We start from the raw sequence: 56,765 nt of genomic DNA on the forward strand, positions 1-56,765 counted from the left end.
GGGGAATATCGCTGGCCCAAATCCTTAGCGTAGGATTCCGCCCCCTCCCGCAAACGCCCCCTACGATTGAGAAGCGCGGCGGAATCTCTTAGATTGATCGCTGGAGGCTTTGTTCGCGGAGACGCGCACATTGCCTTCTTTTCGTTTTAGGAAGCGCTGCCCTAAGCGACAGAAGCCAGAGCTTTGACAATGCGGCATTCCGCGATGGAGCCGACCATGTATCTTGATCCTATCGGTGCAGACACGCGATGATGGCGGTCACGACGGCGGTGGTTTCCGCGACGTCGCGCACCCTCACTGTGTCGAGGCCGATTTCAGCAGCGGGATAGTCATTCCCACCGGGGAATATCGCATCCCCAATGAACAGCATCCCGTCGAGCGGGACACCGCTCTCGGCACTCAGGCGCTTCAGGCCATAGCCCTTGTCGATCCCTGCTCTGGTCACGTCGATCGATGTCGTGCCACCGAGATTGATCGAGAGCTCCGGCAGCTTCGCGCGCAACGTGGCCTGCAACGCGGTCCTCTTCTTTCGGTCAGGATCCCACGCTTCCTTTTCCTTCAGCGGCGCTGCCTGCCCCAGGCCCGAAAAGGTGATCTGGCTGCCCCGGTCCTCGATCCGTTCGCCCCAGATACGTTCGTCGGCGAGACCGGCATCGGTCAGCGCCTGATCGAAGGCCGTGCGGATCTTCGCCTTCTCCGCGTCGTCGAACAGTTCGGCATAGACCGCGCGCCAAGCGCCATTGATGAACCGATAGAGTTTCGTGCCTGTGGTCGGCATCAACCAGAGACGGTCGAGCGCGACGCCGGCAGGAAGGCGCGAGGCGATCTGCTTTTCGAACTGCGGCCAGTCCCCGCCCGAGATCACCGCCACATCCGTGATGGCGAGCAATCGGGCGAGGATTGCGGCCATATCCTCCGATAACGGCCGCTTGCTCTCGGCAAGCGTGCCGTCGAGGTCGAAGGCGATCAGCCACTTCATGCCGCCTTCCCTGCCGGATCGCGGTAGGCGAGCAGCCTGAGCGCATTGATGACGACGAGCAGCGTCGATCCCTCATGAACCGCCACCGCTGGCCCAATGCCGAGGCCGAGGATGGTAGCAGGCACCAGGAAGGCGACGACACCCAGGCTGACGAAGACGTTCTGCCGGATGATTCCACGGGTATGGCGGCTAAGACCGACTGCGAATGGCAGGTGCGCCAGATCGTCGGCCATCAGCGCCACGTCGGCTGTCTCCAGCGCAACGTCCGACCCCGCCGCGCCCATCGCGATGCCGACCGTGGCGCTTGCCATCGCCGGCGCATCGTTCACGCCGTCGCCCACCATCGCGACCTTGTCTTCGCCGGCGAGCTTCTTGATCGCGGCAACCTTGTCTTCGGGCATGAGGTCGCCCCACGCTTCGTCGATCCCGACTTCGTCGGCGATCGCTTCGGCGACTTTCTGGTGATCGCCGGAGATCATTATCATCCGCGACACGCCCATCTCGTGCAGCCGACGCAACGCGGTCTTGGCAGCTTCGCGAGGCGTGTCCATCAGGCCGATCGCGCCCAGGTCGCGGTCCCCCTTGCGGACCACCATTGTCGTGCGGCCGTTCTCGCGCAGCTTCGCGATTGCGTCCTGCGCGCCCTGCCCCAGCGCCGGAATGCCCTCACTTCCGAACATCTCGGCCTTGCCGATCCACACCGTCTCGCCATCCACGCTCGCGGTGACGCCCCGACCGGTCAGGCTCTTGAGGTCGCCGGCAGTCGGCACGGCACGATCGTTCAGACGTTCGCGGCCGTCCTTGACGATCGCTTGGGCCAGGGGATGGTCGCTCAACGCTTCGACGGCGACAGCCAGCGCCAGCAACTCGCCTTCATCGGCGCCATCGACGGGCACGACATCAGTGATGCGCGGACGACCTTCGGTCAGCGTGCCCGTCTTGTCGAAAGCGATCGCTTTGAGCGACCCGAGGTTTTCGAGCGGTGCACCGCCCTTCACGAGCACGCCGCCCCGCGCTGCACGGGCAACGCCCGACAGGACCGCGCTCGGCGTTGCGATCGCGAGCGCGCACGGGCTTGCCGCCACCAGCACCGCCATCGCGCGATAGAAGCTGTCGCGGAACGGCTCGTCGACGACCACCCATGCGAACAGCAGGAGCACTGACAGGACCAGGACGGCGGGCACGAAGATCCGTTCGAACCGGTCGGTGAAGCGCTGCGTCGGCGACTTCTGCGTCTCCGCTTCGCTCACCATCTTCACGACCTTGGCAAGCGCGCTTTCATTGGAACGGCGTGTCACCTCGATCTCGATCGCGCCGCCGCCGTTGATCGTACCAGCAAAAACCCGGCTTTCCGCGTCGACTGCATCGGGCTTGGCGCGTGCCGCTGCGGCATCTGCGACCGGCACCTTGTCGACCGGGATGCTTTCACCCGTGACCGGGGCCTGGTTGATCGCGCTGGTGCCCTTGATGACGAAGCCGTCGGCAGGCAGGCGCTCGTTCGGGCGGACGATGGCAATGTCCCCGACGACCATCTGCTCGACCGGGATTTCGCTGGTCTGCCCGCCGCGTCGCACGGTCGCGGTTTCGGGCGCGAGCTTCGCCAGCGCCTCGATCGCCTTCTTGGCGCGGCCCATTGCATAATGCTCAAGCGCATGGCCGAGGCTGAACAGGAACAGCAGCAGCGCACCTTCGGCCCATGCGCCCAGCGCAGCGGCGCCGGCCGCAGCGACCAACATCAGCGTGTCGATCTCGAACTTCTTCATCCGGAGGTTGTCGATCGCCTCGCGCAGCGTGAAGAATCCGCCGAAGAAATAGGCTGCGATATAGCAGGCGGTCGGCAGCCATTCGGGCGCGCCAGCGACCAGCCTCTCGATCGCGTAGCCGATCCCCAGCAGCGCGCCACAGGCGAGCGCGAAGATCAGCTCGGTATTGGGGCCGAGAAATTCGGCGTGGCTATGGTCGTGGCCATCGCCGGGGCCGTGCTTCTCTTCGCCCGCGCCGTGGCCCCCGGGGCCGTGGTCGTGGCCGGCATGTTCATCGGCAGCGACCCGCTTGCCCACCCTCACCTTCAGCTTGCGAAGCGCAGCGCGCACCTCCTCTTCGGTGGTTTCGCGGCGATCATATTCGACCCGGACAGACCCGCTGGTGCTGGCGCTTGCCTGGACCACGCCGGGCAAGGCGCACAGCGCATCGCTGACCGTGCGCGCCCGACGTTCGTGGTTGATCCCCGTCACCTGCCAGATCGCATGGCCGTAGCGCTCGGTGATTTCGGCACCTGCGGCGCGCACCATTTCGCGCAACCGTGGCAGCGGCAGCTTGGCGGCATCGAAATGGATGCACAGCGCCGCTGGCGTGTTGCCGTCGAGACAGATCACATGCGCCCGCTCGACACCTTCGCGCTTTGACAGGGTTGATACGAGACGGTCCAGGCAGGCATCGGCCGCGTCAGGAAGGTCCGGCAACAACACTGGAATGTCGAGTTCGAGCTTGTCGTTCATGACGACCTCCTTTCGCTTTTCTTGGTTTCGGCGCGCGCGTCGCGCAGGATTTCGACACCGCCCTTGATGGCGATGATGGCGGTGGCGAAGCCGACCAGCAGGTCCGGCCAATTGGTACCCAACCACAGCACCAGCACGCCGGCGATCAGGATGCCGCCGTTGGAAATGAAGTCGTTGAAGCTGAAGGTGGTTGCGGCCCGGAGATTGACGTCCGGATCCTTGAGGCGCTGGAGCAGCCGCAGGCAGAGGTAATTCACGACGCCGGCGATCGCGGACATGACCATCATGGTAGGTCCGATGGGCTCGCTGCCCTGCACGTAGCGCCGTCCGACATCGATCAAGATGCCGCCCGCGAAGATCAGCAGCATGACGCCCGAAGCGACCGCGGCGCGTGTCTTCCATGTCTGGCCCCGGGTGAGCGCCACAAGGCTCAGCGCATACACAGCCGTATCGGACAGGTTGTCGACGCCGTTGGCGATCAGCGCGCTCGAGTCCGCGAAGAAGCCGGAAACGAAGAAGCCCGCAGCGATCGCCGCGTTCAGCAGCAGGACGATCCACAGTGTGCGGCGCTCCTGCCCGCCATTGTTGTCGTTGCCCGGGATCATCCCATCATCTCCTCAAGTGTCAGCAGGGCCAGGAAGCCGACGAAAAACATCGAGCTGATGAGCGGGGTGTCGGGTTTCTCGTGCGCCTCGACCAGCAACTCCTCCGTGACGAGGTAGAGCAGCGCCATCAGCCCGAAGCTGAGGAAGCCGGCGATCATCACCGGCGACAGCGCGGCGACAGGCACGGCAGCGAGCGCGCCGATCGGCAGCAGCAGGGCCAATGCCGAGACGATCACGATGATGCGCAAGCGCGAGCGATAGGTTTCCGCCAGCTCGTCGGTCAGCGTCAGTCCCAGAAATAACACTTCCAGAGTGAGCGCGATCGTCAGCAGGAGACCTGCCTTCTCGCCCGCCACGAAAGCGAGGCCGAGCACCAGGCCGTCGACCAGAATGTCGATGCCGATCGCGGCGAGTAGCGCCATCGGCCCCTTGAAGCGGGCCTCAAGAGCCTTGAGCCCCAGCATGGTCGCGACGCCCGCCGCCCCGCCGATCAACGTCGCGCTGGGCGATGCCTCATGCTTGACCTGCGGCAGGATTTCGGTCGCTGCCGCCGCGAACACGACGCCGGCAGCGAGATGCTGTAGGCCCGCCACGAGGCCAGGTTTCAACTTGGTGCGGCTCGCGACAATCGCGCCGAGCACGACCGCCAGCACAGGCGCAAGCGTATAGAGCAGTGCCTGCATTTCCTAGGACTCCTCCGGGGTTCGGTGGCAGACGCGGATCTTCCCGCGTCGCGTGAACGCGATCGATCCGCCCGCCACGACAGCCCGCGAATGGTCGCCGCGAAACTCGTCACCGGTTCGCTGCGCGCGCAGGATCTCGGTCCTGCCCTTCGGCAGCCAGGTGACGGCCATTTTCAAGCCGTCATCGATGAAGTCGACATCGGCGCGTGTGCCGTCGTCGCAGTACATGATGCGCTGCGCGATTAGTTTCGACGTCAGATGCTTTTCATGCGCCGGCTCGGTAGGCTGGGTCGGCGCTGGATTACACGCCCCTATAACCGCCCCGGAGACGAGAACGACGCCGAGGCGCGCGATCGCCAGACCGGCCCGATTCAGGCCGCACAAGGTTGTCACATTTGAAATCGACGTGTCAGACATCGGTCTCTTCCGACGAAGCGCCCTGTGGCGTTCGAAGGCAGGGCAGTTCATCGCGTGCCTTCCTGCTCGCAGATCCGGGTACGGCCATCGCCTTCCACGATGGTGAGCTGCGACCCCTTGAAGGTCGCGGTGGCTGTTTCGCCGACATATTGCAGGCCCTGCGCTGGCGCGGTCAGCATCATCGGCGGTCCCCCGTTGGAGCGCCGCAAATCGATCTGCAGGCCGTTGTCCTTGTAATCGACGAACAGCGGTTCCCCGTCGGAACAGCGATATCTATGCCGCCCCATTTCCCCGGTCGCCACGGCGCTGTCGGGCGAATGGATCTGCTGCTCCGTTGGCGGGGCTGGCGGCTTTCTTTCCGAGCACGCCGCGAGCCCGACAACGAGGATGACGGCGGGCAGCACCCGCTTACAGTGCATCATCATCGCGCCTTCCTCCTGTAGCGGAAGGGGACGCGCTGACGATTGATAGCCCGGGCAGGCTGACCTACCCGCCAGCGGAGATAGGTTGCGAGGCGATCGTCAGATTCGACCATCAGGGATCGCAGGCGGCGCAACATCATCGCCGCGAACGGCAGGGAGAGCGCCCCGCGCAGCGTGCAGCTATGCGTTAGCCTGGTGCCGCCATCGTCCCCCGCCAGCTCGTACCGCTCTTCGAGCGTGAACAGATAGGGGATGCCGCAGGACCAAGCGAAGGCGTGCGGTTTATCGAATCGATCAATCCGTGCTGGCGTCCGAATTGGCCGGGTGATGCCCTGGATCGCAAAGGTGCATTCTGTGTCGCCGAGCCGGGACGGATCATCGAGAAATACGAGCGGACTCCACGCCCGGCGATGATCCGGATCGGTGAGTGCCGACCAGATGCGCAGTGGCCCGCCGTGAAGCATCGAGCTGGTTATGGTGCGAGGCATATCCCCATCTCCCAGAGATGGGCGGGGCGATCGCGGATCGCCCCGCCCATCCATCAGGCCAAGTTGTTCACGAAGGTCTGACCGTGGTCGTCCCCTTCATGCTCCTCATTGTAGTGCTCGGGTTTCTCGATCACTTTCTGCCCGAACCGGGCATAGAGTGTCGGCAGCACGAACAGCGTAAGAAGCGTCGCCGAGATCAGACCGCCGATGACGACCGTCGCCAAAGGCTTTTGAACCTCTGCGCCGGCGCCTTCGCCCAGCGCCATCGGCACGAAGCCGAGGCTGGCGACTAGCGCGGTCATGATGACGGGTCGCAGACGCTGCATCGCGCCAACATGCGCGGCTTCCTCGCGGCTCATCCCTGATCGGATCAGATCTTGGATCGAGCTGACCATGACGAGGCCGTTGAGGACCGCGATGCCCGAGAGGGCGATGAAGCCCACTGCCGCCGAGATCGAGAAGTCCATGCCCCGCAGGAACAGCAACAGGACGCCGCCCACCAGCGCGAAAGGCACGCCGGTGAACACGATCGCGGCGTCGCGGACCGATCCCAACGCCCCGTAGAGGAGCAGCAGGATCAAGATGAAGCAAGCCGGAATGACCAGCTTCAGCCGTTCGCTTGCCGATTGGAGGTTCTCGAACTGGCCGCCCCATTCGAGATAGGTGCCGGCAGGCAGCCGGAGTTGGCTGCCGATCGCCGCCTGCGCATCCGCCACGACGGATCCGACGTCGCGGCCACGCACGTTGGCTTGCACCACCACGCGCCGCTTGCCGTTCTCGCGGCTGATCTGGTTCGGACCATCGACCACCTTGATCTCGGCGACGCTGGACAGCGGTACATAGCCGCCGCCTGCCACCGGCACCTGCACCTGTTGGAGCAGGCCGATGTCGGCACGCTGCGCCTCCGACAGGCGGATCACCACGGGGAAGCGACGGTCGCCCTCGAAGATCTGGCCCGATGTTCGCCCGCCGATCGTCGCAGTCACGGTGTCCTGCACATCCTGAGCCGTAACGCCCAACCGCGCCATCGCGTCGCGGTTGACGCGAATGTCGAGCATGGGAAGACCGGTCGTCTGCTCCACCTTCACGTCCGCTGCGCCTTGCGTTCTGCGCAGCACCGCCGCGATTTGCTCGGCCGTCCGGTTCATCTGGTTGAAGTCGTCCCCGAACACCTTCACCGCGATGTCGCCGCGCACGCCGGCGATCAGCTCGTTGAAGCGCATCTGGATGGGCTGGGTGATCTCGTAGGCATTTCCCGGAATCTTCGCGAGATTACCCTCGATCCGGCTGACCAGCTCCTCCTTGGGAAGCTCAGGATCCGGCCAATCCTTGCGCGGCTTCAGGATGACGAACATGTCGGTCGCGTTCGGCGGCATCGGGTCGGCCGCCAGCTCGGCGGTGCCCGTCTTGGAATAGACGAATTGCACCTCCGGCTGCTTCGACATCATCCGCTCGATCGGCACCTGCATCGCCTGGCTCTGCTGGACCGACGTTGCCGGAATGCGGAGCGACTGGATCAGCAAATCGCCTTCGTCGAGCTGCGGCAGGAACACCGAGCCGAGCGTAGTGAAAGCAAGCGCCGCCACCACAAGGCTTCCCACACCCGCACCGATCGTCAGCGTCGGGCGCTTCATGGCCCGGTCGAGACCGGGTTCGTAGCGCTTCTTCAGCCACGTGATGATGCGGCCGTCCTTCTCCTCGACCTTCTTCGACAGCCAGATCGCAATCATCGCCGGCACGAAGGTGAGAGAGAGGATGAAGGCGAAGGCGAGCGCGATGATGACGGTCAGCGCCATCGGTCCGAACGTTTTACCCTCCACGCCGGTCAGCGTGAGCAGCGGTACGTAGACGAGGATGATGATTGCCTGCCCGTACACAGAGGGACGGATCATCTCACGCGCAGCGGCTGCCACGGTCGCGAGCCGTTCCTTGACGCTGAGCAATCGGCCTTCATGATGCTGTTGCTCGGCAAGCCGGCGCAGCGCGTTTTCGACAATGATGACGGCGCCGTCGACGATCAGACCGAAGTCCAAAGCCCCAAGGCTCATCAGATTGGCCGAGACCCCAGCGCGCAGCATACCAAAGCCTGTCAGCATCATGGTGATCGGGATGACCAACGCCGCGATCAGGGCCGCACGGAAGTTGCCGAGCAGCAGGAAGAGCACGACGATGACCAGCACCGCGCCTTCGGACAGGTTTTTCGCGACCGTCTTGATCGTCGAATTGACCAGCTCGGTGCGGTTCAGCACCGGCTGAATTACGACGTCAGGAGGCAGCGAAGCGTTGATCGTCTTCAGTTTCTCAGCGACCGCGGTCGACACGATGCGGCTGTTCTCGCCGATCCGCATGATCGCCGTGCCGACGACGACTTCGGTACCGTTCTCCGATGCCGAACCCATGCGGATCGCCTGACCCGTCTTCACAGTCGCAACTTGTTCGACCGTGATCGGCACGCCGTTACGTGTCGCGATCACGGTCCTGGCCAACTCGCTGGCATTGCGAACGAGCGCATCCGAGCGAACAGCCAGACCTTCGCCATTGCGATTGACGAAGCCACCGCCGACGCTGGTGTTATTGCGCTCCAGCGCATTTCCCAGGTCCGTCAGCGTGATGCCGAGCGAGGCCAGCTTCTGCACGTCGGGCACGACGAGGAACTGCTTGGCGTAACCGCCAATCGAGTCGACACCGGCGAGGCCCGGTGTGGTCTTCAGAAGCGGCGTCACGATCCAGTCCTGCGCGGTGCGCAGGTAGGTCGCCTTGTCCTCTTCGGTCGTCAGTCGCTCGCCCTCTGGCGTGATGTAGCTGCCATCGGGCTGTTGGCCCGGTTCACCGGGCTTGTGCTTGTCGTCCTCGCGATGATCGAGACGAACGGTGTACATGTACACCTCGCCCAGGCCTGTCGCGATCGGACCCATTTCAGGGTTCACGCCGTCGGGCAGATTCTCTTGCACGCCCCGCAGACGCTCGCCCACCTGCTGGCGGGCGAAATAGATGTCCGTCGCGTCCGAAAAGACCGCCGTGATCTGCGCGAAGCCGTTGCGGCTCAACGAGCGCGTATATTCCAGGCCGGGGGTGCCGGCGAGCGCGGTTTCGATTGGAAACGACACCTGCTTCTCGACCAGCTCGGGCGAGAGGGCAGGCGCGCGGACGTTGATCTGGACCTGATTGTTGGTGATGTCCGGCACCGCGTCGATCGGTAGCCGGTAGAGGGAAAAGGCGCCGATGGCGGCGACGATGACGGTGAGGAGCAGGACTAGCCAGCGCTTCTCGACCGCCCAGGTTACGATACGGGCGATCATGGCTTAATCCTCGTGGCTCGCTTCGCCCTTGCCGATCTCGGCCTTGAGCGTGAAACTTCCGGTGGTGGCGATCTGTTCGTTGCCGGTCAGGCCCGACCGGACGATCACCGTGTCGCCCGACGCATCGCCGAGCTGGACCGGGGTCGCCTTGAAGCCGGTGGGCGTGCGCACGAACACGACCGACTTGCCCTCGAAACTCTGGACCGCCGTCGTCGGCACGCGGACCGCCCCGCTCCCGCCGCTGCCCGTGAGCTGCACGGCTGCCGTCACAGGCTCGCCGACCCGCCATTCGCCACCGCGATTGTCGAGGGTGGCGAGCGCAGGCACGAGCCGCGTCTGCGGATCAAGCGCCGGCGACACGAAGGTCACGCGGGCGGTCGCCTGACGGCCTGCCGCCTTCACCAGCACCGTATTGCCGGGACGCACCCGGCCCGCATCCTCGGGCTTGAGATTAAGCGCGATCGACACCTGGCTCAGGTTGGCGATGCGATAGAGTTCGGCATCCGCCGCGACCGTTTGTCCCAGCGTCACGGGGCGCGCAATGATCTGGCCCGAGATCGGCGCGGCAATGCCGAGCCGGTTGAGCCCGCCGCCGCCGACACCCGCCGCCGAAACCATGCTCTGCGCCTGCGTCAGGGCGATCCGCGCCTCCGTCGCCGCTGTGCGGGCGGCGATCAGATCCTGTTCAGGGGAGACTCTCTGCGCGAACAGCCGCTGTTCGCGCGCGAGGTTCGAATTAGCGAGCTGAAGCCGCGCCCGCGCCGCCTCGACCTCGCCCTTGATCTGCGCCGCCTCGCGGCTTTCGATGACCGCAATGGTCTGGCCGCGTCCGACCGATTGGCCGAGGTTACGGGTGAGCGCGACCACGCGTCCCGCAATTGCGGCCGAGACGACCTGCGTTCCCTGTGGGTCGCCCTCGATGATCGCGGGCAGCTCGATCGTCCCGGCCCCGCCGATGATCGGCCGTCCGACCTGGACGCCCGCTGTGGCGATCTGGTCGGCACCCAATGTGACGACGCCTTCACCGGCATGACCGCCTTCAGCACCGCCCTTTTCCGTGCCCGCTGCCGTCTCATTGGCAGCTGCGCCTTCGGCAGTTGCCTCGTTTCCGCCATCCTTGCCGCCGCAGGCAGCCAAGAGCAGGGCGAGCGACGCCGCGCCCGCGAGATAAAAGCTCTTCATCACTGATTCCCCCCATTGGGCGCACGAGCGGTCAGTCGCTCCACTTGCGCGCGGGCATTCTGGTAATTGGCAAGCGCGTCGATCGCGGCGACCCGCGTTTCGGCGAGCGTGCGTTCAGCATCGAGCAATTCGAGCTGGCCGAACTTGCCCTCGCGATAGCCGATCCGCGCGATGCGGGCGGCCTCCTGTGCAGCCGCCAGCGCCGGCCCCGACGCCGCACGAGCCGTCGTTGCGGCATTGGCCGCCTGCGCCTGCGCGTCCGTGATCGCCTGTTCGATGTCGAGCGCGGTCACGCGGCGCTGCGCATCCGCCTGGGTCCGCTGCGCGGTCGCCTGCGCAATCGCGGCGCGACCATTGTTGAACACCGGGATCGGGATCGACACGCTGAACACCGCCGCCATGTCGTTGGTCGCTTCCAGGCGGCGGATCGACGGCCCGACGTTCAGGTCAGGCACGCGATTGGCGCGCGCGAGCCGCACGCCGGCTTCGGCAATGGAGAAATCCGCGTTGGCTGCCGCCAGCGCGAGTGTGCCGGTCGTGTTGACCGGTGCCAACGGCCCATAGACGTTCACACCGGGAAGGCGATCGAGCAGCGTGTCATCGAGCAGGCCGTCGATCGGCCGTCCGATCCGACGCGCCAGATTGGCGCGGGCCGCCTCGGCCAAGCGAAGCTGCCGCTCCACATTGGCGTCGGCATTGATACGCGCGACATCCGCGCGCTGTTGCTCGAGTGGCGATGCCCGCCCTGCCTGCACGCGAACGCTCGCGGCCCGCAGCGCATCGCTGGCGATCCGGGCCTGATCGCGGGCTGTCATTACCCGGCGATCGGCCGCGACCGCTTCGACATAGAGCTGCGTTACCTGAAGCCGGACATCCGCCGCGATGATCGCGGCCTGGATCTCGGCCCGGGACAATTGCGCATTGGCGACCGCGACGCGGGCGCCGCGCTTGCCGCCTAGCTCGATCGGGATCGCAAAGCCGACCGTGGTTTCCGCGCTGCGGACCCCCCGATACGGCCCGGAGCCGATGACATTCTCGACTTGGCCTTGAACCACCGGATTGGGCCGCAAGCCGGCGACTGTGCGACCTGCACGGGCCGCGTCGATTCCAGCTGTCGCCGCTTCCGCAGCAGGGGCCGAACCGCCCGCTGCACTGACCGCTTGGTCAAGCGTGTAGACCGGCGCATCCTGCGCAACAGGCGCGGACGGTCCGACCTGCGCCTGCGCCATCGTGGCGCAAGACGCTGCGGCCAGCATGGCCGCGAGGATACGATTCATGAAAATAGGACTCCTGACGATGATCGACAGGGGCGCGCCAACGCACGCCCAAATCGGACGTCAGGCTTGGGGGGGCCTCAAATGGACCATGCCGGTGCGGCCGTCGAGCGACGCAGAGGCGGAGATTGTCGGCTTGGGCACTGTGAGGACGGGGGTATATTCCATCGTCGTGCGCGCAGGCGCGCCGACGTCGTGTCCGTGACAATAATTGTGATGATGCGGGACATTCTTGTCCGAGTCCGATGGCACCTGATCGATGTCACCGGCGGTATGGACCGTGAACTCAACGCCCGCGATGCTTCCCCCCGCCAGATCGGCGGCATGGGCCATGCCGGAGAAGCTGGTCAGGACCAGCATCAGGCATGTCAGGAAAGGCAAAAAGGCTCGCACTAGCTTGCCTCTATCACGGAAGGGTTTTCATGTCATTGCACTAATTCGAACCAAGGGTCACTGAGCCGGAACCCGAGCGGGATCGGTCGCGCCCGTTCCAGGCGAACCCGACCGCAATGGCGACCGCCATCAGGAGTTGCGCCAGCACCGATTGCCAAGTGGGAAACACGCCGAGCATCGACAGCCGTGGCACGTCCGCGAGCGGTGCGATGTTGATAAGGCCGGCTTCCTGGAGCGCGGCGACGCCTTTACCCGCCAGCACGACGGTCAGGACCGCCATGAGCCAGGAGCTATAGCGGAAGAACTGCGCGATCGGCAGCTTGCGACTGTAGCGAAGCATGGCCCAAGCGATCAGGCTGAGCAGTCCAATCGCCGACCCGGCCCCCGCGAGAAGCATCCCGTTGTCACCTTGCGCCGAAAGCGCGGCATAGAACAGGATCGTCTCGAAGACCTCGCGATAAACTACGACGAACGCCAGCCCGAACAGGAACCAGACCGACCCGCCCGAGAGCGCCCGCGACATCTTCTCGCGAATATAGCGCTGCCACTGATCGGCCTGCGCCTTGCCGTGCATCCAAATCCCGACCGAGAGCAGCACGACCGCGGCGAACAGCGAGCCAAACCCTTCCGTCAGCTCCCGGCTCGCACCGCTGATCCCGATCGCATAGGTGGCGACCGCCCAGGTGATCCCGCCCGCGATGATCGCGCTGACCCAGCCGCCATGCACGTACCGCAGCGCCTCGCCGCGCTCGGCTTTACGCAGGAACGCGATCATGGCGACAACGATGAGCAGGGCTTCGAGCCCTTCACGCAGCAGGATCGTGAACGCGCCCAGGAACGTGGACGCTTCGGTGGCGGCATCAGGCGCGAGCGCCGCTTCCGCATCGTCGAAAAGGCCGCCCAGTACTGCGACCTTCTCCGCGAGATCATCGGGCGACGCGCCCCGGTCGATCGAGGCGCGGAACTCCCCCATCGCGCCCTCGATTCGACCCATCAGCGTCGCGTCGCGCGCGGTGAGTGTTGGCTCGATCGGCTCGAACCCATCGAGATAGGCCGACAGCGCCAGCTCTTTCGCCATGCGCGCATCGCCGCGCCGCGCAGCCGCCACGCTTTCGGCGAGTTTGGCGCGGGCGACCGCGAGCGAGCCGGGAGCCTGTTGTATCACCTGTTCGGGATGACGACGCAGGAACGCGAGCACTGGGTCAGCCTTGGCGTCGCCGATCGCCGCGCCGAGCGCGGCCGGGGTGAGCGCGACCAGGGTTTTCAGGTCCGGAATGCGCCGGCGAAGGGTCGGGTCGGATTTCCAAAGCCGCTCGCCTTCGCGCGCCTGCGCATCCGTGAAGGCGAAGCTCCCGGCTCGGAATGCTAACGCCCAGCGCTGATCGTTGGGCAGATCGGCGAAGCTCTGCATCGCGGTCCCGTCGATGCCTTGCGTCACCACCTGATAGAGCGCGAACACGCTGCGCTGGCGCGCGCGCTCGGCATCGGTGAAAGCAATCGGGGGCGTAGCGAGCTTGGCGGCGTCAGGGCCACGGCCGTTGCCCGTCATCCCGTGGCAGGACGCGCAGGATTGTCGGAACAGTGCATCGCTGGAGACGAGGTTCGGAGCCTTATCGGGCGCGAGCGGCACCGGGTAGGCGCGCAACAGATCGGCCGCGAGCCCGTGCGCCAATGTTGCCACCTGTTCAGTCGGTCCCTTTTCCGCGATCACCGCCTGGAGGTTGGCAGCCCGCTGGATGAGGGCTTGACGCTCCGGCTTCGCCGGCAGGCCCTGAAGCCGTGTCGAGACCGACGCGGCGAACTCCGTCATCTCGGCATATTCCGACGTGCTCTTGATCCGACCGTTGGCGACCGCGCCGCCATAATCGACGGCCATATAGTCGAGCAGCCGCCATGCGGTTTGCACGTCGCCGGGTTCGGCGATTGCCGCAGCAGGGATCAGCAGCGCCGCGAGCGCGGAGAGCAGCCGCAACGAGAGCATTGCCCGGATCAACGCGAGCAGACGCACTACCGCTCTCCCAATTCGCGCCGAGCGCCAGTGACGATTTCATAAGCGGAGTGGAGGAACAGGAGGGCGATGAGGCCGGCGACGGCGAGGTCCGGCCAGGCGCTTCCTGTCCACGCCACCAGACCGGCCGCGGCGATCACCGCCACGTTGGCGAGCGCGTCGTTGCGGCTGAACAGCCAGATCGCGCGAACATTGGCGTCCCCTTCCCGGAAACGCGCAAGCACCAAGGCGGACACGACATTGATCGCGAGCGCGACAACGCCGATTGTGCCCATCAGTTCGGCATCGGGCGCGGTTGCGTTCAGGGCGCGCCAAATCGCGAAACCGATTACGCCCACGCCAAGCGCACCGAGAAACAACCCCTGCGTCAGCGCGACCTTTGCCCTCGCCCGTGCGGACCAGGCAAGCGCGAGAAGACCGATAAGGCTGATCGACCCGTCCCCGAGAAAATCGAGGGAATCCGCTTTCAGCGCTTGGCTATCGGCGATGAACCCGCCGAACAGCTCGGCGACTCCGAAGCCGAGGTTGAGCACCACGACGGTCAGCAGCGCACGGCGATAGGCCGGATCGGTTTGCGCGCGCGCGGGCTCCCCGTGGCACCCGCAGCTTTCGGTAGAAGCATTCATGCGGCCTTCCTTACCACCTCCAGTCGCTGTAGAAGCAAGCGAAATGTGCGACACGTTCGCATAAGCAAGGATGGCATGATGAAGCCGGTGATGATTGGGCAGCTCGCCAGCGAGACCTCGACGAAGGTGACGACGATCCGCTTTTATGAGTCGATCGGGTTGCTCCGATCCGCCCCTCGCACGGCGTCGGGTCGCAGAACCTACGATGCCAGTGACATTGAGCGTTTGCACTTCATCCGCAACGGTCGCCGGCTTGGCTTCTCCGTCGACGAGATCCGTTCGTTGATGGGGCTGGCGCAGAACCCGGACCAGGATTGTGGTGCCGCCTCAGCTATCGCTGCTCAGCACCTCAAGGATGTGGAGGAGAGACTGGCGCAACTCGCGGTGTTGCGGGATGAGTTGGCAATGCTCAGCCAGAGCTGCACCAAGGCGCGCATGGCCGATTGTCGGATCATGAAGGCGATCGGCAAAGGCCACCCTCAAGCCGATCAATAATAATCGGCCAGCCTGAGCTCGCGCACATCACCCGAGGCCATCGTCAGCTTTACGAGGGTGCCAGCAGGCCGGGAGCGCACTTGCCAGAGCTCCCCACGCGTATAGTTCGCATCGATCGAATGGCCGTTCACCGCCACGATCCGGTCGCCGACCGCCCAGCCAGCCTTTTCCGCGGGACTGTTCGCCGCCACATGAACAACGGTGAGCGCCGTTGGTGAGGCTGCGAGGCCAAGGCCGCTACGGTCCTTCAGCATCGGCAGGCGACGACGAGGACCGAGTGGCCGGAGCCACACGAATCCGGCGGTCACGTCGAACACCACGTCGAATTGAGCGATCAGCGGTAGGCCGACATTGCCAACCGTGCTGGTGGAGAGCCAAGCTCTCATCCCGAGTGTGGGGACGTTCGAGACGCCAAGCCCTTCGATGTTGATGTTCTGGATCGTGAAAGCATCGTTGATACGCACACCATCGACGCCGCCGATCGCCGCGGTCGAGACGAGCTTCCCGTTCAACAGCCCTTGATCGCGGGCATAGGCCGACGAGAGCATCAGCGCGGCCGAGCTGCCAAGATCGATCATCAAGGGCACGGGAGGCAAACCCGAGACGGAAGCTCGAATGAACAGCTCCTGCTTGGCACCGCGCCCGAGCGCGACAGCGCGCCAGTCGGGACCGGCGAGAAACGTGCCTGACTTGACGACCGCCATACGCCTTTTCGCGAAATCGAGCGCGATGCAGCTACCCGTGAACATATCGGCACCGAGGAGGATATCGATCGGTCGTCCGAAGGCCGCCGACACTGAACTCAGATCACCAACGACGGCAAAGGGTAAGCGACGGGTTTCGCGGGCGAGCTGTACGTCGATGTCGCGGACCAGCAGGCGTCACCTCAAGCTTTGTACGCTGAACAACGATTTTCCGGACATAATGTGAACATTGGTGTCAGGCAGCGGCGCGAAGGTACTGGTAGAGGGTTTCGCGGCTGATGCCCATGTCGCGCGCTATGGTCGCCTTGCGTTCACCGGCGGCAACGCGGCGGTGCAGATCGGCAATCATCTCATCCGAGAGCGACCGTTTCCGCCCCCGATAGGCGCCGCGCTGCCGAGCGATCGCAATGCCTTCGCGTTGCCGTTCGCGGATCAGAGCGCGCTCGAACTCAGCAAACGCACCCATGACCGAGAGCATCAGATTGGCCATCGGGGAGTCCTCCCCCGAGAAGGACAGGCTTTCCTTCTCAAACTCGATCCGGATACCTCGCTTGGTGAGGCCCTGGACCAGCTTGCGCAGGTCATCCAGATTGCGGGCCAACCGATCCATGCTGTGGACGACGACGGTATCGCCTTCGCGGGCGAAAGTGAGCAGAGCCTCAAGCTGGGGGCGGTTGACGTCCTTGCCCGATGCCTTGTCGGTGAAGGTCCGATCGAGCGACTGACCTTCCAATTGGCGATCCACATTCTGATCGAACGTGCTGACCCGGACATAGCCGATCCGTTGCCCCTTCACTGCGCACTCTCTCCATCAAAATGTCAGGTTGAAATCTATGATACGTAACGAAATTCGTCAACAAATTCCGTTTATCACCCTAATCTGACAGAAACCGCAGTACCGCCCTGACGTCCAGTTAGGCTATACTCCAAGCTGACATCACAAAATCAAATCCCTCAAAGATGGCGTCAATTGCCTTGATGGGGTAAAAACTGGAGTGCTTCCAGGATGGGACATTCGGCAACGTCATCTCCAGTGCATCTGGCTAACGTGGTCGCCAGCGTCACCTCTATCTTCTGCAAATCTGCAATGCGGCGGCGGACATCTTCAAGGTGGAGTTCGGTTCTCGCCATAACCTCCGCGCAGGTTTGTGCACCGGTATCGGTGAGCGACAACAATGACCGTATCTCATCCATTGCATAGCCAAGGTCGCGCGCGCGCAGGATGAACTGCAACCTTTGCACCAGTTCCGGCGAATAGACGCGGTAGCCGTTGGAACTGCGAGGCGGCCCCGGCAGCAATCCCACCTTCTCGTAATAGCGGATGGTTTCGAGATTGCAGCCTGTTTTCCGGGCAAGCTGGGCACGCAAGATGCCGACCTGTTGCTCCATGAAAATACCTCTTGAGTCTGTAGTGGCTACAGAGCCTACACTGCGAATCACTCAGTTGGAACAAGGGATTCAAGCCATGGTCTCAACGCCGGAAGCGGGACAGCCAGCCCTCACCGAAAACCACGAGCCGAAGCAGGCAAACTGGGTTGCGGCGGGCGCATTGATCGGCGCGGGGCTCGCCTCGGCTTGCTGCGTCGTCCCGCTACTGTTGGTTATGCTCGGAATTTCCGGCGCGTGGATCGCCAACCTGACGGCGCTCGAACCTTACAAGCCCTATGTCGCAGGCGTAACGCTCGCGCTGCTCGGCTACGGCTTCTGGCATGTCTATTTCAAGCCGAAACCGCCCTGTGAAGACGGTTCCTACTGCGCTCGTCCACAATCGGCTTGGACCACCAAGGCGGTGCTGTGGCTGGGCCTTGCCGTCGCCATCCTGGCGCTCACCATCGACTGGTGGGCACCCTGGTTCTATTGAAAGGAAATACCCATGAAAAAGACAGTATGTATCGCTATGGCCGTGCTGGCTATGGCTGGCGGCGGGGTCGCCTATGCAGTTAGTGGCACGGCGCAAGATCGCCCCGCGGCTACCGCAACCGCTCAGAAGCAAACCACCTTTGCCATAGAGAACATGACCTGCGCCACCTGCCCGATCACCGTGAAGAAGGCGATGGAAGGCGTCGCCGGGGTAACGGCGGTCACGGTCGATTTCGCAGCCAAGACCGCGCGCGCAACCTATAACCCGCGCCGCACCAATGCTGCTGCGATTGCCGCTGCATCAACCAACGCGGGTTATCCGGCGCGCGCTATTCAAAACTGAGCGGGGCGCCGCCAGCGCCTCAAGAAAGCGATAAGCAATGAACGACTGTTGCAACCGCCCCGGGCAGGAAGGATTTGACGTGGCCGTCATCGGCGCGGGTTCTGCCGGGTACTCCGCCGCGATCGCCGCTGCCGATCTGGGCGCGAAAGTGGCGCTCGTCGGTCACGGCACGATTGGCGGCACCTGTGTCAATGTTGGCTGCGTTCCTTCCAAGACGCTGATCCGCGCCGCCGAAGCGGTGCATGGTGGGCTTGCCGCCGCGCGCTTTCCCGGCCTTGGGGGCGCTGTCCAGATGGATGACTGGTCCGTATTGGCGGCGTCGAAGGACGATCTTGTCACGACGCTGCGCCAAAAAAAATATGTCGATCTGCTGCCCGCCTATGACGGTGTGAGCTATATCGAGGGCAAGGCACGCTTTGCCGATGGTGCGCTGATTGTCGGCGATGCGCCCATGAAGGTCGGCAAGGTCATATTGGCGATGGGTGCGCACGCCGCCGTGCCGCCGATTCCGGGGATGGACAGCGTGCCCTACCTAACCAGCACATCGGCGCTGGCGCTGGATCGCTTGCCCAAATCGCTGCTGGTGATCGGTGGCGGGGTGATCGGGGTAGAACTGGGACAGATGTTTTCGCGTCTGGGCGTTGATGTCACCATCTGCTGCCGAAGCCGCCTGCTCCCCGAAATGGACCCGGAAGTGAGTGCCGCGCTGAAAAACTATTTGGAAGCCGAGGGCGTGCGGGTTTGCGCAGGTGTCGGCTATCAGCGTATCGCCCAAACACAGAGCGGGGTCGAATTGACCTGCGAGGGGCATTGTGACACCGTCGCGGCGGAACAGGTGCTCATCGCCACCGGACGCCGACCCAATAGCGACGGGCTTGGGCTGGAGGAGCGCGGCATAGTGCTTGCCCGTAATGGTGGAATCGTCGTCGATGACCACCTCGAAACGTCGGTTCCAGGCATTTACGCGGCGGGCGATGTAACGGGACGGGACCAGTTCGTCTACATGGCCGCCTATGGCGCAAAACTGGCCGCGCGCAACGCGGTGACGGGCAACCAATACCGCTACGACAATTCCTCCATGCCATCCGTCGTCTTCACCGACCCGCAAGTCGCCAGCGCCGGCCTCACTGAAACGACAGCACGGGCGCAAGGCCTGGACATCAAGGTTTCGCTGCTCCCGCTCGATGCTGTGCCAAGGGCACTGGCAGCACGCGATACGCGGGGTCTCATCAAACTGATTGCCGACAAGGCGAACGACCGTTTGCTGGGCGGCCAGATCATGGCACCCGAAGGCGCGGATTCGATCCAGACACTGGTGCTGGCGATCAAACACGGCATGACCACCCTGGAATTGGGTGCAACGATATTTCCTTACCTGACCACTGTGGAAGGCCTCAAACTGGCGGCCCAAACGTTTGATAAGGATGTCGCCAAACTGTCTTGCTGCGCCGGGTGATTGCTCGGGGATCAACCGGCAACGAATGGCCTCCCTCCAGTGCAAGCCGCTTTGGTGTCAATTTTGTTATTCGCCTCAGCGGGAGAGCAAAATGGCACGACGCCGACTTCTGACCGGAGACGAGCGCCGGCGCCTGTTCGATCCTCCTGTCCAAGAAACCGCGATCATTGGGCATTATACCCTTTCTGCGGAAGATGTTGAATTGGTTGGGCGCCGCTATGGTCCAGCAAATCGCCTCGGTCTGGCTGCACAAATCGCTTTGATGCGACATCCCGGCTTTGGTCTGCAACCCGAGATCGGGCTTCCCGACGTCATTCTTCAGTACCTCGCGGCACAGTTATTCGTCGATCCTTCCTCCTTCTCTGCATATGGTCAGCGCGCGCAAACCCGTACCGATCATGCCGATCTCGTGGCGCGTTATCTTGGCATACGCCCGTTTCGACGCGGCGACCTGGCACTTGCCCTGAATCTTGCCGCGCAAGCCGCCGAGTATACAGACAGAGGTGAACCGATTGTTCGCGCCCTCATGGTTGGCCTGAAGGGTGAGCGGTTCATTCTTCCGTCAGGCGACACACTGGAACGCGCCGGTCTTGCTGGCCGGGCACGCGCACGCAAAGCTGCCGCAGCCGCAATCGTCGAAGGCCTCAGCTCTGCTGAACTGACACGGCTAGACGAACTCGTAATCAACAACCCGGATTTCGGCATGACACCGCTGGCGTGGTTGCGTAATTTCGAAGAAGCCCCGACTGCGGCCAATATCAATGGCTTGCTTGAGCGCCTGCGCTATGTTCGCGGCATAGGTATCCACCCGGTAGTTGGGGGCGCCATTCCGGAATTCCGCTTTGCCCAATTTGTCCGCGAGGGCGGCGTGGCACCGGCATTCCTGCTTTCGGATTACAGCGTCAATCGCAGGCGGGCGACGTTGACGGCCGCAGTGATCGACCTTGAGGCCAGACTTGCCGATGCCGCGATCCAAATGTTTGACCGACTTATCGGCGGCATGTTCACGCGCGCGCGGCGTGGGCGCGAGCGTCGCTACCAAGATAGTATTCAGTCGGTGGGGCAACTCATGCGGCTGTTTGGCGCCACGATTACAGCACTTGATGAGGCTGTCCAGAATGGCGGCGATCCGCTCGAATTGATTGACGAAGCGGTGGGCTGGCACCGGCTTGTTGCGGCAAAGGCCCAAGTAGATGCCCTTGCTGATCTTGCCGGCGAGGACGCACTGGTAACGGCAACCGAGCGTTACGCCACGCTACGGCGTTTCAGCCCGGCATTTCTGGACGCCTTCACCTTCAAGGCGTCTGGAACAGGGACGGCACTGATCAAAGCCATCGATGTCATTCGCGATGCGAACACACGAAAGTCGCGCGACCTTCCCGATGGCGTTCCACTGCCATTCCCCAATCGGCAGTGGAAGCGTCTCATCACCGAAAGCGGCCGTATCGACCGCCGACGTTATGAAATTGCGATCATGGCAACCTTGCGTGATCGTTTGCGCGCCGGTGATGTATGGATCGAGGGAACCCGCAACTATCAGCGCTTCGATGCCTATTTGCTGGGTCGGCGCGACGCCGCCAAAGTGGCGGATGTGCTTCCGTTCGATTCAAATGCTGCATCCTACCTCGCTGACCGGGCACGAAATCTTGACTGGCGGCTGCGCCGATTTGCCAAGCAGTTGAAAACAAACAAGCTTGAGGGAGTGTCGCTCGAACGAGACCGGCTCAAGCTTCAGCAAATGCCGCCTGTCACCCCACCGGAAGCTGAAGCCCTCGATCGCAAGCTCGATACCCTGCTTCCCCGCGTGCGCATCACCGAGCTGCTGCTTGAAGTCGCCGAACGCACTGGTTTTTTGAACGCATTCCGTGACCTGCGCTCAGGCAAGGAGCACGACAACCCCAGCACGGTACTCGCCGCAATTCTGGCTGATGGCACCAACCTCGGGCTGGAGCGGATGGCCAATGCCAGCGAAGGCGTCAGCTATGCCCAACTCGCATGGACCCACAACTGGTATCTTTCACCCGAGAACTATCAGGCCGCGCTGGCCATGATCATCTCAGCCCATCACGAATTACCCTTCGCGCGGCATTGGGGCGCTGGCACCAGTTCGTCGTCCGATGGCCAGTTCTTCCGGTCGGGGCGGAGCCGTTCAGGGGCGGCGGACGTCAATGCCAAATATGGCGCCGAACCTGGCGTGAAAATCTATTCTCACCTTTCCGATCACTTCGCATCATTCGGATCACGGATCATGTCCGCGACGGCAGGTGAAGCGCCTTACGTGCTCGACGGGCTTGTCCTGGGCGCCGGCAACCTTCCGTTGCATGAGCACTATACCGATACCGGCGGCGCCACCGATCATGTTTTCGCACTCTGCCACCTACTCGGGTTCCGCTTCGCGCCACGGCTGCGCGATATTGGCGACCGCAAGCTGGGTTCGATCGCTGCGCCATCGACATACAAGGGCATCGAAAATCTGATGGGCCGCACCATCAAAACGGCAGCGATCGAGGCCGATTGGGATGACATCGTCAGGATTGTCGCCTCAATCAAGGATGGCACGGTGGCGCCGTCAGTAATCTTGCGAAAACTTGCCGCCTACAAACGCCAGAACAGGCTGGATTTTGCATTGGCTGAACTGGGCCGTATCGAGCGCACTTTGTTCACGCTCGATTGGCTTGAACAACCGGAACTGCGACGTGCCTGTCAGGCCGGTCTCAACAAAGGCGAGGCGAGGCACACGCTTGCCGCCGCCATCTATACCAACCGGCAGGGTCGGTTCACCGATCGCTCGCTGGAAAATCAGGAATTTCGCGCATCTGGGCTGAACCTGCTGATTGCGGCGATTTCCTACTGGAACACGGTCTATCTCGACCGGGCCGCCCAGCACCTCAACGCTGTCGGCACGACGTTCGATGCGGCACTGCTTGCGCACCTTTCTCCGATGGGCTGGGCGCACATCAGTCTGACCGGCGATTACCTCTGGGAGCAGGCCAGGCGACTTCCAGCAGGTGAATTCCACCCACTCAACGAGCCAATGGCGCGGTTGAAGCGTGTAGCGTAGCCCATGTTCCGCTTATGTCCGAGAAATCGTTGTCTGGCGAACAAACCTTGAGGTGACGCCTGCAAGGCGGCCGTCAGACCTCGCTTACGGCGTACCATCCACGCTATGCCCTCAATCGCGCGTAACCTTGACCTGGGAAAAAATCGTCGCCACAATCATCGGACGTGCGAGACAGGACTGCGCCCCTGAACACGAAATAGTCAGACTGGCCGTAAACGCGGTTGGCAGCGCTAGACGCCTGTATAAAGTTCACTCGGGCGGGAAGTTTCCCGCATCAGCTTCATCCATGCAACTGTCGCGTCAGAAAGATAGGCATTACGCCGCCATGCATGACCCATCACCCAGGCCAGCTCCGCTTCGTCGAGGGGTACTGAAACGATACCTTGTAGGTGTTTTTCATCGACGATCTCGCTTGGCAGGAACGCTACTCCGACATTGGTTGAAACCAGTTCGATCATGAAATCGATCTGGCTGCTCGTAACGGCAACGGTCGGCTCGAAGCCTGCTTTACGACTGGCATTGAGGATCATGCCGTGCAGACGGAAGCCGAGGTCGAAGAGGACGAAAGGGACATCGCGCAAATCCGTCAACTTGAGACTGCCGCAGCGGCTGAGGGGATGGACTGACGAAAGTAAGGCAACGATCGGTTTGCTCCGTATCGGCTCCCATTCAAAGTCAGGAGACTGCGGCTCCAGAATGCCGGCGATATCGATGTCACCAGCCCGCAAGTGCTTTTCGAGCTGGTTGCTTCCATGTTCGATCAGACGTAATTCGATTTGTGGATAACGCTCGCGGTAGGTGCATACCACGGGCGCGAATAATTTAATATTGCCAACGGAGGGGATGCCAAGTCGTAAAACGCCCCGTTGCAAGCCTCGTATTTCATCGAGTTCGGCCAGTACGTCGTCGCGATCGGCCAGCAACTTGATGCCGCGGCGATATACCACTTCTCCCGCAGGGGTCATCACGCAGCGGTGCCCGGAACGGTCGAGCAATATTGTTCCCAGCTCATTCTCGAGTTGCTTGACTGCTTTGCTGATCGTGGACTGCGTGGAAGCGAGCGAACGCGCTGCTTGCGAGAAACCGCCGCAACGCACGACTTCAGTGAACGAGCGTAATAGCCGGAATTCCATGGCCATTCGTTACTGGAATATTCACAATTCCGCAAATTCATTTCCTTCATACACAAAAGCGAAATAAAGGACCGCGCATGAATGCGGCACCCAGGTCTAACGACCGCGCTTCCGATTGATAGATATGAATTAGTGCCATTTGCGCGTATTTCACAATATAGACCGCGTGCAGAATCCAAACATAAAATGGGATAATATACCAGCGCCGCCGGATTTCTTGTGAAACTCCAGTATAAATATGGAAAGGCAACTAAGTGAACAACCGTCAAATGCCGTTGGACAGATTGGCTGATGTAGATTCGTTGAGCGACCGTCATGAATGACTACTCTTCACTTCCGCATCGCTTGAACGGCCGAAGCATTTTTCGCGTTCTGTTCTCCGCCCTAACCCTCGCCGTTGGCCTTGTCCTTGCCGCAGGCGGGTTGAGGCTGATCACACTTGGAGGGTCATCCTATTATGCCCTGGCAGGTGTGGCATATGTTATTCTCGCGTTTCTTTACCTTAAAAGGCACCACGCTGCTTTACATCTGACGATCGCCATTTTTGGTGCGACGGTCATCTGGGCCCTTTTCGACACGCCCGAGTTCGGCTTCTGGGCGCTGCTGCCACGTCTGGTGGTTCCCGCCCTGATGTTTGGTCTCGGGCTTTGGGCGAGTGCGACGCTGGAAGCCGTGCCGGCGAAACTGCGCAGTGCCAGCTTCTGGGGTGGTGCAGCAACCGCCGGTGCGCTGATATTGACGCTCATTTCGGCTTTCTTCCCGCACGGCGCCATTTACGAGCCGGGCAATCTGTCCGCACAAACGCCCCTCGCGCTCGACAAGATCGACGCGCCGGGCAACTGGGCGATGTTCGGGCGCAACGCCAACGGGACGCGCTTTGCGCCATTCAACGACATCAATCTCGAAAATGTGAGCGATTTGCAGGTTGCGTGGACCTATCGCACCGGGCGCCGCACGACCGGGGCCGGGATTGGCGTCGACGAGAACACGCCGCTGCAGATCGGCAACATACTCTACTCATGCACGCCTGAAAACATGGTCACGGCGCTCGATGCAGACACCGGCAAGGCGCTGTGGAAATTCGATCCACATGCTCATTCCGCCGAACACGTCACATGCCGGGGTGTTGGCTATTACGACGTCGACGCCGATACCCGCTTGACGCCCTCGCAGAAAGCTGCGCTCCCCGACGGTATATGCAGGCAGCGGCTGCTCATCTCCACGGTCGATGCACGTCTGATCGCCATCGATGCGGCCACCGGCAAGCCTTGCGCCGATTTCGGCAAGGGGGGCACAGTCGACCTGGCCCCAGGCATGGGCCCGGTCGAGCAGGGCAAGCGCTATCATCCGACATCGGTTCCGGTGCTGATGGGGCATGTCGCCGTTGTCGGTGGCTGGGTCCGTGACATCGTCCACGGCGAACCCTCGGGCGCGGTGCGCGCCTATGATGCCCTGACCGGCAAGCTGGCCTGGGTCTGGGACGTGGGTAGTCCCGACAATGCTGTCGCCGCGCAGCAGAATCCGCAATTCTCTCTCGAAACCCCCAATGTCTGGACGGTCCCGACTTACGACCGTGACCTCAACCTCGTCTACCTCCCCACCGGGGCTGGTCCGCCCGACTATTGGGGGGGTGACCGCAACCAGGCCAAGGAAAAGTTCGGCGCCGCCATTGTCGCGGTCGACGCCTCGACCGGTCGGACACGGTGGGTCTATCAGACCGTACACCACGACGTGTGGGACTATGACGTGCCCTCACAACCCGTTCTCTATGATGTGACGAACGACAAGGGCCTGAAGGTTCCCGCGCTCATCCAAACCACCAAGACGGGCAATATCTTCGTTCTCGACCGTCGGACCGGCAAGCCGGTTACTCGCGTCGTCGAACGGGCCGTCACCAACAATCCGGCTGCCGAAGGCGATCGGCTATCGCCGACACAGCCATTTTCGGTAGGCATGCCAATCATTGGCAATGATCGCCTGAGCGAACGCAAGATGTGGGGCGTCAGCACCTTCGACCAGCTGTACTGCCGCATCATGTTCAAGGACTCGGTTTATACCGGTGCCTTCACGCCTCCGGGTGAGAAACCCTATATCGAATATCCGAGCCTGCTCGGCGGTATGAACTGGGGCGGTGTCTCGATCGACGAAACGCGGGACCTGATGTTTGTGAACGACATGCGCGTGCCGCTACGCATGATGCTGGTCAACGAGAAAAACGCCGGCAAGTACAAGATCTCGATGGACGAAGTTCCCGGCTTCATGGGCACGCTTCGTCCGCAGGTCGCTGGACCCTATCGCGGAGTCCGGATCGACGTTCTCCAGTCGCCGCTGGCCGTACCTTGCAATACGCCTCCCTTCGGCACGATGACCGCGATCGACCTCAAGACCAAGAAAATCGTCTGGCAGGTACCGCTTGGCACGGTGCGCGATACTGGGCCGATGGGTATCAAAACCCACCTGCCGATCCCGCTTGGCATGCCTACTTTGGGTGGACCGACCTCAACAGCCTCTGGTCTGGTTTTCTTTGCCGGGACCCAGGACAATTACCTGCGCGCGCTGGATTCGCTCACGGGCAAAGAAGTGTGGAAGGCCCGGCTGCCCGCCGGTGCCCCGGCCGCTCCTTTGATCTACCGCTCGCCGCGTACCGGACGTCAGTATGTCGTGATCTCGGTAGGCGGTATGAGCCACGCGGCTGACGTAGGCGACTATATCATTGCCTACGCCCTCCCACAAAAAGGCTTGGCTGCCCGCTAGGGATGACATCGCCACGTCGGAGCGGCCTTTCGGCTTTACCCCGAACAGCCGCTCCGGCCTCTTATTTGATCGCGGATTCCTGGCGCTTCTATGGATCGACCCGGCCTGGAGAAACGCGCCTAGCTGGTCAGGGCTTCATAATGCAAAAATTTCCCCGGCCGTTTTCGCACAGTCGCGCTTCTTTGCCGATGCTAACAACTTTGTCTGCAACCTTGATCTCCTGCGCCAGCCCAGTGATGGCCCATGCCGAAGACAGCGTTCTTCAAGCCAGCGGTTCTCAGGACGGTGCCCCCCTTGAACGGGAGATCGTATCGCCGCTGACGTCGACCAAGTTTTTGTCCGCAGCGTCGCCCCATGAAACGGCATCCGTTGTCACCGCCGTGTCGGTGGGGGCAAATGCAGCACCCACGCCATCAGATGATGACGATGCTGAGGGTGATCATGACACTCCTGCCACCGATACGGCCCCTCTCATGCCCGACACCGCAGAAGGCCTTCGCCGCAATATTGGCGGCAGCAGCCTGCGTCCTCTGACTGACAGTGAGGCTATATCCTGGATGTTGCCATCCGAACTCGACTCGCTGCGCCGTACCGACATTCCCGATGCCTATTATGTGCCGACCACTGTGGGCGGCCATCTGATCACGCCGCTCGATCGGTTCCGTGCCAGCCTGAAGCAGAAGGGATTGACATTCTCCCTCTCCTATAAGGCGGAAGCGATGGACAACCTTGATGGCGGCGTGGAACGCGGCGCAGACTATGTTCACGAACTCACCCTGCAAATGCATTTCGATCTCGACAAGCTGGTCGGGCTGCGAGGCTGGACGCTGCACGCCTTGGTAATGAACCGAGTGGGGCACCAGGTGTCGACCGATCGACTGGGCGAGCGTTATATCAACTTGATGGAAGTGTATGGACTAACGGGAGGCGTCGCCGCTCATCTTGTCGACTTCTACCTACAAAAAACCATGTTAGACGGGCGCCTTGATGTGGCGGTGGGACGCATGTCGCTGACCCACGTGTTTGCGACATCGCCGCTACTATGTTCGTTCATGGTGACGTGCTCGGCGCCGGTTATACTCAAGCGGGCACCCGGGTTCGCCGTTTATCCCAAGGCTACGATGGGTGGGCGTGTACGCTTGCGCCCCACGCGTGATACCAGCGTACAGTTGGGTGTTTATCAGGTCACGCCGCTGGCGAGCAATCCATCGGGCTGGGCCTGGGGCAGCGAGCGAACCACCGGGGTCATGCTGCCGATTGAATTCACGTGGCAGCCGTTTCTCACCGACAAAAAGCTACCGGGCCATTATGTGTTCGGCTATGCCCGCGACACCTCACGTTATGCCGACCTGATGACAACCGGCGCAGCCAACGCGATTAAGCGGGATAGTACGCCGCCTAGCGCACCGATGAATATGTACTGGTTCGAAGGTGATCAGATGATCTACCGCAAGGGCGGATCGGACCAGATGTCGGGTGGTTACCTGATGTTCGGCTATGTCCACAACACCCCGCGCGTGGCGGCGTTGTCAGACCAATATTATGCGGGCTTTTCATTCAACGGGGTGGTCCCGCATCGCGATACCGATCGTTTTGGCGTGCTATGGTCGTGGTATCATGTCAGCGACCGATTGCGCCTCAACCAGATGTACTTGATCGATAGCGGTCAGTCGCTTGGGGCTTCGGTGCTGGCACCGCAGACCAGCTCTCACGTGATCGAGGCTTATTATAGCATTGATGTCATGCCCGGCCTTCAGCTTCAGCCCGAATTTGACTATATGATCCGTCCGGGTGAAACCACCAAGACCCCGGACGCGACGCTACTAGGCATGAAGATCATCGCAAATTTCTGAAAACTACCATCAACTGCTTGCTTCTAACGTTCGGTGCCCCGCCCAATCGCGGCGATGATCTGGCCCTTAAGCCAGTTGGATGCAGCGAGTCGAAACGAGTCCGGATGCCAGCATACCCTATTGGGTATGTACGATCTATTTGCATGTGCCACGCGGAGAATGTCTCTGGACGGGCGCTAGGCGCCGAGGAAGAACGATGACGATGGACAGGACCATGGCATCATGGGCGATGGGGTGGGTATCCCGACGCACCGCACCGACCACCGTCAGACTAGCTGCGCGATGGCTGGAACTACGCTCCATTGGGCTGGCGCCGGAACATTTCAGCCTTGCGGAGGGGTGCCGCGCCGCGCTGGCTGTCGGCGTACCGCTGGCGATCGCGGTTTCCTTCGGGCGGGCGGCGCTAGGCTGGGCGGTGTTCGCCGCCTTCTGGACCTGCCTGTGCGACGCGCCTGGCCCGGACCGGCTGCGACGCCGTCTGCTCCTGCTGTTCGTCGTGTGTGGGACGCTGGTCACGCTCGCCGGAGCCTGGGGGGCGTCGGCAGGTGCTATGGCCGGCATGATAATCGGGCCGGCGCTGGTGTTCCTGTCGATTGTCGGAGGATCACGCGTTGCCTGGAGCGGGCCGCTCGGCACTCTGCTGGCGGTTGTGGGGGTCGTCGCCGTCGGCTTTCCGCGCCCCTTGGATAATGCCCTTTTTCAGGCGGGCGCCTTCAGCGCGGGATCGGCCTGGGCCTATCTCCTGATAAATGCGCTGTGGCGGCTCGACCCTGCGGCTCCGCTGCGCCAGCTCGCCGATGCCGTCACCGCGCGGCTGCTGGACATGAGCGGCGATCTGGCGACGATCGGGGATAGCCGCCATCGCGACGAGCAATGGCACAGCGAGCATGCCGCACATCGCCGCGCCGTGCGCCTGTCGATCGAGCGGCTGCGCGGGTTGATCGCCCCTTACGCCCGCGATCCTGGTGTAACCGCGCCGCTTCTTCGCCTCCTTGACACGGCGGAAACCATATTCGGGGCATTGATCGCGCTCGACCAGGCGTTCATCGACCATATCGGCCCCGCCCCCCAGCGCGTTGCAACTGCGCGGGCGGTACGGGTGGCGCTGCTCGCCTGGCGATCGTCGATGCGCGCGGGGGAAGCCGGCCGGAAAACGAGACACCGCGCCGTCAAGCGGTTGCGGCGAACCGAAGGGCGTCTCTCGGACAACCTGTGCATCGGGTGCGTGCGCGCGATCGCGCAGGCGCTGGACGCTTTCGACGCCCACCCTACCGACCTGCCCATCATCACCAGGACCGCCGACCTGGCAACGGCCCCGGCGACCGGGTGGCGGCAGGCTTGCCGGCAGGCGCTACGCCAGTCCGCCGGGCTGATGGCGGTCTATTACACAGCGATCGTCTTTCGGCTGGGCTATCCTTATTGGGCGGCGATGGCGGTGGTGGTCGTATTGCAGGGCGGCGCACGCGTGACATGGACGCGCTGTCTGGAACGCATTCTCGGAAGTCTGCTGGGCGGGTGCATCGCGCTACTGGTGTTGCATGTCGCCACCGCGCCGGCAGTTTTGGCCGGCTTGGCGATCGGGCTGGCGGGAACGGCGGTGTCGCTGCGGTCGGTGAACTACACCGTGTTCGTGGCGTTCCTCACCATGCTGTTCATTCTGGTCACCGAACTGCTTCAGCCCGGTGCCGGGATCGCCTCCGCCAGGATGCTCGATAACGTCATCGGCAGCATCGCCGCGCTGCTCGCCGTGCTGCTGCTCTGGCCCGATTTTGGCGCCTCCCCCACCGAGCGCATCCGGTCCGGCATCGCGGCCAACCACGCCTATGTCGCGGCGGTCGAGGCCGCCCGCCCGATAGGAGAGATCGAGGCGGCGCGGCGCGCGGCCGGCCTGGCCAGCACGGAGGCCGAGGTCGCGCTGCACGACTTGGGCACAACGGTACGCCGCTTCCACGTGTCGTCGGAAGATCGCGCGTCGATAGCTGCACTGCGCCGCTTGGCAGGCGACGCGGCGATCGCCTGGCACCGGCGCCTCGCCGCAGCGAAGGCGCCACCGGAGGAATCCTGCTAAAGCACTTTGGTCAGACCAAGTCATTGCAAATTCTCGCGGACACCTTGACTCGCGCTGACTACTCACCCACGGAGAGGAAGAGAAACCGGGAGCTTGGTAGGACCATTGGTGCAGACAGCCACAACTTGGAGCCAGACTTATGATCCCTTGGGCAACCTCTGGCTGTCCGGCTTGGTCGCGGCGATACCGATCCTTTTCTTTTTCGCCGCGCTGACCGTGCTGAAGCTGAAGGGGCACGTCGCAGGCACGATCACCCTGTTGCTGGCTATGGCAGTGGCGGTCACGGTTTTCGGGATGCCGGCCGGCATGGCGCTCGCGGCCGCGATCTACGGCTTCTGCTATGGCCTGTGGCCCATCGCCTGGATCATCGTCGGCGCGGTCTTTCTTTATAAGGTGTCCGTGGAAACGGGCCAGTTCGCGATCATCCGGCGGTCGATCCTGGCCATCACCCAGGATCAGCGGTTGCAGCTGCTGCTGGTCGGCTTCGCCTTCGGCGCTTTCCTGGAAGGGGCGGCGGGATTCGGCGCCCCGATCGCGATCACCGCAGCGCTGCTTGTCGGCCTGGGGTTCAAGCCGCTTCACGCCGCGGGCCTGTGCCTGATCGCCAATGCCGCGCCGGTCGCCTATGGCGCGATGGGCATCCCGATCATCGTCGCCGGCGAGGTGACGGGGATCGGGCCGTTCGCGATCGGACAGATGGCGGGCCGTCAGCTGCCCCTGCTGGCGCTACTGATCCCGTTCTGGCTGGTTTTCGTCATGGACGGCATGCGCGGTGTGCGGGAGACATGGCCGGCCGTGCTGGTGGCAGGCGGATCGTTCGCGACCGTCCAGTCCCTGACCGCCAACCATGTCGGACCGGAACTGCCCGACATTCTCGCCGGCCTGGCGACCCTGATCTGTCTGCCGCTATTCCTGCGGTTCTGGAAACCCGCCCGCGTCTTCCGCTTTGAGGACGCCGGCGAAGCGGGAATGGCGCTGCCCGCCCAAGACGCCGCGCCTGTGACGCGCGGTCAGGTGGTGCGCGCCTGGTCTCCCTTTCTGATCCTCACCGCCTTTGTGACCCTGTGGAGCGTCGCACCGTTCAAGCGGCTCTTCGCGCCCGATGGCCCGTTGTCCTCGATGGTGGCGCATGTCAGCGTCCCGCTGCTCGACGGGCGGGTGCTGAAAGGACCGCCGATCGCCGCGCAGGCAACGCCGTTTCCGGCCGATTACAAGTTCGATTGGTTCTCCGGGACGGGCACTGCGATCTTCATCGCCGCGCTTGTCACATTGCTGGTGCTCGGCCTGCGCCCGCGCCGGGCTCTCGTCACCTTCGCCGCGACCGTCAGGGGCCTGCTGGTCCCGATCTACTCGATCGGCACCGTGCTGGCCTTCGCCTTTGTCGCCAACTATTCCGGGCTGTCCGCGACGCTGGCGCTGCCGCTGGCGCAGACGGGCCGCGCCTTTACCTTCTTTTCGCCGTTCCTTGGCTGGCTTGGCGTTTTCCTGACCGGCTCGGACACCTCGGCCAACGCGCTGTTCGGCGCGTTGCAGGCGACCACGGCGCGCCAGATCGGGGTCAGCGACGTGCTGCTGGTCTCAGTCAACACCACTGGCGGGGGCACGGGCAAGATGATCTCGCCCCAGTCGATTGCGATCGCCTGCGGCGCGGTGGGGCTGGTGGGACGCGAATCGGCATTGTTCCGCTTCACAGTAAAGCACAGCCTGTTGTTCGCCGCGCTGATCGGCGTCCTGACCACCGTGCAGGCCTATATGCTGCCCTGGATGATCCCATGACGACGGTGCCCCCTGCCTCCTCGGCCCCCGGTCCCGCTTCCTCCAATCGCGTAGTCGACCGCGCCGTGGCGGCGATCGAGGCAATCATCGCGGAGCGTGGCCTGACCCCTGGCGCGCGCCTGCCCTCGGAACGCGCCATGGTGGCGATGATCGGCACGTCGCGCGGCAGCCTGCGCGAGGCGATCGGGCGGCTGAGCGCGGCGGGTCTTCTATCGGTCGGGCCGCGCGGCACCACCATCGCCGCTCCGCTGGCGGCGCGATGGGCGGAAGGCACTATCGCCGCACCGCTGGGCGCGCGGATCGCGGCCGATCCCGGCTATGGCCGCGATGTGCTGGAGGTGCGGCAGGGCCTGGAGCGGCAGGCCGCCTTTCACGCCGCGCGGCGCGCGCTGGCTGCGGATCGCGACCATATCCGCCGCTGCTTCGACGCGATGATAGATAGCCATGGATCGGGCGATGCGGGCGACGAGGCCCAGGCGGACGCCGCCTTTCACCTCGCCATAGCGCGCGCATCGCACAATGCGGTGCTCCATTCGGTAATGTCGAGCATGTTTGGGCTGCTGCGATCGAGCATCTCGGATAGCCTGGAAAAGCTCTACACCGTGCCTCGCACCTTTGAGCAGCTATCAGACCAGCATCGCCGGCTGATGGAGACGATCCTCGCTGGCGACGCGGAGGCGGCGCGCGATGCTTCCGACGCGCATATCCAGTTCGTGGAGACAACCATCCGTGGGATCGACGAGGAACGTGCACGCCAGGTGCGCGCGGCCGCGCTCCACGCCCCTTCTATTCCCCAAGACAGGCAAAAGAGCAGATCGTGATCATTTCCGCCCCCACCGACTATCGCGAGGCGGCGCGGCGCCGCCTGCCGCCCTTCCTGTTCCATTACATCGACGGGGGCGCCAATGCGGAGCATACGCTGCGGCGCAACGTCACCGACCTTGCCGATGTTGCGCTGCGCCAGCGCGTGCTGCGCGACGTGGCCGACCTTAGCCTCGAAACCGAACTGTTCGGTAGCCGGCTCGCTATGCCTGTCGCACTGGCGCCGGTAGGGCTGACGGGCATGTACGCGCGGCGAGGCGAGGTGCAGGCCGCGCGCGCGGCCGCCGCTGCGGGAGTACCCTTCACTCTGTCTACCGTCTCCGTCTGCGCCATCGACGAAGTGCAGCGCGCCTCCTCCGCGCCCATCTGGTTCCAGCTCTACGTGCTGAAAGATCGCGGCTTCATGCGCGACGCGCTGGAACGGGCGCAGGCCGCAGGGGTGACGACGCTCGTGTTCACCGTCGACATGCCGGTGCCGGGCTCGCGCTATCGCGATCGTCATTCAGGCATGTCGGGACCCGGCGCGCCCCTGCGCCGCGTCGCACAGGCGATCACGCATCCCCATTGGGCGTGGGACGTCGGGCTGCGCGGCCGGCCGCACGACCTGGGCAACATCTCCACTTATCGCGGGATGCCGACCAAGCTGGAGGATTATATTGGTTGGCTCGGAAACAATTTCGATCCATCGATCGCGTGGCAAGACCTGCAATGGATCCGTGATTTCTGGAAGGGGTCGATGGTCATCAAGGGCATCCTCGATCCCGACGATGCGCGCGACGCGGTGCGGTTCGGCGCGGACGGGATCGTCGTGTCCAACCATGGTGGACGCCAGTTGGACGGCGTGCTGTCCAGTACCCGCGCGCTGCCCGAGATCGCCGAGGCCGTGGGGGGCCAGATCAAGGTGCTTGCCGATTCGGGCATCAGGTCAGGTTTGGACGTAGTGCGGATGCTGGCACTGGGCGCCGATGCGGTGCTACTCGGCCGGGCCTTCATTTATGCCCTGGCTGCGGCGGGGGAAGCAGGGGTCGCCAACCTCTTGGCCCTGTTCGCCAGCGAGATGCGCGTGGCCATGGCGCTGACCGGTGCGCGATCGGTCGGCGAACTCGACCGTGGGGCGCTGGTCGCATGAGCGGAAACGGCAAGAGCCCGGCGCTGGTCGCGGCACTCGAAACGATCGTCGGTAGCGCGTACGTTCTCATCGATCCCCTTGAAACGCAGCGGCGCCGCGACGGCATTGCGCCTTGGCAACGGTCCGATTGCCGCGGCGGGCGAGCCGACCGACTGCGGTGGATTGGTAGTATTGGCGGTGCGGCGTAAAATAGCGTCGGCCACATAGACATCGCTTGAACCGAAGGGATCGATCTTGTCCAAATCTTCTCGTCCGACGTCATCCCGCGTCGCGATTATCGGTAGCGGAAACGTCGGCGCTACCGCCGCGTACGCGTTGATGCTGCGTGGCTTGTTCACCGAGATCGTGCTGATCGACGCGAGTAAAGAGCGAGCGATGGCAGAGGCAGCCGACATTGGCGATGCCAATGCCATTGCACGACCGACCCGCATTTGGGCAGGCGAATATGCCGATGTAGCGAAGGCGGATATTCTGGTCTTGACAGCGGGAGCCGCGACTCATGGCGACGAAACCCGTACGTCCATCGCGGGCAAAAGCGCCGAGATTGTGCGTGCCTGCATCGATGAGGTGAAAGCGGTCGGGTTCGACGGAGTGATCGTCGTCGCCTCCAACCCGGCGGATGCGATGGCACAAGTAGCGCAGCAGGCGTCCGGTCTCCCACCCGAACGTGTGATCGGCACCGGCACCCTCCTTGACAGCAATAGATTCCGGCAGCGAATCGCGGAAGAGCTCGGCATCGCTCCCGCTACTGTTGAAGCATTGGTCTTAGGGGAGCATGGCGATAGCGAGGTCGCCGCCTTTTCTACCGTGCGCATCGGTGGGGTAGCGCTCGATGCTTTTCTTGATGGGCGTATGATCGACCGAGCCGCAATAGCGCGCGACGTGATGCGTGCCGGTTACACAATCAACCATGGCAAGGGCTTTACCTCCTATGGCGTAGCTACTGCGATCGTGCGCATCTGCGAGGCGGTCCACCGCGATGAACGTGTGGTGCTGCCCATCTCCGCACGACTAACCGGAGCGTTCGGTCTGAACGACCTCTACCTGAGCCTACCATGCCTTATCGGCGCACAAGGTGTGCTGCGCGTGCTGGAACCCGATCTCCGGCCTGATGAGCGCTTGGCGCTGCTCGCGTCCGCAGAGGTGTTGCGCAGCACCCTTGACTCGATCGCTTGAGATGCTCCCGCAATAGCAAAGGTCGTAGCTTCCTTCCTTGGGCGTAGCCTCTCGTCCAAGAGCAGCAGCCCACCGGCCGAATGGCAGTCCGAGTACCATCGTATCGAGATGGCTAGTCGCGTAAATCAGCGGCGGCTACTTGCGCTTTCAGTTCTGGACACGCGCGACCGGAGACTCCCTCGGTAACAGCATGGGTCATAAAATGCTTTCCGATAAACGCCGCCAGCAGCAATCCAAAAGTCGGCCCTTTGCACCATTCGACTGTCGACACCCTGCGCTGGAAGGCGCGATCGGACAATTCCTGCCCAATCATGAATGTTGAACATAGCTGCTACTGTCCGGTCGGCCCGGCACATGACGGATCGGATATGCGCGCATGTCCACCGCCGACCAGGACCTCGCTCGCCAGCTCGACGTGCTGCGCGCGGATGGACGCGAGTAGCTCTATTGGGACCAGGCATACGGCAATCACGCGGATCGGCCTGAACTGGCGAGCCCAATCCGCTGTCGCTTACTGTCCCCGGTTGGCGCTAGCGGCGCTATTCCCACCGGAGCACATCAAAACGGTTAGAATTGGGTCTTTGCTGCATGGGGGCGGTGATACCCGTTTGTTCGCGTGAGAACGCTTAAGTCAGTTTCGGTCATGACGTTCACTAAATTGGGCGGTAATGATGCGCTGTTCACGCTCAAGGCGTTCCTTTCTGCGATCATGGCGTACTACATTGCCCTGCGTATAGGACTGGAGCGTCCTTACTGGGCCATCATAACAAGCTATATCGTCGCTCAGCCCTTGGCCGGCGCTGTTTCCTCCAAAGCGATTTTCCGGCTGTTCGGTACGGTCGTGGGAGCACTTGTGGCCATCGTTTTAGTGCCGACCTTGGGCAATGTCCCTGAACTTCTCTGTCTCGCGCTCGCCGCCTGGTTGGGACTATGCACCTATGTTGCTCTTCTCGACCGAACGCCGCGCGCCTATACTTTCCTGCTGGCCGGGTACACTGCCGGCATTATCGCCCTTCCGACAGTAGACGTTCCTGCGACGATCTTCACCGTAGCGAGCCTGAGGACCCAGGAGATTGCTATCGGGATTATCTCGGCGACGCTGGTCCATAGCCTCGTCTTCCCAAGGACGGTATCAGCCCGGATGATGGCGCGGATTGACGTGATCCTAGCCGATGCCGAGCGGTGGACGCGCGATTCATTGACGCATCAGCAAAGCGATGTTCTCGTCGCCCGGGATCGGCGCCAGCTCGCAACCGATATTCACGAACTGCACCAACTTTCCGCCCATCTTCCTTTCGAAAGCAGCAGGCATCGCCTCAAGGCCGGCATGCTACGCGCCCTGGAAACACAATTATGCCTGCTTTTGCCGCTGGCGAGCGCGGTGGAGGACCGTGTTCAGCAGCTTCAGGTCAATGGCGGCCTTCCCAGTCCAGTGAAAGAGCTGCTGGAGGATGCGGTTCTTTGGCTGGCCGGAGCGGAACAGGGCTGCACCATGTCGGAGGTTGACATTCTGCGTCGACGTGCACGGGCGTGTGAGCCCGATTGTGCGAAATTTGTCCCTTGGAAGGCGGCTCTCGAACTCAGCCTGCTCGACCGATTGGCCGAATTGATCGCCGTTCATGCGGTTTGCCGCGAGTTACGCGATGCCATGGCGCAGAAAGGCATCATTGTGTCAAAGCGGACCCAGGCAGCGGTTCAAAATGCGGGCAAGCGCATGCTGCACCGTGATCACGGGCTGGCCTTTCGCGGGGCTTTGACCACAACTATGACGGTTCTGATCGGCTGCGCCTTCTGGATCATTGCGGCTTGGCCTGCTGGCGCCGGCGCTGTCGTCATTGCCAGCATCATTTGCGCTCTTTTCAGCAATATGGATGACCCGGCACCAACGGCCTGGAAGGTCTGGCAAGGTACATGCGCCGCGGTGGTCGTCGCCGCTGTTTATGCCTTCGCGATCCTGCCACGCGTGACCGATTTTGCCGTCCTGATTGCCGTCATGGCTCCGGCTTTTCTGACGATAGGCACCATGATGGTCAATCGCCGCACAGCAGCCATCGCAATCGGCATGATCCTGGCCCTGCCCGGCTTGATGGGCTTGGATGCTGTTTACTCGTCAAGCTTTACATTTTTCGCCAACGCCGCAATCGCGCAAGTGGTCGGTGCGCTGCTAGCGGTGCTGGTTCTGGAGGCCGTCCGCACGATTGGAGCTGAAAAGGCAAGCTTGCGTTTGATGCGCGCCGGTTGGCGCGATCTTGCCGGGCGAGCAGGTTTGCGCCACATGCCCGACACCGCCAAATGGATCAACACGATGCTGGATCGTATCGGCCTGCTGACACCCAGGCTAATAGAGATCGGCGGCGATACGTCAACTCCTTTGCTTGAGATTTTGCGCGACACACGCGTCGGAATTTCTCTCGACGAACTGCAAAGACTACGGCGTATCGCGAGCCCTAAAGATGCCCGTCTCCTTTCGCTTGTTTTGGGGCGAGTAAGGCAGCACTACGCGCGCAAATCGACAGCGGCAGATCGCACTGACGACGCGCTTGTCCGCACCATAGATTTGGCCATGAGCAAGTTTTCCGGCAATGGCGTAGGCGAAAAGAGGCTCGCCACACTCGCATTGACGAGCTTGCGTCGCAATGTCGTCTCCTGATTTCAGCGAAAACACGGAACTGGAATGCAAAGGAGCGCTTGGCCTGTTCGTTCTGGCAGTCGGCGCGATTATGCTCCGCCGCCGTCGCCGGGCAATCGGTTCATCGGGAAGGAGCCCATCAGTGCAATTCGACCATGCATATCGATGGGGTCTGAAGGCCGCACAGGCCGGCTTGCCGCGTCACGCCAATCCCTACCGTGCCTCCCATGTTCGGGCAGCATGGGAGATTGGTTATGCAAGCCACGCAAGTGGCGGTCTCGAGCGATACCGCCACCGATAAATCCAGGAAACTTGGAGCCTGATGCCCGTAAACATCTGGGTGTAAAGAACGTCATGTGGCAAGCGGCCAAATCCCCTTCCCGCCTTCTCCATAAATCGGGGCGAGTTCCACCGTGTTGCGACCTGCGGCCTTGGCCCGATAGAGTGCCTCATCCGCGGCCTTGATCAGGAATTTCTGATCGGGATGGCCGGAATGCAGGGCAATGCCGATCGACGCGGTGACACTGAGGCCGCCCGAGCTTCCCGTTTCGAAAATATGGCCCTCCATATCTGCCCGAATGCGCTCCGCTATGTTGGCCGCAGCCTCGATGCCTGTCTCGACTAGGACGATCAGGAACTCCTCGCCCCCGTACCGGAAAACGAAGTCCGTCGCCCGGACATTCCCGACGATCACTTGTGCCACCTGCCGGAGGACTTCATCACCGACCTGATGGCCGTGCCGATCATTGATCGCCTTGAAGTGGTCGATATCGACCAGCATGACGCTGAGCGCTGTCCCGTTCTCCTTCGCGAATGTGACCTCGCGGCCAAGTATGGCAGGCAGGAAACGGCGGTTAAGGGCACGGGTCAGCGGATCGCGTCCTCCTTCCATGGTGCTTAATGTCTGGAAGAGATCAGCGACCAGGAAGGAAATTTCGTCAACTGCGGCGCGCAAATCCGCCAAGGCGGATGAGCCATCCTGACGCTTACGGGGAGCATCCAGCTCTGGCAGGAGCATCTCATCGATGCGCTCGACAAGTCGGACCACAGTGCTGAACTGCGCCGATTGCTCAAACATGAACTGTGCCCGATGCCGAAGCCAAAGTCCGAAGGCGGAATCGCCCAAGCGGAGCAACCCGCCACCAGGGCCAGCTTGCAGAAGCGCGAACAGTGTGTTCTGGCTCCACTCCATCAGGCTGGCGCGCTGCGTCTCTTTGTCGACTGCAGCGTCCTGATCCAGAGAGAAGAGCCGATAGGCTTCATCTAGTCTCGCTCTTGCCGTGGTGTCCTTTACATAGGACTGGCTGATGAGCATGACGGCCGTGTCCATTCGCGCATCAGCAAGTTGAAGCGCGCGAATGCCTACCAACGGATCGACTGCCTGACCCTGCAGCAATTCAGCGAGCCGTGTCTTGATCACCAGCGCGCCTGTCATTACGAGATGGACCGGAATCTTGATGCGAGCGTGGACTTCGCCAATGATCTTCTGGCGGGCCTGCTTTTCGGGGGAGTCGCGAATGTCCTGTCCGGAAAACAACTGCGTGAGCCACTCAATGAGGGAAGAGCTGAGCCTCTCCTGCACCACAGCGTGGTTCAGGAACTGGGCAGCCTCCTGGTCACGAAGCAGCGTATCGTAGAACAAAGCGACGAGTTCACGGCCATGTTCGGCAGCCATCTCCGCGAGAAGTTTGAGCGGCGCATGGGAGTGCCGGCTATGGGCGGGCAGCTTCGCCGACCCTTTGATCCGCTCTTCGTCCGTAAACATCAATGTGATCCCTTCCGCGCCCCTTTAAGGGCGATGCCTTACCCAGTCGACGTCCAATAGAATTGAGAGAATGCGCAGAACGTCAATCATGAGAAGGGCGCCCGGCAATTCTCGTCGTCATCGACCGAACTGCAGTATTTCGTGGCGATCGCTAGAGCACATACCCGCCATCGATCGTCAGACTGGCACCCGTCATGTAACCAGCCGCCGGGCTAATCAGATAGGAAACGAGCGACGCGACCTCCTCCGCTTTGCCGACCCGCCCAAGTGGAATGAGGTCGCGCAGGCGCGGAACCATCGCAGCCGTCAGATCGGTTTCGATCGGTCCCGGCTGGATGTTGTTGACCGTGATACGCCGGGGCGCGAGGTCGAGAGCGACGCCCTTGACCATGGTCGCGACGGCGGCCTTGGTCATGGCGTAGACGCTGCTGCCCTGCGAGCCAGTTCGAATAGCGGTGTTGCTGCCGATCGTGATCACGCGCCCGCCATCGCGCATCCGCGCGGTCGAAGCCTGGATGGCGAGGAAGACGCCGCGCACGTTGACGTCGAGCATCAGGTCGAGAACCTCGAGCGTGAACGCCTCGATTGTCGCGCGGCGAAGGACGCCGGCATTGACAACCACGACGTCGAGCATGCCCAACCGATCGACCGCATGCGCCACTGATGCGGTGATAGCATCGGCATCGGCGCTATCAGCCTGAATCGCGATGGCGCTGCGTCCCAGGCCGTTGATCGCTTGGACAACCTCAGCGGCGCGATCAGGTTGCGAGACATAGGTCAGCGCCAGATCGAAACCATCTCCGGCGAGCCGGTTTGCGATGGCGGCGCCAATGCCACGCGATCCCCCGAACACCATGGCGACCCGAGCGCTCACGGGATCAGCACCAACTTTCCGGTGGTCCTGCGGCTCTCCATATCCGCGTGGGCCTTCGCCGCATCCGCAAGGGCATATTCGCCGCCGATCCGGACCTTGAGCCTGCCGTCCGCGACCCACTGGAAGAGCTGCGCGGCATGCTTGCGAAGCAGTTCCGGGGTATGGATATGGTCGAAGAAGACGGCGTAGCCGATCTTGATGCTCCTGGGCAGGCTCATGATATCGAGTGGCCCTGGCCCACCCAGCACCGGGCCATACCAGCAGAAGGTGCCCGACCGGCGCAGGACGTCGAGTGAACCCTGAAACGTTGTCGGTCCCGATCCATCATAGACGACATGGACGCCCTCTCCATCGGTCAGGCGCAGGGCCTCTTCGGCAAATCGCCCTTCCGTATCGACAATGACGTGGTCGGCGCCCGCCTCCCGGGCGGTGGCGACCTTTTCTTCAGATGAGACCCGACCGATCACCTGGCCGCCGCGCAACTTGATGATCTGGGTCAGGAGCAGGCCAAGACCTCCTGCCGCAGCGTGAACGAAGGCGATATCACCGGGCAGGACCGGATAGAAGTCGGTCGCGAAATGGCTGGCGGTCAGCCCCTGCATCATGATCGAGGCCGCCGTTCGATCGTCGACCGCATCGGGAACCGGCACCAGCGACGTTGCCGGGATCGCGACCCGCTCAGCATAACTGCCGGGCGCATAGACCCAGGCGACACGCTGGCCGGGCTGAACAGCCTCGACGCCTTCGCCGACTGCCAGAACTCGACCGACGCCTTCGACGCCCAGGATCTTGGGATTGGGCATGTCAGTCCAGGCAATCCCCTGACGCACGCCGATATCCATGAAGTTGACCCCGGCAACCGCGATCTCGACCAGCGCCTCGCCCGGCCCGGCGACAGGCTCCGGTCGCTCGATCTGCTCCAGCACCTCGCGGCCACCGGTCGCGGTCATCACCACTGCTCGCATGTCTTTCTCCTATCTTGAATGATCGTTCAATAATTGTTCAAAAAAGGGGTCAGCGCAGCGCGCGCATGACCATCTCCTGCAGGGCAGCCAGGGTTGATCGGTCGGCGCCGCCACGCCCGGCGACGCGGATCCCGGCGATATTGGCGATCAGGAATTGCGCGAGAGCCTCGGGATCGAGGCTGGCTGCAACATCGCCCTCACGCTGCGCGTCGCGCATGCGCGAGGCGATGGCCATGTGCAACGTCCTGCCCAGTGCTGCATGGATATCGACAAGGTCCGGCCGCGATGCGCCGAACTCGCAGGTCGAGCCGACGCCGAGACAGGGCGTGGCTGCTGTCTCCACGACGCGCCGCAGCATGGCCCCGATCCCGTCAATGGCGCGCGCGCCGCTGCGAAGCGCCTCGAAATGCGCCGCGCATTCGCCCATGCCGTAGCGCCGCACCGCCGCGCAATAGAGCTGCCACTTGTCGCCGAAGGCCGCGTAGAGGCTCTGCCGCCCAATGCCCATGGCGTCCACGAGCATCTGCGCCGAACTGCCCTCATATCCATGCTCGCTGAACACGGTGATCGCACCGTCCAGGGCAGCATCCGTGTCGAATTCCCGAGGTCTTGCCATAGGTCATGTATAGCGATTCGGGAACGATCGTTCAAGTATGGATACTCGGTTTCCGTGCGACACCCTCAGCGGGAAGCAGCGACCGTGGCGCCTCCCGAGACGGACGAGAGTCGGCTAGTTTCGCTGGGCTTGGGTTCGCCCGGTCGCCGCGAGGATGAACGGATAGCCCGATGACCTCGGCCGCTGCGTTACCTCTTCGAGCGAGGCGAAGCTCGGGGCGTGCGGGCTTCAGCTTCCGCAGCCTCTCCACTCTGTTCCATATTCTTGAGATCGCGCTCAATGCGGAGCCGCGAGGCGCTGCAGTTCGGTTATGAACTCGTCGCCCCGACGGCCCGGTTGTGATGGGAGCGAGCACTGCGTGTTAAAGGTGTCTGATCGACGCCAGGCGTCGCGATCACTCACCAGCGGGACTGCCGTATTTTCAGAGGCGCTTCGCCCATCCTCTGCTGATCGTTCGATTTTTCGGCCGAACAGGCATTGTGCAAGTGCAACCCATAATATATGTTCAATTGAACATATCATGGAGTCTACATGCCGACAGAGGTCGCCATTCATCCTCTCCCGTCGCCCCGAGGCCGCAGGCAGAAGGATATGGTTGGTGGCAGACAGGAATTGCTGGCGGCTGCCATCTGCGCATTTTCGCATGACGGGTTCGAGCGCGCAGATCTGAGAGGAATCGCATCGGCCGCTGGCGTCAGTCAAAACCTCATCCGCGTGCATTTCGGAAGCAAAGCTCAACTCTGGAAAGCCTGCCTGGAAGCGATAACACAGAGCACGACCGGAATAATCGCGGAAATTTCCAAGATTGCCTCAGACGATAGCCGTTCGGTTCATGACCGACTTTGCGACGCGATTACGCGCATAATCTATTTTTATTCGGACCATCCCTATGTGAGGGATTTTGTCGTTCGGCACGCAGCGGATAGGTCTGAGCGGTCGACATTGGTTACGGAACAACTGATCCATCCTGCCTATGAAAGTTGTCGGACGCTTTACGAGGCCGGAATCGCTCAGGGCATAATCAGGGCCAGTCACCCTGCGCTCTTTTTCGCGTTGCTGAGCGCCGCTGCCAATCAACCCGCCAGCTTTCCTACTGTCCTGCGATCGCTTGCTCCCGAGATCCCTGAGGACGCCGCCCGAATTCTCATCGCAGAGACCATCGTCGAGACTTTGCTCCACGGCGAGCCATGCGCTCCGCCGCGGTGAACCTCAAAGGGGAGGTACTTAACCTTTCTGCAGGCTGCCGAGCGCCTGCGCAAAGAAACACAGCAGAGGGACTCGCCTGCTCGCAGGCATTGCCGCTCTGCCGCCGCAGGAGATTGAGCATGTCGATCGATGAACACCAAACCGACCCCCTCGACGGCCTCGCCGAGACGCTCGATCACGCAGCGGCTGCCATGGTGGCTCAGGCAACGCATGGCCTGTCTCCCGCAACGCTTGTTCAGGCATGGTCGGACTGGGCGCTCCATCTCGCCATCTCTCCGGGCAGGCAGTTGCAACTGGCTACCAAGCTGGGTCGCAAATATATGCGACTGGCTGATTATGCAGCCCGGCGCGCCGGCGATCCCGACACCCTTCCCGCAATCGAGCCGCTGCCCCAGGACCGCCGCTTCGACGACCCTGCCTGGCGGGAACAGCCCTATGATCTTCTCGTGCAGGCATTTCTGCTGACCCAGCAATGGTGGCACGCCGCCACGACGGGCATAAAGGGCGTGGACCGTCATCATGAAGACATGGTTGCGTTCGCGGCCCGCCAAATCCTCGACATCGTCGCGCCGACGAACATTATCGCGGCGAATCCCGTGCTCCAGAAGCGGATCGTCGAAACAGGCGGGCGCTGCCTCATCGACGGCATCGAGCATCTTTTCGAGGACATGAGCCGCCTTGCACGAGGGGAATCACCGGCGGGAGTTGAGGCGTTCCCGGTTGGCGAGACTGTTGCCGCGACGCCAGGAAAGGTCGTCTATCGCAACGAACTGATCGAACTGATCCAGTATGAACCGACGAGCGGGATGGTCCATCCGGAGCCGGTGCTGATCGTGCCCGCCTGGATCATGAAATATTATATTCTCGATCTTTCGCCGGACAATTCGCTGGTCCGCTGGCTGGTGGGCCAGGGTTACACGGTCTTCGCCATCTCCTGGCACAATCCGGGCAGCGCCGACCGCAACCTCGACATGGACGCCTATCGACGGCTGGGCGCGATGGCAGCGATCGATGCCATCCACGCGATCTGCGGCGACGCGCATATCCACGCGCTGGGTTATTGTCTCGGGGGCACATTGCTGTCCATCGCCGCAGCCGCAATGGCGCGCGATGGCGACGACAGGCTGGCGAGCGTCACCCTGCTCGCGGCCCAGACCGAGTTCAGCGAACCCGGAGAACTTGGCCTTTTCATCGATGAGTCCCAGCTCAATCTGCTCGAGAACATGATGTGGAGCCGGGGCTATCTCGACAGCAGCCAGATGGGCGGTGCGTTCGAGATTCTGCGTTCGAACGATCTCGTCTGGTCGCGGATCCTCACCGAATATCTGATGGGCGAGCGTGCGCCCATGAACGATCTCATGGCGTGGAACGCCGACGGCACGCGCATGCCTTATGCCATGCACAGCCAGTATCTGCGCCGTCTGTTTCTCGATGATGATCTGGCCGAAGGCAAATACAAGGTCGACGGCCGGGCTATTTCCCTGTCGGCGCTGCGCAAACCGATGTTCATCGTAGGAACCGAACGCGACCATGTCGCGCCGTGGAAGTCGGTCCACAAGATCCACATGCTCTCCCCGGCCTCCATCCGCTTCGTGCTGACAAGCGGCGGTCACAATGCCGGCATTGTATCGGAGCCGGGCCACAGGGGGCGTCGCTACAGCGTGCTCGATCGTGTGGAAGACGGCCCCGTGCTCGACGCGGAGGAATGGCTTACGCGCGCCGAGCCGCATGAGGGAAGCTGGTGGACCGCCTGGGGCGAATGGCTGGTCGACCATTCGAGCGAGCCCGTCCCGCCTCCCCCGATGGGATCGCCCGACAAGGGATATCCCGCGCTCTATCCGGCACCTGGCCACTATGTGAAGGAGCGTTGAGCGATGGCCGGTCCAGCGATGATCGAAAACCGCACCTTCGATGAAATCGAAGTTGGCGACACCGCATCGGTCACACGAACGCTCGAGCCGGAAGACATTCAGCTTTTCGCCCTGGTGTCTGGCGACGTCAATCCGGCTCACCTCGACGCGCAATATGCCGCGACCGACATGTTCCGCCACGTCATTGCCCACGGCATGTGGGGCGGCGGCCTCATCTCCGCCGTCCTCGGAACGCAACTACCCGGTCCTGGCACCATCTATCTGGACCAGTCGTTGCGCTTCCGCCGCCCCGTCGCACCGGGCGACACGATCACCGCCTCGGTCACCGTCGTCGAGAAGCGTGCGGAGAAGAAAATCCTGATCCTCGACTGCCGCTGCGCCAACCAGCATGGCGAGGATGTCATCACTGGCCAGGCCCAGGTGATCGCGCCCGGCGAAAAGGTGCTGCGCCCGCGCGCGGAGCTGCCGGACGTTCGCCTCAACGATCATGACAAATATCGCCGGCTGATGGAGCTTGCCGGTGGTAGCGATCCGGTCCCGACGGCGATCGTGCATCCTTGCAGCGAAGCCGCCATCACTGCGGCGCTCGATGCGGCGCAAGCCGGATTGATCGCCCCGATCCTCATCGGGCCCGATGCGAAGATCAAGGCCGCAGCCACTGCGGCCTCGCGCGCGATCGACGGTTTCCGGATCGTGCCGGTGGCGCACAGTCATGCCGCAGCGGCCAAGGCGGTGGAACTGGTGCGCACGGGCGAAGCGCAGCTCGTCATGAAGGGATCACTGCACACGGATGAACTGATGGGCGCGGTAGTCTCTTCCGCTACAGGCCTTCGCACCGAACGACGGATCAGCCATGCCTATGTCATGGACGTGCCTGGCCGGCCGACACCGCTCATCATTACCGATGCCGCTATCAACATCGCCCCCTCCCTCGAGGAAAAGGCCGACATCATCCGCAACGCCATCGATCTCGCGCATGTGATCGGCATGGAGGCGCCCAAAGTCGCGATCCTCGCTGCGGTCGAAACCGTCAACCCGGCAATGCCTTCGACGCTGGATGCGGCGGCGCTCTGCAAGATGGCGGATCGCGGGCAGATCAGCGGTGGCATTCTCGATGGACCCCTCGCCTTCGACAATGCGGTCAGCGAGGCCGCGGCCAGGGAAAAGGGTATCGTTTCCGAAGTTGCGGGCCATGCGGAAATTCTGGTCGTGCCCAACCTCGAAGCCGGGAACATGCTGGCCAAGCAGCTCACATTCCTGGGCGGCGCCGACGCGGCCGGTATCGTGCTTGGCGCGCGCGTGCCGATCATCCTGACGAGCCGTGCCGACAGCCTGCGCACGCGTCTCGCGTCCTGCGCAGTGGCGGTGCTGATGGCGCGCGCCGTGACGCCGGCAGCCCCTGGATTGCCCGGGGGCAAGAGTGCATGAAGGCGGTCGTCAGCCTCAATTCCGGCTCGTCGAGCATCAAATTCTCTCTCTTCGCCATGGAGCCGGGAGGCAGCCTCCAACTCGCGGCCGGCGGAAAGATCGAGAAAATCGGGATAGTGCCAGCGCTGAAGGCCCGAAGGACGGACGGTACGATCCTGCTCGATCGCACCTGGCCGGATGGCGCAGGCCTTACCCACGCCGACTTGCTGGCCGATCTTTTTTCCTGGGCGATGCAGCATCCACTTGAAGGCTATGAGATCGCCGCCATCGGACACCGCATCGTCCATGGCGGCACAGAATTTTCCGTCCCGCGGCGCATCGATTCTGAATTGATCGACAAGCTGGAAGCACTTTGTCCGCTGGCGCCCCTGCATCAGCCCCATAACCTGGCTGCCGTCCGGGCGATCACCAAGCTTGATCCCGACCTGCCTCAGGTCGCCTGCTTCGACACCGCTTTCCATCATGACAAGCCAGCCCTTGCCTCTCGTTTCGCAATCCCCCGTGCGCTTCACGACCAGGGCATCCGTCGCTACGGTTTTCACGGCCTTTCCTATGAATATATCGCCCGGCGCCTCGCCGCGATCGACCCGGCGCTGGCCTCGGGCAAGGTCATCGCCGCACATCTGGGCAATGGCGCGAGCCTTTGCGCCATGGCGGCGGGGCAAAGCGTCGACACGACCATGGGGTTCACCGCGCTCGACGGTTTGATGATGGGCTCCCGCTCGGGCAGTCTCGACCCCGGTGTCGTGTTGCATCTCATGACGCAGATGGGCATGGGCGCCAAGACGATAGAGGATATGCTTTACAGGCAATCGGGCCTTCTGGGCGTGTCGGGCATTTCCAGCGACATGCGCACGCTTGCCGCGAGCGACGCACCCGAAGCGAAAGAAGCGATTGATCTCTTCGCCTGGCGGGTAGCCCGTGACACCGGCGCCCTTGCCGCTTCGCTGGAGGGTGTGGACGGGATCATCTTTACTGCTGGCATCGGCGAAAATGACGCGGGCATGCGCAGTCTTATTGGTCGCCGGCTCCAATGGCTGGGCCTTGAGATCGATGATCGCGCCAATGCTGCAGGTGAGACGCTGATCAGCGCCCCCGAGAGCCGGATCAAGGCCCTCGTCATCCCCACCGACGAGGAACGCATGATCGCAATTCACACGCTCAGCCTGCTGCAGGAGACCGCCCAATGACACCGCTTGTAGATCTGACCGGCAAGCGCGGCCTCGTCATCGGGATCGCATACGAACATAGCATCGCGACAGGATGCGCGGAGGCATTTGCCCGGTGCGGCGCCCGGCTTGCCGCCACCTATCTCAACGAAAAGGCAAAGGACTGGGTCCAGCCTGTCGTCGACCAGCTCGGCGTCGAATGGACTGCGCCGTGCGATGTACGCATCCCCGGCGAACTCGAGGCGCTTTTCGGCCAGGTGCAAGAACGCTGGGGTGGCCTCGATTTCCTGCTGCACTCGATCGCCTTCGCGCCGAAGGAGGATCTCCACGGTCGGGTGGTCGACAGCAGTGCGCAAGGCTTCTCGACGGCGATGGACGTGTCCTGCCACAGTTTCCTTCGCATGGCGAAGCTCGCCGAACCGCTGATGGCAACGGGCGGATGCCTGCTTTGCGTGACCTTCTATGGTTCGGAGCGGGTGGTCGAACACTATAACCTGATGGGTCCCGTCAAGGCGGCCCTGGAAAGCGCAACGCGCTATGTCGCCGCGGAACTGGGCGCCAAAGCCATTCGGGCACACGCTATTTCACCAGGGCCGATTGCCACCCGCGCCGCAAGCGGAATCGACCGGTTCGACGAGTTGCTCGATCGGGCTGCCGCGCAGGTTCCCGCAGGAAAATTGGTTGACGTAAGCGACGTCGGCGCGCTGGCCGCCTTCCTCGTCAGCGATGCCGCGAAGCGGATCACCGGCACGATCATTCCGGTCGATAACGGGCAGCATCTTTTCGCGTGATCGTTCGGGCTGCCCCTCTTGCCCTCGCAGCCAGCGCCGTACTGGCGTCGCAGGCGCACGCGCAAGCTGCTCTGGAGTATGTCGTCCAGCGCGCAGGCAACCGCGATCAGAGCGGACATATCCTTGTCGATGTGCGCGTTCTCAATGCCGGGGCGGCCGCGCAGGAGGTTCGCCTTCCCGACGAGGTTGCGGCCGATCTGGTCAGCAACGGCACGTATCGAAAGGTCTGGCTGCAACGAGGCGAAAAACAGGCTGCGGTTCTGACGATCCGGGCCAATGGCTTTGCGGCGGCGCGCTACCGGATCGACTTTCAGGACGTCATGGACGGCGCGGCCTTGTCCATTCCCTCCTGGTCAACGCAGCAAATCCTCCTGACGATCGGCGTCGATCCTGAGGCCGACCGCTCTGCCCCGGTCGCCCTGACTGCCGCGCCCTCGCTCACGCCTCCGACCTCTCCGCAGATATCGCCAGACTCCGTCACACCATCGCCGACAGACCGAACCCGGGGCAATGCTTTCATCCCCAATCTCTCGGTCTACGAACCGATCTATGCGGTCTATGGCCCCGGCACCAACACCGACGCACGCATCCAGATCAGTTTCAAATATCAGCTGTTCGGAAGTCGAGCGCGGATGGACCGCTCTCCCTCGCTGATCGACGGCCTCTATTTCGCCTATACCCAGCGCATGTTCTGGGACGTGGCGGCGAAATCCTCGCCCTTCCGCAATATCGATTATCAACCCGAGCTCTTCTATCTCTCGCCTGCCCTGCCCGTGTCAGATAAGGCCACGATCAGCGGCCAGATCGGCCTTCGCCATGAGTCCAATGGACGCGATGGCGCAGCCTCGCGCAGCCTCAACATGCTCTATCTGGCCCCGATGGCCGGCTTCTCGCTCGGCGAGGACCGAAGGCTGACGATCGCGCCGCGGCTGTGGCTCTATCTCGGAAACCTTTCGGACAATCCTGACATTCGCCGATATCGCGGCAATAGCGGGCTTTTCATTGAGGCCAGCGAGGATGATGGGCTGCGCGTCTCGGCTTCTACCCGTCTCAACCTGGGTAGCGGCAAGGGAGCTCTGACCGCCGAGCTCTCCTACCCGTTCCGGCGTATCCTGGGCGGAGGCCCGGACTTCTATCTCTTCGGCCAGGGCTTCACCGGCTATGGCGAAAATCTGCTCGACTATAACAAGCACGTGACGCGCCTGCGGATCGGCGTGGCGCTCGTGCGATGAACGCTCAAGGAGGTATAGCGTGAAGCTGCGGGGCCCTATCGTCATTCCCATTCTGGCCGTCGTCCTCATCGCCCTGGCTTTCGGGCTGTGGTGGATGTTTGGACGCACCGACAAGCTCCCCGATACCATCGTGCGCGGCAACGGCCGTCTCGAGATGACGCGCACCGATATTGCCGCCAAATATCCTGGCCGCCTGATGTCGCTTGACGTCCATGAAGGTGATCTCGTCGGGGCGGGTCAGGTCATCGCCCGGCAGGATGATGTAGACCTCAAAACCCAACTCGCCGGAGCGCTTGCCAAGCGCGAACAGGCAGTATCCGCCCTCATGCGCGCGCAAGGGGAGCTCGCCGCGCGGGACAGTCAGGCTCAGCTCGCCCGCATCGACTGGGTCGAGACCGGCAAGCTGCGGGAGCGTGACATGGTCTCGAACGTCGAGCTGGAGCAGCGTCGCCTGGCCTTGGTTGCTGCGCAAGGTGGCGCCCAGGCGGCGGGCGGCGGTGTCGGCGAGGCACGCTCGGCCATTGCCCAGGCCGACGCCCTGATCGCGCAAACCAGAGCCGGCCTTGCCGACCTGCGGATCATCGCACCGACGCCCGGGCGCGTCGAATATCGGATCGTCGAGCCTGGAACCATGTTGCCACCGGGCGGCAAGATCGTGTCGCTGGTCAATGCCGAGGATGCCTGGCTCACCATCTTCCTGCCCGCTTCGGTCGCCGGCAAGATCAGGATCGGCGACGAGGCACGCATTCTTCCGCAGGGTTTTGGCGACGCCATTCCCGCGCGCGTCAGCTTCGTGGCGCCCGATGCGCAGTTCACGCCAAAATTCGTCGAGACGGCCAGCGAACGCGAGAACCTGTCCTACCGGGTGAAGCTGCAGATCGCGCCTGATCTCGCCCGTGGCCTGGACGGAAGGCTGAAAGCCGGCATGACGGCGGACGGGTTCGTGCGCACCGATACGCGCCAGCCCTGGCCCGACCTCACCAAGATCGACAAATGATCCCGCCCGCTCAGATCCTCCCCGAAGAGGCGATACGGATCGAAAGCCTTTCGCATCGATATGGCGGTATCATCGCCCTGAACGAGGTTTCGCTCTCCCTGCCCAAGGGGAAGACCACCGCGCTGGTCGGGCCCGATGGCGTAGGCAAGTCGACGCTGCTCGGCCTCATATCCGGCGTGAAAAAGCTGCAAACGGGACGTCTTTCGGTTCTCGGCTTCGATCTCACCGAGCGTCGCAAGCGGGAGGAGTTCCTTTCCCGCGTCGCCTATATGCCCCAGGGGCTTGGTCGCAATCTCTACCCGACGCTTTCCGTCCGCGAGAATATCGACTTCTTTGGTCGCCTCTTCGGACTGTCTGCAGTCGAGCGGGAAGCGCATATGCGGCGCTTGCTGGACGCGACGGGGCTTGCACCCTTTCCGGACCGGCCCGCCGGCAAACTTTCGGGCGGCATGAAGCAGAAGCTGGGCCTGTGTTGCTCGCTGGTGCACGATCCGGATCTGCTCATCCTCGACGAACCCACCACGGGGGTAGACCCTCTTTCACGACGGCAGTTCTGGGAACTGGTGGATGCGATGTGCGCGGAGCGGCCGGACATGACCGTGCTGGTCTCCACGGCTTACATGGAAGAGGCAGAGCGCTTTGGCCACCTCGTGGCGATGGACGATGGCAAGGTGATCGCGCAAGGGGATACGCGCGAGATCATGCGTGACGCGGGCGCGGATACGCTCGAAGCCGCCTATGTTCGCCTGCTTCCGCAAGACAAGCGGCCATCGGGCGACGCGCTGGTCGTGCCGGCCTGGCAGGACAAGGGCGAAGCGCCGGCAATCGAGGCGCATGATCTGACGCGGCGCTTTGGTGATTTCGTAGCGGTCGATCATGTGAGCTTTCGCATCGGACGCGGCGAGATATTCGGTTTTCTGGGCTCGAACGGCTGCGGCAAGACCACGACCATGAAGATGCTGACCGGCCTGCTCGATGCGACGGACGGAACGGCCAGCCTTTTCGGGCGGCCGATCGCCCCCGGAGACATGGAGACGCGCATGCGCGTGGGCTATATGTCGCAGGCCTTCTCGCTCTATGAAGAGCTTTCGGTTCGCCAGAACCTGGTCCTTCATGCGCGGCTCTATCGCGTGCCACGCAAGCAGGCAGGCGAACTGGTTTCGGCCGCGCTTGCCCAGTTCGAGCTCGAAGCCCATGCCGATGCCGTTCCCGCCGCTCTGCCGCTCGGCATACGGCAACGCCTGCAACTCGCCGCCGCCTGCCTCCATCGACCCGAGATCCTGATCCTGGACGAGCCCACGTCCGGCGTCGATCCGGCGGCGCGCGACATGTTCTGGCGCCATCTGATCCGCCTCTCGCGCGATGAAGGGGTAACGATCTTCGTCTCCACCCACTTCATGAACGAGGCGGAACGGTGCGACCGCATATCGCTGATGCATCGCGGGCGGGTTCTGGCGGTCGGCGCGCCGACGGAACTCACACAGCGATATGATGCGCAGCGGCTCGAGGATGCTTTTATCGCTGTCCTCGAGAAGGATAATGACGAAGCGCCGACTGCTTCCGCCCATCTGCCGGTCGATGCTTCGGTCGCTTCGTCCACTCCTGCCGCCGGTGCGCGATCGACGGCTCCCGGCCGGCCGCGATTACCAACCGCTGCCGGCAGCTGGCCGGGCTTCGCCTGGGCCTTTGCCCGGCGCGAAGCGACCGAACTCATGCGCGATCGCATCCGGCTCGCCTTCGCGCTGATCGGCCCGATCATCCTGCTGTGCATTGCAGCCTACAGCATTTCCTTCGACGTCCAGAATATCCGCCTTGCCGTTCTCGATCATGACCGCAGTGCCGCCAGCCGTGACCTGCAACTTTATTTTGAAGGGTCACGCTATTTCCGGGTTGAGCCCGAACTTGCGAGCGACGCGGCCGCCGATCAGGCGCTGCGCGAGGCATCGACCAAGATGGTGCTGGACATACCCCCCGGCTTCGGACGCGATCTGACCGCAGGGCGGCGGCCCGCGGTCGACGTGCGGATCGACGGCGCGAGTCCTTTCCCCGCGTCGAACGCCCGCGCTTATGCCGAGGCTGTTCTCCTTCGCTACGCAATGGACCAGTTGCGGTCCGCGCAGCCCTTCGCTGTGCCTGATCTCTCGTCCACAATCGAACCGCGCTTCATCTACAATCAGGAGTTTCGCAGCATCTACGCCATGGCGCCGGGCGTCCTGATGCTCTGCATGATCCTCATTCCCGCGATGCTGACGGCCCTTGGGGTCGTGCGCGAAAAGGAAATCGGCTCGATCACCAATCTCTACGCTTCGCCGGCGAGCCTGGGCGCATTCCTGGTCGGCAAGCAGATGCCCTATGCCCTTCTTGCGATGACCAGTTTCGTGACGCTGATCCTGGTGACTGTCTTCATTTTGGGAGTACCGCTCAAGGGGTCCTTGCCGGCCCTTCTGATCGGCGGGTTCCTCTTCATTCTGTCTGTCACCGGGCTGGGGCTGATGATCTCGGCCTTTGTGCGCTCGCAGGTCGCCGCCATCTTCGCGACATCCCTCATCTGTCTTATTCCGTCGGTGAACTTCTCCGGGCTCCTTTACCCCGTTTCCACCCTGACAGGCCCGAGCCATATCATCGGGCTGACCTTCCCCTCCTCCTGGTTCCAGATCGTCAGTCTCGGCACATTCACCAAGGGTCTGGGCATGGCCAGTTTCGGCCAGGCCTATCTGGCCCTGATGGCGCTCGCATTCCTCTTCGTGGGCGGCGCACGCCTGATGCTGGGAAAGCAGGAGAAATGACGCGCTGGATTCTCAACGTTGCGCTTCTGAGCGGCAAGGAACTGCGCAGTGTCATGAAGGATGTGACGCTGATGGCGCTTATCCTCTTCGCTTTCACCGTGGCGATCCAGCTTGTTGCGAACGGGGTACGCGCAGAGGTCATGAACGCTTCGGTCGCGATCATGGACGAGGATCATTCCGAACTGTCGCGCCGGCTGCGCGATGCCATCCAGCAGCCCTATTTCAAACCACCCGAGGACATCGAGCGATCCGCGATCGGCCCTGCGATGAACAGCGGAAAATATATCTTCGTCATCGAAATCCCGCCCCGCTTCGAAGCCGATACGCTCGCGGGCCGGTCGCCTTCCGTCCAGATTCTCGTCGACGCGACCGCCATGACGCAGGCAGGTCTGGGCGCTGCCTATTTCCAGCAGATATTCGCGCAGGAAACGCTCGACTTCCTCCATGCCCGGGGCCTCCTGGAGGCGCTGCCGGTCCAGGTCGAAAGCCGGATGCATTTCAATCCCAACGCCCAGTCGGCCTGGTATACCTCGGTCATGCAGATCGTCACCAACGTGACGGTGCTCTCGATCATCCTCGTCGGCGCGGCGGTGATCCGTGAGCGTGAGCATGGCACGATCGAGCATCTGCTGGTGATGCCCGTGCGCGCCAGCGAGATCGCCTTCGCCAAGATCCTTGCCAACGGCCTCGTCATCCTGCTGGCCTCGATCGCGTCCCTCTGGTTCGTCGTTCATGGCGTTCTGGGCGTGCCGCTGACCGGATCTCTCCTGCTCTTCACTGCCGCGATGTTTCTCTACCTCTTCTCGGTCACCTCGCTCGGCATGTGGATGGCAACGCTCGCGCCATCCATGCCGCAGTTCGGGCTCTTCGCAGTGCCCGTCTACGCCATCGCTTATCTGCTCTCGGGAGCGGCAACGCCGCTCGAGAGCATGCCCTCGGCGATCCGGACGATTGCGCTATGTCTGCCGACCACCCAGTTCGTCAGCCTCTCCCAGGCGATCCTCTATCGCGGCGCGGGCGTGCGAACGATCCTGCCGGAACTCGCGATCATCTGCGGCTCGGGCGTGTTCTTCGTGGCGATGGCCGTCAGCCGCTTCCGTTCGATGCTCTCAAGGCAGGGCTAAAGGTCATGGATGACATCACCCAGGAAAATCAGAATGCATAGCCAATTGCTTCCTCCATCGCTCGCGCTGCTGCTCACCGCTTGCGCCAGCGTCCCGAACACGCCCGCGCACGCGCCACGCATCACTCCGCCCAATCGCCTGGATGCGGCGGCGGCGAACGACGCGGCAATAACCGGGACAGACCGCTGGTGGACGGCGTGGGGCGATCCCGCTCTTGATGCGCTGGTCGAGAAATCGCTCGAAGCAAACGCCGATATCCGCGCTGCAAAGGCCCATGTCGCCGCCGCGCGTGCGCTAGTCACTGTCGCGGAATCGGCGCTTTATCCTACCGTTGCCGCAAATGGCACAGCGTGGGCCAGTCAGAGCGATGCCGGGATCGATGACAAGTGGCAGGCCATGCTGCCGTCGCTGTCCGGAAACAGCGGCAGTGGATATCTGGTGGGTCTTGGAGCCACCTGGGAGGCTGACCTGTTCGGTGGACGCCATGCCGACGCCGAAATGGCGCGCGCGCTTTCCGAAAGCACCGCACGAACGGCCGATGGCGTCAGGCTCATGGTCGCCGCCGATGTCGTCGAAAATTATCAGCAGCTGCAGGGGCTGAGGCGGCGCCTCGATGTCCTCGATCGCAGCGAGGCTACGGCCAGTCGCCTTGTCGATTATGCGGCCGCCCGGCAGCGGACGGGCGCCGCGACAGCGGCCGATGTCACCCGCGCCCGCAATGGACTGGAGGCGCTGCGCGCCTCCCGCCCGGCCCTCACATCCCTCGTCGATGCGCGCAAGCGGCGACTGGCCGTGCTGGCGGGCGACGTCCCCGAACAGGCGCCGGATATGGTCGCCTCCGCCACTTTTGAGACGCCAGATGCGCCCACCGGGCAACTTCCTTCCGACATTCTTGATCGCCGGCCTGATGTCGCGGCGCGATCATGGCTGGTGAACGCGCGTGCGGCGCGCCTCAAGAGCCTGAAGGCCGATCTGCTTCCGCGCTTCGCCATCCATTTTCTGGGGCAGAACGGGCATATCGAACTGGGCGCCCTGCCGGGCTATGGCGGAACCGGAGGTCTGGTCGGCCTTTCCGCATCGATGCCGCTTTTCAATGCCGGAAGGTTGCAGGCCAGTGTCAAGGCGGGCGATGCCGAACTTGAGGCTGCTCTCGCCAATTATGACCAGGCCATGCTGTCGGCGCTCGAGGAAGTTGAATCCGCTTATGGTTTTCGGGCGGGGCTGGACGAACGCCTGGCCGGGCTTATCCGTACATCCGACATGGCCCGCCGACGCGCCGACCAGCTGGCGATATTGTACGATGCCGGACGCACGCAGTTGGGCGATGTGTTGCAGGCCCGATTGGATGCGCTCTCGGACGAGGACAAGATGGAACAGACCCGCATCGCACAAGGAACGGCAACCGTTCAGCTCTATCGTGCACTGGGGGGCGGCTGGTAAGGTTGCGCCGGGCCGCTCGGCCAGCGTCGAGGTCTGCTTTTCCGCCTTTTGAGGGCCACGCAGATCGACGAACTCAGCTGACCGATCACGACAAAATGCAGGTCGCTGAGTGACGCTGCAGGATCAACCTCATGATGTGACTGGGAAAAATGCGGCCTCGTATCAATTTTCCAGTCATCAATTAGGTGCCAGGCACAGTGGAATAAAATCTAAAGGTCAACTGTGCTATTCCTGCTTTAGAGCTATGAGAGCGCGCATGCGCCGAACAGAATAGGTGAGCCATGAAGGAGTTTCTCGAACGTGCGGCTGATCTGCCCCCACCGAGTGGCCCGATTGGTTTGTTAGTGGATTAAGCCCATCGCCGCCAT

At 62.8% G+C, this 56,765-nt stretch carries 44 protein-coding genes; 23 read left to right on the forward strand and 21 right to left on the reverse strand.

The annotated features are described in order from the left end of the window. Positions 1 to 229: 229 nt before the first annotated feature. From NTCA1_RS22205 to NTCA1_RS22265, 13 genes are all read right to left on the reverse strand, one after another. Entirely contained in the window at positions 230 to 979 is a 750-nt protein-coding gene (locus tag NTCA1_RS22205) for an HAD-IIB family hydrolase (RefSeq protein WP_004212890.1), read from the reverse strand. Beyond that, on the reverse strand, positions 976 to 3,477 hold the full coding sequence (locus NTCA1_RS22210; RefSeq protein ID WP_004212886.1) for a heavy metal translocating P-type ATPase: 2,502 nt from the start codon (positions 3,475 to 3,477) through the stop codon (positions 976 to 978). The genes NTCA1_RS22205 and NTCA1_RS22210 overlap by 4 nt, the downstream gene beginning before the upstream one ends. Further along, a complete protein-coding gene (locus NTCA1_RS22215; RefSeq protein ID WP_004212885.1) occupies positions 3,474 to 4,082 on the reverse strand; it encodes a cation transporter in 609 nt (202 codons plus the stop codon). Before NTCA1_RS22215 ends, NTCA1_RS22210 begins: the two co-directional genes overlap by 4 nt. Beyond that, entirely contained in the window at positions 4,079 to 4,765 is a 687-nt protein-coding gene (locus NTCA1_RS22220) for a ZIP family metal transporter (RefSeq protein ID WP_004212882.1), read from the reverse strand. The genes NTCA1_RS22215 and NTCA1_RS22220 overlap by 4 nt, the downstream gene beginning before the upstream one ends. A 3-nt stretch (positions 4,766 to 4,768) precedes the next feature. Beyond that, entirely contained in the window at positions 4,769 to 5,182 is a 414-nt protein-coding gene (locus tag NTCA1_RS22225) for a hypothetical protein (protein WP_004212881.1), read from the reverse strand. A 47-nt stretch (positions 5,183 to 5,229) separates the two neighbouring features. Further along, positions 5,230 to 5,607: a hypothetical protein gene (locus NTCA1_RS22230; protein WP_103095546.1), complete on the reverse strand. Its 378-nt coding sequence runs from the start codon at positions 5,605 to 5,607 to the stop codon at positions 5,230 to 5,232. Next, positions 5,604 to 6,092, reverse strand: a complete 489-nt coding sequence (locus tag NTCA1_RS22235) for an SRPBCC domain-containing protein (RefSeq protein ID WP_004212879.1) — start codon at positions 6,090 to 6,092, stop codon at positions 5,604 to 5,606. The genes NTCA1_RS22230 and NTCA1_RS22235 overlap by 4 nt, the downstream gene beginning before the upstream one ends. A 53-nt stretch (positions 6,093 to 6,145) precedes the next feature. Continuing rightward, positions 6,146 to 9,391 (reverse strand): efflux RND transporter permease subunit, encoded by a 3,246-nt coding sequence (locus NTCA1_RS22240; RefSeq protein WP_004212878.1) that lies wholly within the window; start codon positions 9,389 to 9,391, stop codon positions 6,146 to 6,148. A 3-nt stretch (positions 9,392 to 9,394) separates the two neighbouring features. Continuing rightward, positions 9,395 to 10,573, reverse strand: a complete 1,179-nt coding sequence (locus NTCA1_RS22245; protein ID WP_004212877.1) for an efflux RND transporter periplasmic adaptor subunit — start codon at positions 10,571 to 10,573, stop codon at positions 9,395 to 9,397. Next, the gene (locus NTCA1_RS22250) at positions 10,573 to 11,850 is read right to left on the reverse strand and encodes a TolC family protein (protein ID WP_004212875.1); all 1,278 of its coding nucleotides are present in this window, start codon (positions 11,848 to 11,850) and stop codon (positions 10,573 to 10,575) included. Before NTCA1_RS22250 ends, NTCA1_RS22245 begins: the two co-directional genes overlap by 1 nt. 60 nt (positions 11,851 to 11,910) lie before the next feature. Continuing rightward, positions 11,911 to 12,207, reverse strand: coding sequence for a hypothetical protein (locus tag NTCA1_RS22255; RefSeq protein ID WP_007406840.1), 297 nt, complete (start codon positions 12,205 to 12,207; stop codon positions 11,911 to 11,913). Positions 12,208 to 12,280: 73 nt separating this feature from the next. Then, positions 12,281 to 14,248, reverse strand: coding sequence for a cytochrome c/FTR1 family iron permease (locus NTCA1_RS22260; RefSeq protein WP_103095547.1), 1,968 nt, complete (start codon positions 14,246 to 14,248; stop codon positions 12,281 to 12,283). Continuing rightward, positions 14,248 to 14,874, reverse strand: coding sequence for a cation transporter (locus NTCA1_RS22265; protein ID WP_004212870.1), 627 nt, complete (start codon positions 14,872 to 14,874; stop codon positions 14,248 to 14,250). The genes NTCA1_RS22260 and NTCA1_RS22265 overlap by 1 nt, the downstream gene beginning before the upstream one ends. 75 nt (positions 14,875 to 14,949) lie before the next feature. Here NTCA1_RS22265 and NTCA1_RS22270 point away from each other — a divergent pair, with 75 nt between their 5' ends. After that, positions 14,950 to 15,369 (forward strand): helix-turn-helix domain-containing protein, encoded by a 420-nt coding sequence (locus NTCA1_RS22270; RefSeq protein ID WP_007406847.1) that lies wholly within the window; start codon positions 14,950 to 14,952, stop codon positions 15,367 to 15,369. Here NTCA1_RS22270 and NTCA1_RS22275 read toward each other — a convergent pair. The 3 genes from NTCA1_RS22275 to NTCA1_RS22285 all read right to left on the reverse strand — a co-directional run bounded on the left by NTCA1_RS22275 (position 15,363) and on the right by NTCA1_RS22285 (position 17,462). Further along, on the reverse strand, positions 15,363 to 16,166 hold the full coding sequence (locus tag NTCA1_RS22275; protein ID WP_017503485.1) for a PDZ domain-containing protein: 804 nt from the start codon (positions 16,164 to 16,166) through the stop codon (positions 15,363 to 15,365). The genes NTCA1_RS22270 and NTCA1_RS22275 overlap by 7 nt on opposite strands. 142 nt (positions 16,167 to 16,308) lie before the next feature. Next, complete coding sequence (locus NTCA1_RS22280; protein ID WP_004213255.1) at positions 16,309 to 16,869, reverse strand: recombinase family protein; 561 nt, start codon at positions 16,867 to 16,869, stop codon at positions 16,309 to 16,311. 170 nt (positions 16,870 to 17,039) lie between these two features. Further along, a complete protein-coding gene (locus NTCA1_RS22285; RefSeq protein ID WP_014072603.1) occupies positions 17,040 to 17,462 on the reverse strand; it encodes a helix-turn-helix domain-containing protein in 423 nt (140 codons plus the stop codon). Positions 17,463 to 17,538: 76 nt separating this feature from the next. On the opposite strand from NTCA1_RS22285, the gene NTCA1_RS22290 reads away from it, so the two are divergent. The 4 genes from NTCA1_RS22290 to NTCA1_RS22305 all read left to right on the forward strand — a co-directional run bounded on the left by NTCA1_RS22290 (position 17,539) and on the right by NTCA1_RS22305 (position 22,793). Then, complete coding sequence (locus NTCA1_RS22290) at positions 17,539 to 17,934, forward strand: mercuric transporter MerT family protein (RefSeq protein ID WP_014072602.1); 396 nt, start codon at positions 17,539 to 17,541, stop codon at positions 17,932 to 17,934. A 12-nt stretch (positions 17,935 to 17,946) separates the two neighbouring features. Then, on the forward strand, positions 17,947 to 18,276 hold the full coding sequence (locus tag NTCA1_RS22295) for a heavy-metal-associated domain-containing protein (protein WP_004213249.1): 330 nt from the start codon (positions 17,947 to 17,949) through the stop codon (positions 18,274 to 18,276). 37 nt (positions 18,277 to 18,313) lie between these two features. Beyond that, positions 18,314 to 19,732, forward strand: a complete 1,419-nt coding sequence (gene merA, locus NTCA1_RS22300) for a mercury(II) reductase (protein ID WP_026109686.1) — start codon at positions 18,314 to 18,316, stop codon at positions 19,730 to 19,732. 91 nt (positions 19,733 to 19,823) lie between these two features. After that, positions 19,824 to 22,793, forward strand: coding sequence for a Tn3 family transposase (locus NTCA1_RS22305; protein ID WP_014072601.1), 2,970 nt, complete (start codon positions 19,824 to 19,826; stop codon positions 22,791 to 22,793). Between the two features lie 230 nt (positions 22,794 to 23,023). On the opposite strand, the gene NTCA1_RS22310 is transcribed toward NTCA1_RS22305, so the two are convergent. Further along, entirely contained in the window at positions 23,024 to 23,932 is a 909-nt protein-coding gene (locus tag NTCA1_RS22310; protein WP_017503664.1) for a LysR family transcriptional regulator, read from the reverse strand. Between the two features lie 309 nt (positions 23,933 to 24,241). Between NTCA1_RS22310 and NTCA1_RS22315 the strand changes: the two genes are divergently transcribed. The 8 genes from NTCA1_RS22315 to NTCA1_RS22355 all read left to right on the forward strand — a co-directional run bounded on the left by NTCA1_RS22315 (position 24,242) and on the right by NTCA1_RS22355 (position 38,154). Then, the gene (locus NTCA1_RS22315) at positions 24,242 to 26,680 is read left to right on the forward strand and encodes a membrane-bound PQQ-dependent dehydrogenase, glucose/quinate/shikimate family (protein ID WP_036526756.1); all 2,439 of its coding nucleotides are present in this window, start codon (positions 24,242 to 24,244) and stop codon (positions 26,678 to 26,680) included. 140 nt (positions 26,681 to 26,820) lie between these two features. After that, complete coding sequence (locus tag NTCA1_RS22320; RefSeq protein WP_036526757.1) at positions 26,821 to 28,533, forward strand: carbohydrate porin; 1,713 nt, start codon at positions 26,821 to 26,823, stop codon at positions 28,531 to 28,533. A gap of 196 nt (positions 28,534 to 28,729) precedes the next feature. Further along, positions 28,730 to 30,601, forward strand: coding sequence for an FUSC family protein (locus NTCA1_RS22325; RefSeq protein ID WP_017503111.1), 1,872 nt, complete (start codon positions 28,730 to 28,732; stop codon positions 30,599 to 30,601). Positions 30,602 to 30,709: 108 nt separating this feature from the next. Continuing rightward, positions 30,710 to 32,377 carry a lactate permease LctP family transporter gene (locus NTCA1_RS22330; RefSeq protein ID WP_036526799.1) on the forward strand — a complete coding sequence of 556 codons (1,668 nt, stop codon included), beginning with the start codon at positions 30,710 to 30,712 and terminating at the stop codon, positions 32,375 to 32,377. Beyond that, complete coding sequence (locus NTCA1_RS22335; RefSeq protein WP_236549521.1) at positions 32,374 to 33,198, forward strand: FCD domain-containing protein; 825 nt, start codon at positions 32,374 to 32,376, stop codon at positions 33,196 to 33,198. Before NTCA1_RS22330 ends, NTCA1_RS22335 begins: the two co-directional genes overlap by 4 nt. Beyond that, positions 33,195 to 34,328, forward strand: a complete 1,134-nt coding sequence (lldD, locus tag NTCA1_RS22340) for an FMN-dependent L-lactate dehydrogenase LldD (protein WP_017503108.1) — start codon at positions 33,195 to 33,197, stop codon at positions 34,326 to 34,328. The genes NTCA1_RS22335 and lldD overlap by 4 nt, the downstream gene beginning before the upstream one ends. A 234-nt stretch (positions 34,329 to 34,562) precedes the next feature. Continuing rightward, positions 34,563 to 35,504 carry an L-lactate dehydrogenase gene (locus NTCA1_RS22345; protein WP_036526759.1) on the forward strand — a complete coding sequence of 314 codons (942 nt, stop codon included), beginning with the start codon at positions 34,563 to 34,565 and terminating at the stop codon, positions 35,502 to 35,504. 643 nt (positions 35,505 to 36,147) lie between these two features. Next, on the forward strand, positions 36,148 to 38,154 hold the full coding sequence (locus NTCA1_RS22355; protein ID WP_036526760.1) for an FUSC family protein: 2,007 nt from the start codon (positions 36,148 to 36,150) through the stop codon (positions 38,152 to 38,154). A gap of 331 nt (positions 38,155 to 38,485) precedes the next feature. Here the strand turns inward: NTCA1_RS22355 and NTCA1_RS22360 are convergent, their stop codons facing one another. From NTCA1_RS22360 to NTCA1_RS22375, 4 genes are all read right to left on the reverse strand, one after another. Next, the gene (locus NTCA1_RS22360; protein ID WP_036526763.1) at positions 38,486 to 39,898 is read right to left on the reverse strand and encodes a diguanylate cyclase; all 1,413 of its coding nucleotides are present in this window, start codon (positions 39,896 to 39,898) and stop codon (positions 38,486 to 38,488) included. Positions 39,899 to 40,049: 151 nt separating this feature from the next. Further along, the gene (locus NTCA1_RS22365; RefSeq protein ID WP_236549522.1) at positions 40,050 to 40,772 is read right to left on the reverse strand and encodes an SDR family oxidoreductase; all 723 of its coding nucleotides are present in this window, start codon (positions 40,770 to 40,772) and stop codon (positions 40,050 to 40,052) included. Beyond that, the gene (locus NTCA1_RS22370) at positions 40,769 to 41,737 is read right to left on the reverse strand and encodes a quinone oxidoreductase (RefSeq protein ID WP_004207066.1); all 969 of its coding nucleotides are present in this window, start codon (positions 41,735 to 41,737) and stop codon (positions 40,769 to 40,771) included. Before NTCA1_RS22370 ends, NTCA1_RS22365 begins: the two co-directional genes overlap by 4 nt. Before the next feature lie 49 nt (positions 41,738 to 41,786). Next, positions 41,787 to 42,353, reverse strand: a complete 567-nt coding sequence (locus NTCA1_RS22375; RefSeq protein WP_004207065.1) for a TetR/AcrR family transcriptional regulator — start codon at positions 42,351 to 42,353, stop codon at positions 41,787 to 41,789. Positions 42,354 to 42,884: 531 nt separating this feature from the next. Between NTCA1_RS22375 and NTCA1_RS22380 the strand changes: the two genes are divergently transcribed. The 10 genes from NTCA1_RS22380 (at position 42,885) to NTCA1_RS22425 (ending at position 56,397) form a co-directional block, all read left to right on the forward strand. Further along, positions 42,885 to 43,559 carry a TetR/AcrR family transcriptional regulator gene (locus tag NTCA1_RS22380; RefSeq protein ID WP_017503672.1) on the forward strand — a complete coding sequence of 225 codons (675 nt, stop codon included), beginning with the start codon at positions 42,885 to 42,887 and terminating at the stop codon, positions 43,557 to 43,559. A gap of 119 nt (positions 43,560 to 43,678) precedes the next feature. Then, positions 43,679 to 45,430: an alpha/beta hydrolase gene (locus NTCA1_RS22385; protein ID WP_004207062.1), complete on the forward strand. Its 1,752-nt coding sequence runs from the start codon at positions 43,679 to 43,681 to the stop codon at positions 45,428 to 45,430. A 3-nt stretch (positions 45,431 to 45,433) separates the two neighbouring features. Beyond that, positions 45,434 to 46,858, forward strand: a complete 1,425-nt coding sequence (locus tag NTCA1_RS22390; RefSeq protein WP_004207061.1) for a bifunctional enoyl-CoA hydratase/phosphate acetyltransferase — start codon at positions 45,434 to 45,436, stop codon at positions 46,856 to 46,858. After that, a complete protein-coding gene (locus NTCA1_RS22395) occupies positions 46,855 to 48,048 on the forward strand; it encodes an acetate/propionate family kinase (RefSeq protein ID WP_004207060.1) in 1,194 nt (397 codons plus the stop codon). Before NTCA1_RS22390 ends, NTCA1_RS22395 begins: the two co-directional genes overlap by 4 nt. Then, on the forward strand, positions 48,045 to 48,818 hold the full coding sequence (fabI, locus tag NTCA1_RS22400; RefSeq protein WP_017503207.1) for an enoyl-ACP reductase FabI: 774 nt from the start codon (positions 48,045 to 48,047) through the stop codon (positions 48,816 to 48,818). Before NTCA1_RS22395 ends, fabI begins: the two co-directional genes overlap by 4 nt. After that, the gene (locus NTCA1_RS22405; protein WP_036526765.1) at positions 48,815 to 50,050 is read left to right on the forward strand and encodes a phospholipase A; all 1,236 of its coding nucleotides are present in this window, start codon (positions 48,815 to 48,817) and stop codon (positions 50,048 to 50,050) included. The genes fabI and NTCA1_RS22405 overlap by 4 nt, the downstream gene beginning before the upstream one ends. A gap of 19 nt (positions 50,051 to 50,069) precedes the next feature. Beyond that, positions 50,070 to 51,047, forward strand: coding sequence for an HlyD family secretion protein (locus NTCA1_RS22410; protein WP_017503206.1), 978 nt, complete (start codon positions 50,070 to 50,072; stop codon positions 51,045 to 51,047). After that, complete coding sequence (gene rbbA, locus NTCA1_RS22415; protein ID WP_159831895.1) at positions 51,044 to 53,833, forward strand: ribosome-associated ATPase/putative transporter RbbA; 2,790 nt, start codon at positions 51,044 to 51,046, stop codon at positions 53,831 to 53,833. Before NTCA1_RS22410 ends, rbbA begins: the two co-directional genes overlap by 4 nt. Beyond that, on the forward strand, positions 53,830 to 54,957 hold the full coding sequence (locus NTCA1_RS22420) for an ABC transporter permease (RefSeq protein WP_017503204.1): 1,128 nt from the start codon (positions 53,830 to 53,832) through the stop codon (positions 54,955 to 54,957). The genes rbbA and NTCA1_RS22420 overlap by 4 nt, the downstream gene beginning before the upstream one ends. A 33-nt stretch (positions 54,958 to 54,990) precedes the next feature. Beyond that, positions 54,991 to 56,397, forward strand: coding sequence for an efflux transporter outer membrane subunit (locus NTCA1_RS22425; protein ID WP_048939165.1), 1,407 nt, complete (start codon positions 54,991 to 54,993; stop codon positions 56,395 to 56,397). Positions 56,398 to 56,765 lie beyond the last annotated feature (368 nt).

It is taken from the genome of Novosphingobium sp. TCA1 (genome assembly GCF_009811895.1).
GTDB classification, from domain to species: Bacteria; Pseudomonadota; Alphaproteobacteria; order Sphingomonadales; family Sphingomonadaceae; genus Novosphingobium; species Novosphingobium panipatense_A.

What these genes read in the sequence shown, in the direction of transcription:
- NTCA1_RS22245 (WP_004212877.1), bottom strand. Translation starts at nt 10,573, where the DNA reads ATGAAGAGCTTTTATCTCGCGGGCGCGGCGTCGCTCGCCCTGCTCTTG.
- merA (WP_026109686.1), top strand. Translation starts at nt 18,314, where the DNA reads ATGAACGACTGTTGCAACCGCCCCGGGCAGGAAGGATTTGACGTGGCC.
- NTCA1_RS22360 (WP_036526763.1), bottom strand. Translation starts at nt 39,898, where the DNA reads ATGTTTACGGACGAAGAGCGGATCAAAGGGTCGGCGAAGCTGCCCGCC.
- NTCA1_RS22310 (WP_017503664.1), bottom strand. Translation starts at nt 23,932, where the DNA reads ATGGCCATGGAATTCCGGCTATTACGCTCGTTCACTGAAGTCGTGCGT.
- NTCA1_RS22305 (WP_014072601.1), top strand. Translation starts at nt 19,824, where the DNA reads ATGGCACGACGCCGACTTCTGACCGGAGACGAGCGCCGGCGCCTGTTC.
- NTCA1_RS22390 (WP_004207061.1), top strand. Translation starts at nt 45,434, where the DNA reads ATGGCCGGTCCAGCGATGATCGAAAACCGCACCTTCGATGAAATCGAA.
- NTCA1_RS22240 (WP_004212878.1), bottom strand. Translation starts at nt 9,391, where the DNA reads ATGATCGCCCGTATCGTAACCTGGGCGGTCGAGAAGCGCTGGCTAGTC.
- NTCA1_RS22385 (WP_004207062.1), top strand. Translation starts at nt 43,679, where the DNA reads ATGTCGATCGATGAACACCAAACCGACCCCCTCGACGGCCTCGCCGAG.
- NTCA1_RS22425 (WP_048939165.1), top strand. Translation starts at nt 54,991, where the DNA reads ATGCATAGCCAATTGCTTCCTCCATCGCTCGCGCTGCTGCTCACCGCT.
- NTCA1_RS22355 (WP_036526760.1), top strand. Translation starts at nt 36,148, where the DNA reads ATGACGTTCACTAAATTGGGCGGTAATGATGCGCTGTTCACGCTCAAG.
- fabI (WP_017503207.1), top strand. Translation starts at nt 48,045, where the DNA reads ATGACACCGCTTGTAGATCTGACCGGCAAGCGCGGCCTCGTCATCGGG.
- NTCA1_RS22420 (WP_017503204.1), top strand. Translation starts at nt 53,830, where the DNA reads ATGACGCGCTGGATTCTCAACGTTGCGCTTCTGAGCGGCAAGGAACTG.
- NTCA1_RS22290 (WP_014072602.1), top strand. Translation starts at nt 17,539, where the DNA reads ATGGTCTCAACGCCGGAAGCGGGACAGCCAGCCCTCACCGAAAACCAC.
- NTCA1_RS22380 (WP_017503672.1), top strand. Translation starts at nt 42,885, where the DNA reads ATGCCGACAGAGGTCGCCATTCATCCTCTCCCGTCGCCCCGAGGCCGC.
- NTCA1_RS22270 (WP_007406847.1), top strand. Translation starts at nt 14,950, where the DNA reads ATGATGAAGCCGGTGATGATTGGGCAGCTCGCCAGCGAGACCTCGACG.
- NTCA1_RS22225 (WP_004212881.1), bottom strand. Translation starts at nt 5,182, where the DNA reads ATGTCTGACACGTCGATTTCAAATGTGACAACCTTGTGCGGCCTGAAT.
- NTCA1_RS22210 (WP_004212886.1), bottom strand. Translation starts at nt 3,477, where the DNA reads ATGAACGACAAGCTCGAACTCGACATTCCAGTGTTGTTGCCGGACCTT.
- NTCA1_RS22250 (WP_004212875.1), bottom strand. Translation starts at nt 11,850, where the DNA reads ATGAATCGTATCCTCGCGGCCATGCTGGCCGCAGCGTCTTGCGCCACG.
- NTCA1_RS22335 (WP_236549521.1), top strand. Translation starts at nt 32,374, where the DNA reads ATGACGACGGTGCCCCCTGCCTCCTCGGCCCCCGGTCCCGCTTCCTCC.
- NTCA1_RS22370 (WP_004207066.1), bottom strand. Translation starts at nt 41,737, where the DNA reads ATGCGAGCAGTGGTGATGACCGCGACCGGTGGCCGCGAGGTGCTGGAG.
- NTCA1_RS22255 (WP_007406840.1), bottom strand. Translation starts at nt 12,207, where the DNA reads ATGCTGGTCCTGACCAGCTTCTCCGGCATGGCCCATGCCGCCGATCTG.
- NTCA1_RS22235 (WP_004212879.1), bottom strand. Translation starts at nt 6,092, where the DNA reads ATGCCTCGCACCATAACCAGCTCGATGCTTCACGGCGGGCCACTGCGC.
- NTCA1_RS22375 (WP_004207065.1), bottom strand. Translation starts at nt 42,353, where the DNA reads ATGGCAAGACCTCGGGAATTCGACACGGATGCTGCCCTGGACGGTGCG.
- NTCA1_RS22315 (WP_036526756.1), top strand. Translation starts at nt 24,242, where the DNA reads ATGAATGACTACTCTTCACTTCCGCATCGCTTGAACGGCCGAAGCATT.
- NTCA1_RS22215 (WP_004212885.1), bottom strand. Translation starts at nt 4,082, where the DNA reads ATGATCCCGGGCAACGACAACAATGGCGGGCAGGAGCGCCGCACACTG.
- NTCA1_RS22285 (WP_014072603.1), bottom strand. Translation starts at nt 17,462, where the DNA reads ATGGAGCAACAGGTCGGCATCTTGCGTGCCCAGCTTGCCCGGAAAACA.
- NTCA1_RS22320 (WP_036526757.1), top strand. Translation starts at nt 26,821, where the DNA reads ATGCAAAAATTTCCCCGGCCGTTTTCGCACAGTCGCGCTTCTTTGCCG.
- rbbA (WP_159831895.1), top strand. Translation starts at nt 51,044, where the DNA reads ATGATCCCGCCCGCTCAGATCCTCCCCGAAGAGGCGATACGGATCGAA.
- NTCA1_RS22325 (WP_017503111.1), top strand. Translation starts at nt 28,730, where the DNA reads ATGACGATGGACAGGACCATGGCATCATGGGCGATGGGGTGGGTATCC.
- NTCA1_RS22205 (WP_004212890.1), bottom strand. Translation starts at nt 979, where the DNA reads ATGAAGTGGCTGATCGCCTTCGACCTCGACGGCACGCTTGCCGAGAGC.
- NTCA1_RS22295 (WP_004213249.1), top strand. Translation starts at nt 17,947, where the DNA reads ATGAAAAAGACAGTATGTATCGCTATGGCCGTGCTGGCTATGGCTGGC.
- NTCA1_RS22230 (WP_103095546.1), bottom strand. Translation starts at nt 5,607, where the DNA reads ATGATGATGCACTGTAAGCGGGTGCTGCCCGCCGTCATCCTCGTTGTC.
- NTCA1_RS22220 (WP_004212882.1), bottom strand. Translation starts at nt 4,765, where the DNA reads ATGCAGGCACTGCTCTATACGCTTGCGCCTGTGCTGGCGGTCGTGCTC.
- NTCA1_RS22265 (WP_004212870.1), bottom strand. Translation starts at nt 14,874, where the DNA reads ATGAATGCTTCTACCGAAAGCTGCGGGTGCCACGGGGAGCCCGCGCGC.
- NTCA1_RS22395 (WP_004207060.1), top strand. Translation starts at nt 46,855, where the DNA reads ATGAAGGCGGTCGTCAGCCTCAATTCCGGCTCGTCGAGCATCAAATTC.